At 43.8% G+C, this 57671-nt stretch carries 47 protein-coding genes, 2 tRNA genes, 1 pseudogene and 1 riboswitch (2 of these 51 only partly in view); of the genes and pseudogenes, 33 read left to right on the top strand and 17 right to left on the bottom strand.

What is annotated here, in order from left to right; genetic code table 11:
* Both KG118_RS06490 and KG118_RS06485 read left to right on the top strand, forming a co-directional pair.
* Positions 1-559 carry the 3' portion of a helix-turn-helix transcriptional regulator gene (locus KG118_RS06490; protein WP_233514880.1) on the top strand. It extends 251 nt beyond the left edge of the window, so only the last 559 of its 810 coding nucleotides appear in the window; its start codon lies off the left edge, out of view; its stop codon occupies positions 557-559.
* A 5-nt stretch (positions 560-564) separates the two neighbouring features.
* On the top strand, positions 565-1260 hold the full coding sequence (locus KG118_RS06485) for a metallophosphoesterase (RefSeq protein ID WP_021936438.1): 696 nt from the start codon (positions 565-567) through the stop codon (positions 1258-1260).
* A gap of 140 nt (positions 1261-1400) precedes the next feature.
* Here KG118_RS06485 and KG118_RS06480 read toward each other — a convergent pair whose 3' ends face one another.
* On the bottom strand, positions 1401-1634 hold the full coding sequence (locus tag KG118_RS06480) for a helix-turn-helix domain-containing protein (RefSeq protein ID WP_016267069.1): 234 nt from the start codon (positions 1632-1634) through the stop codon (positions 1401-1403).
* Between the two features lie 85 nt (positions 1635-1719).
* Between KG118_RS06480 and KG118_RS06475 the strand changes: the two genes are divergently transcribed.
* From KG118_RS06475 to KG118_RS06455, 5 genes and pseudogenes are all read left to right on the top strand, one after another.
* A complete protein-coding gene (locus KG118_RS06475) occupies positions 1720-2361 on the top strand; it encodes a DUF1643 domain-containing protein (RefSeq protein ID WP_117711443.1) in 642 nt (213 codons plus the stop codon).
* Between the two features lie 4 nt (positions 2362-2365).
* Positions 2366-3640 carry a hypothetical protein gene (locus tag KG118_RS06470; protein ID WP_021936439.1) on the top strand — a complete coding sequence of 425 codons (1275 nt, stop codon included), beginning with the start codon at positions 2366-2368 and terminating at the stop codon, positions 3638-3640.
* Positions 3641-3680: 40 nt separating this feature from the next.
* Complete coding sequence (locus tag KG118_RS06465) at positions 3681-5189, top strand: toxin-antitoxin system YwqK family antitoxin (RefSeq protein WP_117711442.1); 1509 nt, start codon at positions 3681-3683, stop codon at positions 5187-5189.
* Between the two features lie 210 nt (positions 5190-5399).
* Positions 5400-6212, top strand: a pseudogene (locus KG118_RS06460) (DnaB-like helicase C-terminal domain-containing protein); the annotation flags it as partial.
* 19 nt (positions 6213-6231) lie between these two features.
* Positions 6232-6549, top strand: a complete 318-nt coding sequence (locus tag KG118_RS06455; protein WP_117711441.1) for a hypothetical protein — start codon at positions 6232-6234, stop codon at positions 6547-6549.
* Positions 6550-6847: 298 nt separating this feature from the next.
* Here the strand turns inward: KG118_RS06455 and KG118_RS06450 are convergent.
* The 3 genes from KG118_RS06450 to feoB all read right to left on the bottom strand — a co-directional run bounded on the left by KG118_RS06450 (position 6848) and on the right by feoB (position 9654).
* Positions 6848-6919: transfer RNA gene (locus tag KG118_RS06450), tRNA-Cys, on the bottom strand.
* Between the two features lie 51 nt (positions 6920-6970).
* Complete coding sequence (locus tag KG118_RS17455) at positions 6971-7186, bottom strand: hypothetical protein (protein WP_117711440.1); 216 nt, start codon at positions 7184-7186, stop codon at positions 6971-6973.
* Positions 7183-9654, bottom strand: a complete 2472-nt coding sequence (gene feoB / locus KG118_RS06445) for a ferrous iron transport protein B (protein WP_117711439.1) — start codon at positions 9652-9654, stop codon at positions 7183-7185. Before feoB ends, KG118_RS17455 begins: the two co-directional genes overlap by 4 nt.
* A 164-nt stretch (positions 9655-9818) precedes the next feature.
* Between feoB and tilS the strand changes: the two genes are divergently transcribed.
* Complete coding sequence (gene tilS, locus KG118_RS06440) at positions 9819-11099, top strand: tRNA lysidine(34) synthetase TilS (protein WP_117711438.1); 1281 nt, start codon at positions 9819-9821, stop codon at positions 11097-11099.
* Here the strand turns inward: tilS and KG118_RS06435 are convergent.
* Complete coding sequence (locus KG118_RS06435) at positions 11094-11927, bottom strand: 4Fe-4S binding protein (RefSeq protein WP_117711437.1); 834 nt, start codon at positions 11925-11927, stop codon at positions 11094-11096. The two genes, tilS and KG118_RS06435, sit on opposite strands and share 6 nt — an antisense overlap.
* Positions 11928-12163: 236 nt before the next feature.
* Between KG118_RS06435 and rho the strand changes: the two genes are divergently transcribed.
* From rho to KG118_RS06395, 8 genes are all read left to right on the top strand, one after another.
* Positions 12164-14161 carry a transcription termination factor Rho gene (gene rho / locus KG118_RS06430; protein ID WP_117711436.1) on the top strand — a complete coding sequence of 666 codons (1998 nt, stop codon included), beginning with the start codon at positions 12164-12166 and terminating at the stop codon, positions 14159-14161.
* Positions 14162-14405: 244 nt separating this feature from the next.
* Positions 14406-16145: a tetratricopeptide repeat-containing sensor histidine kinase gene (locus KG118_RS06425; RefSeq protein WP_118323457.1), complete on the top strand. Its 1740-nt coding sequence runs from the start codon at positions 14406-14408 to the stop codon at positions 16143-16145.
* Positions 16142-18100: an ATP-binding protein gene (locus KG118_RS06420; protein ID WP_117711434.1), complete on the top strand. Its 1959-nt coding sequence runs from the start codon at positions 16142-16144 to the stop codon at positions 18098-18100. The genes KG118_RS06425 and KG118_RS06420 overlap by 4 nt, the downstream gene beginning before the upstream one ends.
* A gap of 95 nt (positions 18101-18195) precedes the next feature.
* A complete protein-coding gene (gene ffh, locus KG118_RS06415; protein WP_117711433.1) occupies positions 18196-19518 on the top strand; it encodes a signal recognition particle protein in 1323 nt (440 codons plus the stop codon).
* Positions 19519-19655: 137 nt separating this feature from the next.
* The gene (folD, locus tag KG118_RS06410) at positions 19656-20537 is read left to right on the top strand and encodes a bifunctional methylenetetrahydrofolate dehydrogenase/methenyltetrahydrofolate cyclohydrolase FolD (RefSeq protein ID WP_117711481.1); all 882 of its coding nucleotides are present in this window, start codon (positions 19656-19658) and stop codon (positions 20535-20537) included.
* 8 nt (positions 20538-20545) lie between these two features.
* Positions 20546-21688 (top strand): CapA family protein, encoded by a 1143-nt coding sequence (locus KG118_RS06405; protein WP_199598765.1) that lies wholly within the window; start codon positions 20546-20548, stop codon positions 21686-21688.
* 90 nt (positions 21689-21778) lie between these two features.
* A tRNA-His gene (locus KG118_RS06400) sits at positions 21779-21855 on the top strand.
* A 499-nt stretch (positions 21856-22354) separates the two neighbouring features.
* Positions 22355-22987, top strand: coding sequence for an HU family DNA-binding protein (locus KG118_RS06395; protein ID WP_117711431.1), 633 nt, complete (start codon positions 22355-22357; stop codon positions 22985-22987).
* Position 22988: 1 nt separating this feature from the next.
* On the opposite strand, the gene mfd is transcribed toward KG118_RS06395, so the two are convergent.
* The gene (gene mfd, locus KG118_RS06390) at positions 22989-26375 is read right to left on the bottom strand and encodes a transcription-repair coupling factor (RefSeq protein WP_117711430.1); all 3387 of its coding nucleotides are present in this window, start codon (positions 26373-26375) and stop codon (positions 22989-22991) included.
* A gap of 109 nt (positions 26376-26484) precedes the next feature.
* Between mfd and KG118_RS06385 the strand changes: the two genes are divergently transcribed.
* From KG118_RS06385 to KG118_RS06355, 7 genes are all read left to right on the top strand, one after another.
* Positions 26485-27237: a polyprenol monophosphomannose synthase gene (locus tag KG118_RS06385; protein WP_117711429.1), complete on the top strand. Its 753-nt coding sequence runs from the start codon at positions 26485-26487 to the stop codon at positions 27235-27237.
* Between the two features lie 4 nt (positions 27238-27241).
* On the top strand, positions 27242-28603 hold the full coding sequence (locus tag KG118_RS06380) for a dihydroorotase (RefSeq protein ID WP_117711428.1): 1362 nt from the start codon (positions 27242-27244) through the stop codon (positions 28601-28603).
* 1 nt (position 28604) lies between these two features.
* The gene (locus KG118_RS06375; RefSeq protein WP_117711427.1) at positions 28605-29540 is read left to right on the top strand and encodes a vitamin B12 dependent-methionine synthase activation domain-containing protein; all 936 of its coding nucleotides are present in this window, start codon (positions 28605-28607) and stop codon (positions 29538-29540) included.
* Between the two features lie 69 nt (positions 29541-29609).
* Complete coding sequence (locus KG118_RS06370) at positions 29610-30095, top strand: RNA polymerase sigma factor (protein ID WP_117711426.1); 486 nt, start codon at positions 29610-29612, stop codon at positions 30093-30095.
* 3 nt (positions 30096-30098) lie between these two features.
* Positions 30099-30725, top strand: a complete 627-nt coding sequence (locus KG118_RS06365; RefSeq protein ID WP_117711425.1) for a hypothetical protein — start codon at positions 30099-30101, stop codon at positions 30723-30725.
* Positions 30713-31942 carry a metallophosphoesterase gene (locus KG118_RS06360; protein WP_117711424.1) on the top strand — a complete coding sequence of 410 codons (1230 nt, stop codon included), beginning with the start codon at positions 30713-30715 and terminating at the stop codon, positions 31940-31942. The genes KG118_RS06365 and KG118_RS06360 overlap by 13 nt, the downstream gene beginning before the upstream one ends.
* A 47-nt stretch (positions 31943-31989) precedes the next feature.
* Complete coding sequence (locus tag KG118_RS06355) at positions 31990-32748, top strand: lysophospholipid acyltransferase family protein (RefSeq protein WP_117711423.1); 759 nt, start codon at positions 31990-31992, stop codon at positions 32746-32748.
* A 28-nt stretch (positions 32749-32776) separates the two neighbouring features.
* On the opposite strand, the gene KG118_RS06350 is transcribed toward KG118_RS06355, so the two are convergent.
* Positions 32777-33529: a DUF4369 domain-containing protein gene (locus KG118_RS06350; protein ID WP_117711422.1), complete on the bottom strand. Its 753-nt coding sequence runs from the start codon at positions 33527-33529 to the stop codon at positions 32777-32779.
* 133 nt (positions 33530-33662) lie between these two features.
* Here KG118_RS06350 and KG118_RS06345 point away from each other — a divergent pair, with 133 nt between their 5' ends.
* The 5 genes from KG118_RS06345 (at position 33663) to KG118_RS06325 (ending at position 40110) form a co-directional block, all read left to right on the top strand.
* The gene (locus KG118_RS06345) at positions 33663-34895 is read left to right on the top strand and encodes an anaerobic sulfatase-maturation protein (protein WP_117711421.1); all 1233 of its coding nucleotides are present in this window, start codon (positions 33663-33665) and stop codon (positions 34893-34895) included.
* Between the two features lie 34 nt (positions 34896-34929).
* Entirely contained in the window at positions 34930-37089 is a 2160-nt protein-coding gene (locus KG118_RS06340) for a S46 family peptidase (RefSeq protein WP_117711420.1), read from the top strand.
* Positions 37090-37106: 17 nt separating this feature from the next.
* Positions 37107-39269, top strand: coding sequence for a S46 family peptidase (locus KG118_RS06335; RefSeq protein WP_117711419.1), 2163 nt, complete (start codon positions 37107-37109; stop codon positions 39267-39269).
* A gap of 64 nt (positions 39270-39333) precedes the next feature.
* Positions 39334-39630 carry a thioredoxin gene (trxA, locus tag KG118_RS06330; protein ID WP_117711418.1) on the top strand — a complete coding sequence of 99 codons (297 nt, stop codon included), beginning with the start codon at positions 39334-39336 and terminating at the stop codon, positions 39628-39630.
* Between the two features lie 9 nt (positions 39631-39639).
* Positions 39640-40110: a thioredoxin family protein gene (locus KG118_RS06325; RefSeq protein ID WP_117711417.1), complete on the top strand. Its 471-nt coding sequence runs from the start codon at positions 39640-39642 to the stop codon at positions 40108-40110.
* Between the two features lie 37 nt (positions 40111-40147).
* On the opposite strand, the gene KG118_RS06320 is transcribed toward KG118_RS06325, so the two are convergent.
* The 4 genes from KG118_RS06320 to KG118_RS06305 form a co-directional block, all read right to left on the bottom strand.
* The gene (locus KG118_RS06320; protein WP_117711416.1) at positions 40148-40999 is read right to left on the bottom strand and encodes a histidinol-phosphatase; all 852 of its coding nucleotides are present in this window, start codon (positions 40997-40999) and stop codon (positions 40148-40150) included.
* A 36-nt stretch (positions 41000-41035) separates the two neighbouring features.
* Positions 41036-42925, bottom strand: a complete 1890-nt coding sequence (locus KG118_RS06315; RefSeq protein ID WP_117711415.1) for an ABC-F family ATP-binding cassette domain-containing protein — start codon at positions 42923-42925, stop codon at positions 41036-41038.
* Positions 42926-42988: 63 nt separating this feature from the next.
* Positions 42989-43798, bottom strand: a complete 810-nt coding sequence (locus KG118_RS06310) for a DUF3805 domain-containing protein (RefSeq protein WP_117711414.1) — start codon at positions 43796-43798, stop codon at positions 42989-42991.
* 278 nt (positions 43799-44076) lie between these two features.
* Positions 44077-45279 (bottom strand): hypothetical protein, encoded by a 1203-nt coding sequence (locus tag KG118_RS06305; protein WP_117711413.1) that lies wholly within the window; start codon positions 45277-45279, stop codon positions 44077-44079.
* Positions 45280-45796: 517 nt separating this feature from the next.
* On the opposite strand from KG118_RS06305, the gene KG118_RS06300 reads away from it, so the two are divergent.
* The 3 genes from KG118_RS06300 to KG118_RS06290 all read left to right on the top strand — a co-directional run bounded on the left by KG118_RS06300 (position 45797) and on the right by KG118_RS06290 (position 50147).
* Positions 45797-46486, top strand: a complete 690-nt coding sequence (locus KG118_RS06300; RefSeq protein WP_117711412.1) for a response regulator transcription factor — start codon at positions 45797-45799, stop codon at positions 46484-46486.
* Positions 46461-48257 carry a sensor histidine kinase gene (locus tag KG118_RS06295; RefSeq protein WP_117711411.1) on the top strand — a complete coding sequence of 599 codons (1797 nt, stop codon included), beginning with the start codon at positions 46461-46463 and terminating at the stop codon, positions 48255-48257. Before KG118_RS06300 ends, KG118_RS06295 begins: the two co-directional genes overlap by 26 nt.
* Before the next feature lie 34 nt (positions 48258-48291).
* Positions 48292-48500: riboswitch (cobalamin riboswitch) on the top strand.
* Positions 48501-48773: 273 nt separating this feature from the next.
* On the top strand, positions 48774-50147 hold the full coding sequence (locus tag KG118_RS06290; protein WP_117711410.1) for a tryptophanase: 1374 nt from the start codon (positions 48774-48776) through the stop codon (positions 50145-50147).
* 3 nt (positions 50148-50150) lie between these two features.
* Here the strand turns inward: KG118_RS06290 and KG118_RS06285 are convergent, their stop codons facing one another.
* The 4 genes from KG118_RS06285 to mutY form a co-directional block, all read right to left on the bottom strand.
* Entirely contained in the window at positions 50151-50780 is a 630-nt protein-coding gene (locus KG118_RS06285; RefSeq protein ID WP_117711480.1) for a 4'-phosphopantetheinyl transferase family protein, read from the bottom strand.
* A gap of 1 nt (position 50781) precedes the next feature.
* Positions 50782-52134: a gliding motility-associated protein GldE gene (gene gldE / locus KG118_RS06280; protein ID WP_117711409.1), complete on the bottom strand. Its 1353-nt coding sequence runs from the start codon at positions 52132-52134 to the stop codon at positions 50782-50784.
* 23 nt (positions 52135-52157) lie between these two features.
* Positions 52158-52613, bottom strand: coding sequence for a single-stranded DNA-binding protein (locus KG118_RS06275; protein ID WP_117711408.1), 456 nt, complete (start codon positions 52611-52613; stop codon positions 52158-52160).
* A 71-nt stretch (positions 52614-52684) separates the two neighbouring features.
* The gene (gene mutY / locus KG118_RS06270) at positions 52685-53725 is read right to left on the bottom strand and encodes an A/G-specific adenine glycosylase (RefSeq protein WP_117711479.1); all 1041 of its coding nucleotides are present in this window, start codon (positions 53723-53725) and stop codon (positions 52685-52687) included.
* Between the two features lie 196 nt (positions 53726-53921).
* Here mutY and KG118_RS06265 point away from each other — a divergent pair, with 196 nt between their 5' ends.
* Positions 53922-54197 (top strand): HU family DNA-binding protein, encoded by a 276-nt coding sequence (locus KG118_RS06265; RefSeq protein WP_004290360.1) that lies wholly within the window; start codon positions 53922-53924, stop codon positions 54195-54197.
* A 307-nt stretch (positions 54198-54504) separates the two neighbouring features.
* Positions 54505-56079 (top strand): Rne/Rng family ribonuclease, encoded by a 1575-nt coding sequence (locus tag KG118_RS06260; protein ID WP_117711407.1) that lies wholly within the window; start codon positions 54505-54507, stop codon positions 56077-56079.
* A gap of 48 nt (positions 56080-56127) precedes the next feature.
* On the opposite strand, the gene KG118_RS06255 is transcribed toward KG118_RS06260, so the two are convergent.
* A complete protein-coding gene (locus KG118_RS06255) occupies positions 56128-57300 on the bottom strand; it encodes an iron-containing alcohol dehydrogenase (protein ID WP_117711406.1) in 1173 nt (390 codons plus the stop codon).
* Between the two features lie 47 nt (positions 57301-57347).
* Positions 57348-57671, bottom strand: partial view of a PI-PLC domain-containing protein gene (locus KG118_RS06250; protein ID WP_233514879.1) — the final stretch only. Its footprint extends 1017 nt past the window's final position; the window shows 324 of its 1341 coding nt (coding positions 1018-1341); its start codon lies beyond the right edge, outside the window — the gene reads right to left on this strand; the stop codon is at positions 57348-57350.

The raw sequence follows: 57671 nt of genomic DNA, 5'->3' as shown, positions 1-57671 counted from the left end.
CGCAAAAGGAGTTGAGAATATCGGTCGTTTACTGCAAGCAATCCAGAGCCAAATGAGCATCCACTTTGAACATCGAAACTATCAAACAGGCAGATTAAAAGAATATACAGTCTTTCCCTATCTATTGAAAGAGTTTGAAGGAATGTGGTATCTGTTTGCATACATTAGTGAACTAAAAGCATTTCGCACTTTTGGGCTTGACAGGATTAGTGACCTTATTATTACCGATAACCATTTCCAACGAGAGAAAGTACTGGAGCTGACTGCGGATAAATTCAATCAAATATATGGGTTAATCTATGAACCGGATAACAATCCAAATGCCCCAATAGAAAAAGTGGAACTAAGATTTTCCGATACTATGTTGCATTATCTGAAAGCTCTACCACTACACCAGTCTCAAACTATAAATGAAAATATTATCACTTTGCATCTAATTATCAATCCGGAATTAGAAAATAAGATAATCAGTTACGGAGAACAAGTAGAAGTCTTATACCCATTATCGCTTAGAAAAAGAATCATACAACGCTTGCAGAAAGCGATATCCCAATACTAACGTTTATGAAAATATGTGTAATTAGTGACATTCATGGACTGACAGAATGGAAGAATATTATCAATAAGGAAAGAGGGAATGTGGACAGATTTATCTTTCTTGGGGATTATGTAGATGACAAACATAGTCTTATTTCTCCAGAAGAACAGTTAGAAAATCTGCACTCTATACTTGACTTTAAAGAAGAATATACTAACGTTGATTTGCTAATAGGCAACCATGACTTACAGTATATCGGAGGTGTGAGAAGCAACCGCTTCACTCAACGGTTATCCGATCTTATACAAGATGAACTTATAGTCCTGATTCGGGAAAAGACAATTCAAGCGTGTGTTTGCTATGACAATTATCTGTTTTCCCATGCAGGTGTAAGCCGTATATGGATGAGAGAAAAAGGAATGCAACAATATACAGATATAAACAATCTGTTTCAAACATATCCATTAGTATTAGATTTCGTCAATAAAATAAACAGCGATGCTGCCGGAAATAATGTCTATCAAAGTCCATTATGGATTAGACCAGACTCTTTAAGTAAATCCGCACTCCCTAACTACCATCATGTAGTCGGACATACCAGAATAAAGGAGATTAGCATTATAACACAGGAAGAAAGTAAGTTGATATTTACAGACACTCAACTACAACAGTATCTAATTATCGACACTGATAACGAAATTGAAGAGATAAAGCAGAATTGAGAAATTAAAAAAATAATATCATAACCGTTACAGCAATGTAGCGGTTATTCTTTTCCAGATAAATGTAATATGAAAAAAATCATCCGAGCACCGACTGAAATTGTCGTACCCATAGTCTTAGCTTTGCAAGCAAAACTGGATTAAAAATCAGAATCAAGAGAAGGGAAAAAGTCTGCTGGAGAACAATCAAAATCCTTTGCAATAAGATAGAGTTGATGTACACTATACTTGGTATCAGAGTTTTCACTCTCTACTTGTCCGATAAAACCAGCAGAACAGCCAAGTATCTCTGCCATACCACGCTGAGACACTTTCAATTCCTTCCGCTTTTCTCTAATTCTATTAATGACAAATAGATCAATATCTGATTTCATAAAACCATGTTTTTGAATTTGTAAAGTTGAAAAAAAGATTTATCTTTGTGCTTAGAAATACTAAGCAGCAAGGCTTTTAGAGATTATGAGTAAGAAAATAGTAAAAAATGGTTGGGTGTATAACTATGATGTATCGGACGAATACCGTAGAAAATACGACTGCGAACTCACAGATGTTCGTTATGTGTTAGGGGAGCAATTCGATACGGATAAACAGAATGTATTGATTTGCATCGGTATTAATCCCAGCATGGCAATGCCAAATTTCCTTGACCCAACTCTTAGGAGAGTGCAGGACTACGCAAAAAGAAGCGGTGAATATGGAGCATGGTATATGCTGAATGTCTATCCCCAAAGAGCGACCAATCCGAACAACATGGATACGGACCATACTTACAACATAGAGATTCATTTGCGCAATCTTGCAGCCATAGAAGAATTGTTGTCTACCATTGAACAGGCAGATGTGTGGTGCGCTTGGGGTGCGGTTATTGACGATACAAAACGGACATATTTGTCTGATCTGTTATTCGGAAACGAAGATAAGAACATACAAGGTATAATCAGCCTGTTCAGTGGAAGCTATCATTTCAAAGCCTACGGAGTTACCACGAAAGGCTATCCTAAACACCCTCTTCTGATAGGGAAAGAAGCAAAGTTGAAAAACTTAAATGAAGTAGGATTGAAAGGATTATCAGATAGAATTACTAATAAAATAAAAAAATAGTATTATGAAATTGAAGTATTTATTGGCTGCTTGTACAGCCTTTTTTCTTGTATCTTGCAGTAATGATGATGAACTGTCCCAACCGCCACAGCACGGTGATATTGTGGGATTGAATATCAAAGATGCAAAGTATATCTATACAAGTGGAACTAATACCCGTTCTTCTTCTGCCCAATATCGACAGATTAAGAAAGACGGTAGAGACATGGAATTATCGTGGATTGACAATAAGGGTGATACGATTAGAATAAGCGGTTCATTTTCAATATGGGATATTAATAAAAAGTATCTGATGTTTACAGGTGGGGACATCAATTACAGACCAACGTATGACGAAGATGGCTTCTTGCTACCGAACGAAGAGAGAATAGGCGGATATTCCTATCTTGTCGATAAATCCACAGAAGCGATATATGATTTAGGTGCAGGACTAAATGGAGAGAATGCCGTAACAGACAATAAGGGAAATATCTATGTCATGGCTAACATGGAAAACAATATGGGTGGAGGAAGACTTTATAAAATTCATACACAGGATATTTCTAACTTAAAGTTAGAATTGTATGCAGATAATTCCCTTTCTTTTGTTGTCAACAATAAGGGAACTTGTTTCTATGGTTACAGATATATCCGTCCGTCGTATGGTACGCAGCAGTTTATCATTTCTAATTTTATCCCCCACACAGAATATGGAAATGCTTTTGTATCTCACGACAACGAAGATTTATATCTCACTGCTGTTAGTGGAGAACATGAATCTTACAAACTTGTAGTTAGCAAGCTAAATGAGAATAAAGAACTCCAAAGTCAAATTATGGCAGAGACGGAATCTCTTGATTATTGGGGAAGACCACAACCCAATGATATACAAGTGAAATGGAATGAACGCAGGGCTACAATGCTGATAAATTATTATGGTCGCACTTATGAATATCAGTTTGCTACAAAGGCATTGACAGAAGTTTCAGCTAATTTGAATGGATTTTTTGCCACCGATCGTTCCACTTATGTCACAACAAATGCTTTATATGCACGAAAATCTGTGGATAAATTGGATATTATAGCATTGGAGGACTACAGTATCAAGGAATTGGACTTGTCAAGCAAAGGCATTGATTTTCGTTCCATTTATACAATGGAGGGTTCGGATTTGCTATATTTTGCAGGTTTTCAATATAGTACAAGCCAATCTGTTATCGGAACGATTGATATAGACGGTAATGTGGAAATTACGGAATCAACGCCTAATCCTATTACCAACATCGTACAGATAAATTAAGATCGCATACAACAAAAAAGAAATTAATATCAAGGAAAATATGAAATTTAGAATTCTATTTTTTATTTGCATTATAATATCATCAGTTGATATAGCTAGTGCGCAGAATCTTGTGACTAAAAAAACTTATTGGGATTGGGGGAATTCCCGTTTACATGAGTCTTTTACTGTAATTGCGGGTACTGGAACAAGACATGGTTCCTATAAGGAATACGACAGGAATGGAATGTTACTAATCTCCGCAAACTACAATCATGGAGCTTTACATGGATTATGTATCGAATATTTCGGAACATCCGAAAAATATATTTCTAAATCCACAAACTATCTAAATGGGAAAAAGAGCGGAGTGGAAAAGAATTATAATTTGGGAAGTAGTGGGCACTATCTCTTGGAAGAATGTATATATAAGGAAGATGAAATGATAGAGAAAACATCCTACTACACGGATGCCAAAAATAGAGGGCAAAAGAAAAGCCATGCAAAATTAGTAGATGACAAACAATATAACACAAACTGGTTTCAAAACGGACAAATAGAATACAAAGGAATACTTCAAGTGACACCGGGAAACTATGGAAATATAACAACTCCAATTCAGTATACCAGATATAGCGAAACGGGCATATTAATTGAGAAACTAGATGATAATATCATTTCGTTTTATGCGGAAGATGGCAAAACTATCACACAAAAAGAGAACCTAAGCACAGATGTGATAGAATGTTATGATAATGGTGCTTTAACCAAATCTATAAAAGTTCTGAGAGAAGCAGGAAATGAATATTATGAGGTATCTTTATATAAAGATAACGAAGTATATTCTAAGAAGATAGTAGATCAAAATGGAAATGATGTGGAGCAATTAAGAAAAGAAAAGCTATTAGAACTTCAGTATGATTCCTTATATAACAAGCTGCAAGAAATTCTCCCTACAAAAGTTTCCATGAATATAAAAGAAATGGAGTTTGTTCGTCCTGACGTAGTATATTGTAGAAAAGGATTATATGAGAGTAGTGGAAAATCCTCGGCTTTAGAGACTGCGGTTAAAATGCATAAAAAAGAATTAGATGATGTTATTCGTCTACGCAATGAATATACGGAAAGAGGGATTAAAGAAAACGATGGAAAATATTATAAATCGATAAAATTAATAAGTGAATACATTGATAAAATCAATCGAGATTTCATGCAGAAGTATGACACTTTATCTATGATGAAAAAAATGGTAGAACAGATTTCTGACGACTTACAATGCGTGGAATGTTCTTACACTTATTATAGAGGTCAACAAGGGTATAAAGATAATGTGCCCAAAATACACAAGAATGCTTACAATGCATATCTTGCAACAACTGAATACCTTACTTTAAGCTTGGAGGGTAAAAACTTGAGCGAGACGTTGGCTATACTCCAAAAGTATGCAACTGTTAGTTCCAAAATGAGGAAATGGTATAGCAAGAAAATTACTCCTATTGAGAAATTATTTAAAAAAGCAGAGACTTCCGAAGCTAAATTGGATATTTTCTTGAATAATGATGTGGAATAAAAAACATTTGTTCTCATGTAATGAAATATAAATCAAAGTATTACATACTAACTACGAACAAGAACCGCTATAATGTCAAGTTGTAGCGGTTTCTTTTTTTCGAGAGTTACGTCGTAAAATGACGTATATGTCTTAGTTACTTTGCTCACACTAAGACTAAATAAGAAAAAGAATATGAAAAAATTGGGTATATTCAAATATGAGTATGTAGGTGAGAGAGCCATACAATCCGGTTTCACTGAATTGGATAAAATTACATTCGGATGGAAAAAAGGAGAATTAATTGTGATTGGTGGACGCCCAGCAATGGGAAAAACAGCATTAGCAATATCCTTGGTGAGAAATATCGCCATCCTTAATAGAACCCCTATTGCTTACTTTAGCCTCGAAATGTCCACTGTTCAATTCATGAATCGTTTTTTATCAAATGTAAGCAACGTGGAAATAAATCATGCAGAATTGTATAGTGAGAAAGAACAAGCCTTATTGGATGATGCAGAAAAAATTATAGAAGATGCACCTATCTTTCTGGATGATACACCAGCGTTATCTATACAAGAACTTCGCACTAAGGCATCTCGCCTTGTACGAGAACATCAAGTTAAGCTAATTATCATTGACTATCTCCAACTGATGAATACAAGTGGCATGAGTTATAGCAATCGTGAAGAAGAGGTTAGCGTAATTACTCGTTCGCTCAAAGCATTGGCTATGGAATTGAATATTCCTATTATAGCTTTCTCACAGTTAAATCGTGGTAAAGAATCACGTGAAGGCATTGAGGGAAAACGTCCTCAATTAAGTGATCTACGAGAATCCAGAACTATTGAGCAAGATGCAGATATGATTTGCTTTATCCATCGTCCCGAATATTACAAAATATACCAAGATGAAAAAGAAAATGATTTGCACGGTATGGCTGAAATCATAGTTGCTAAAAATCGTAATGGAAAGACGGGAAATACTTTATTAAAATTTTCCAGTCAATTTGCACGTTTTGATAACATAGCTGATAACATAATCCATTAGAAAGAAAGCTACAATGAGAGTAAAGTCTTTTAAGTTTAAGGTTATTAGAGATAGTGAAAGTATAATCTTGTCACTAAACTTCTCTGATTTGTCTATTGAGGTTATTCGCCAATTAATTAGTAACTCTATCAAATTGGAAGCAAACAAAGAGTGTAAATTACTATTTATTGGGAATATAGACTGCAAATTAGAATTAGAGGATATATATAACCTTGCTAGCTTTATACAATCAATTGTAGGTAAAGCATTAGTTTGGGATATTATAAATGAAGCACCCAAGAATGATGAACCGGAAGATTTGGCAGGCTACTTAATTATAGCACCCAATTAAACCACATTAGTTATGGTCTCTTAGCTGGTCTTCCATAGAAGAGGGGGTACACAATCCCCTCAATCTATATTTCTTCATATAAATCACATATAATAGAAAGAACACTTAAGGACTACGAGATTCTTGAATGGCAAATCACTTTAAATCATTTGTGCTTCTGCTGTAAACTGAATCCTAAAAATAATCAAAAGATATATTGGAAAATATTCTCGAATTTTCAAGTGGTCCCCGAAACGGTCTCCGTAAAAAATAAGCCCTCGAAAGTGCTTGACTTTCAAGGGCTTTAAAGTGATAGTTGAGGTTCCTGGCGGATTCGAACCGCCGTACACGGTTTTGCAGACCGCTGACTAAGCCACTCATCCAAGGAACCAATCTTTCTCGTTTGCGGATGCAAAGGTAGTACATTTTTTGGAACTACCAACTATCCGCAACATTTTTTCTTTATTTCTTTTCTCTCAACGCTGCACTCAGAACGCTTCTTTTCGTACAATTGCTTTAATTCACAACCAGTTGCACAGTTCTCACAAGGATTACGCTTCTCCTTCACTTTACGAAAAAAAACATAAATACTCTGCCCTATACGGACAATGCACAGCAATAAAATGAGAGCTACCGCCCAATTCTGCCAATTATTCATTCAAACAGTCCTCCAATCTGATAAATAGCAAAGGACACTACCCAAGCAAGTGCAGTAGTGTACACTGCCGTAAACAAAGCCCACTTCCAACTACCCGACTCCCCCCTAATGGCTGCCAGCGTAGCAATACATGGAAAATATATCAGTACAAACACCATATAGCCAAAAGCTACCAAGGGCGTAATTGGAATACGTTCACCCAAACTCACAGCATCGGCTTCGGCATCATCAGCATATAGTACTCCAAGCGTACTTACCACCAATTCTTTAGCGCCTACTCCGGAGAGAATGCCGATACCCAACTTCCAGTCAAAGCCCAACGGTTCTATCACAGGCTCTACAGCCTTACCTATCCTACCAATATAAGAATTTTCCTGTTGTTCCGCCACATCTTGATACATGTCATGGTTAGGATAATACCCCAATGCCCATATTACAACGGAAGCTATCATAATGATACCACCCATTTTACGCAAATACTGCGCGCCTTTTTCCCATGTATGACGGAAAATGGATTTAGATGTCGGTATACGGTAAGGGGGAAGTTCCATTACAAACGGCGTATCGTCTCCTTTCACCAGAAAACGACAAAAAAGACGTGCCATAACTACTGCCAACAAGATTCCGATAACATAGATTGCTAACAATACCAAACTGGCATTGTTCGGAAAAAACGCCCCCACCAACAACAAATAGATAGGCAAACGCGCACTACATGACATCAACGGATTGATAAGCATGGTTACCAACCGGCTTTTACGATTTTCAATAGTACGTGAAGCCATAATAGCCGGCACATTACAACCGAATCCCATAATCAGAGGAATAAAGGATTTACCATGCAACCCCATTTTATGCATTATCTTATCCATAATGAAAGCTGCACGTGCCATATATCCGGAATCCTCCATTAACGATATGAAAAAATATAAAATCAATATATTAGGCAGAAAAACAATCACCCCGCCTACACCACCGATAATGCCATCGACCAGCAAATCTTTCAACGGACCTTCGGACATATTATTACGTACCAAATCGCCCAATACTCCTACCAACCATTCAATACCTTGCATCGGATAGTCTCCCAGTATGAATGTTCCTTCAAACATCAGATACAAGAACAGAAAAAAGATAGGATATCCCCATACACGATGTGTCACAATAGAGTCTATCACGCGTGTCGTACGTGCCGTATCTTCATGGTTGTCCACATAAGTTTCGCGAAGCGCACCCGAAATAAAACCATATTTGGCATCCGTAATAGCTTGTTCACTATCCTCGTTTATTACATTGCGCAAGCGTTGCTCCTCACGGTTGCGAACTTCAATAACATCCTTTCCATTAGGAAATTCCTGTACTGTATTCTCCAAATCATCATCATTTTCCAGCAGCTTGATGGCCAAAAAACGGGTAGAGTATTTATACCGTATATTCTCGTTGACACTGATAATGCGCTTCACTTCTTCAATACTCCGCTCCAGTTCCGGTCCATGATTGATGTGAATATGGCGATAAAAGCCCACAGGATGCTCTTTTTCCTCTTTATGAGTGCCAAAGTCATGGTCGGGCACATATTCCTTATGCCAGTTGCGTAAATCATTCAAGATTTCAGTACGTACCTTACCTTTTTTATCCAAAAAGTCACCGCCTTCATAAATATCAATAATAACATGGAAAAGCTGTTCAATTCCTTTTCCGGTACGGCTGATAGTAGGCAGCATCGGCACACCGAATAACTGGCCAAGTTTTACATAATCCAACGTATTTCCGCTCGCTTCCAGTTCATCATACATATTAAGCGCAATAACCATACGCACATTCATGTCAATCAGCTGGGTGGTGAGATACAGATTACGTTCCAGATTAGAAGAGTCCACTACATTGATAATGATGTCCGGAGTTTCGTTGATGATGTGGTGACGGACATAAATTTCTTCAGGAGAATAAGCAGAAAGCGAATAAGTACCCGGCAAGTCCACGATGCGAAAATGATAGCCCTGAAAATCGAAATAGCCTTCTTTGGCATCTACAGTTACACCACTGTAATTTCCCACATGCTCATGTGAGCCCGAAGCAATATTGAAAAGAGATGTTTTACCGCAATTAGGATTTCCTACCAAGGCAACATTAATGGTACGACGTTTCCCCAAAGCAATGCGTTTCAGTTCTTCTTCACCCAAACACATATCTTCACTTAATCCTTTATGATAATCGAGCTGCACAGACTCCCGGTGCATTTCCTTTTCACCGACAATTTCAATCATATCAGCTTCTTGACGCCGCAAAGAGATCTCATACCCCATTACCTTATATTTAATAGGATCTTTCAGAGGAGCATTTAACAGTACCTCTACGGTCTTCCCCTTGATAAAGCCCATTTCTACAATTCGCTTACGGAAACCGCCGTGCCCCAGTACCTTAACGATTACACCTTTTTCACCGGTTTTCAATTCGGACAAACGCATAGTCTTCTGCCTTTCATTATTTTTGTCGCAAAGATAAAAGATAAGTTCATATCGCACAAATAATTTAGAATGTTTTTAAATAAGAGGGGTTAAGGAAACAAACGTCGGGCAACGTTTTCACGCAGAAATGACAGAAATCAAGAAGAAATATGTATATTTGCCCTATGGAAAAAGAAAAAGTAGCACAATATATTAACCAAAAGCAACTCTTTGTGCCAACAGACAAAGTACTCGTTGCCTTGAGTGGCGGTGCAGACTCCGTTGCTCTATTGTGCTTACTGAAAGATTTAGGCTATGATTGCGAAGCAGCGCACTGTAATTTCCACCTTCGCGGTGAAGAATCTGACAGGGATGAAGCATTTGTCCGCCAACTATGCGCAAAGCAGCAAATACGACTACACACCATCCATTTCGATACTATACGTACAGCCGAAGAACGGCACATCTCCATTGAAATGGCAGCTCGGGAATTGCGTTATGAATGGTTTGAAAAAATACGACAGGAAAGCAATGCCGACATCATTGCCGTAGCCCATCATCAGGACGATAGCGTAGAAACCCTTCTATTAAATTTAATCCGCGGTACAGGAATCAACGGATTACGGGGAATACGCCCCAAGAATGGGTACATCGTACGCCCTCTGCTCTGTTTGGACCGTAAAGAAATCACTAACTACCTGAACCGCATAGGACAAGATTACGTGATAGACAGCACCAATCTGCAAGACGAATATACCCGTAACAAAATACGCCTGAACTTACTTCCTATGATGCAGGATATCAACCCTTCCGTCAAAGAAAGTATTCTCAATACCGCTGAACATCTGAACGAAGCATCTGTCATATACCAACGGGGCATAGATGAAGGAATAAAACGGGTGCAAACCCCCAAAGGCATACTTATTGATGCCCTGATGCAAGAACCTGCTCCTGAAACATTATTGTTTGAAATTTTACACCCGCTTGGTTTCAATGCAGCCCAAGTCAAAGACATATACCGAACCTTAAACGGACAGTCGGGAAAAGCCTTTTCATCAAAACATTGGCGTGTTGTAAAAGACCGTAAATATTTGCTGATTGAAGCATATCAACAAGTAGCAGAACCCGTACTGACAATGAAAGAATATGCCTTTACCCCCGATTTTATTATCCCTCGTGATAAGGGAACCGCCTGCTTCGATGCAGACAAGCTTCTACATCCTCTATCTCTGCGACTCTGGCAACAAGGAGATTCTTTTATCCCATTCGGCATGAAAGGCAGAAAGAAAGTAAGCGATTACATGACCGACCGAAAATTTTCCCTTTTACGCAAAGAGCAACAATGGGTATTGTGTTGTGGCAAAGAAATCATTTGGCTGGTAGGCGAAAGAACAGACAACCGTTTCCGCATCGACTCCTCCACACGCCGCATACTCACAATCCATCTTCTCTCCCCCCTGTCATAAAATGACCCTGTTTTCCTTCTGTCTTTTAAAGCAATCGGCAAGTAAAACAGCAAATGGCGTATCAAAGGTACGGGCTTTCTGCGGACACCCCTTTACACAAGCACAACAACGGATGCACTTTTCTATATCAGTACTGCACTCATCACCTTTCCCAATAGCTCCTGCGGGACAATGTGTCGCACAATATCCACAGTGATTGCAAAGTTCCACATCAACTGCCGGAATACGAGGCATGGGCACACCACTTTTACGTAGCTTCACCACTTTTCGCAAAAAGCGGAATAACGGGAAAAATGCCTGATGAGGACGTTGAATACGATTAACATCAACAGTATACAACCTATCCATACCAGCGGCAGTTTCAATCTTAGTACGTATTTTTGCACCAAAATTTTCTGCAAACCGCAAATCATCTGCATCCGGCCGACCTACAGCTATAGGATTCTTATCTGTACTATATGAATGTTCTCCTACAAATGTAGCCCCTGCAATCACTTTAAAACCTCTTTCCGATATAAAAGCGTCCAGTTCTGCCAATGCTTTTTCATAAGCACGGTTTCCATAAACCACAGCCAGCACCACCGGAGCACCGGAAGTATGGATACACTTCATCCGCTCCAATGCCAGAGGTGCGACTTTTCCTCCATACACAGGAACTGTAACCACCACTAATGTAGTTTCGGGAATTTCCAACTTTTCAGCCGGATGCAAAGTCAAATCCGTTTTTGTGATTTCCGAAAGACCTGTACCGCGAACAATTGCCTCACCCACTTGTTTAGAAGTGTGGGTAGGTGAAAAAGTAATCAAATGAACTGCATATATATTCATAAATCTATTTCTTGATGATAATGAAGCAAAGATAAACTTTTAAAATTAAAAAAAAGACGATTTATTTATGAAACCAAAAATAATTATTACCTTTGCACCGTTGAAACATTCTGTCACTCTTTACTGAGGTAAGGTTTGTTAGTCAGATTTCCGGTTCAATAATAAATATCCCTATTAAATCATAATTTACAAGGTAGACTTACCAAATAAGTAAAAACCATTCACACATATACTGTATGTATAATATTATTCAATTAAACGACAAGAATTTGTCGGAATTGCAAGCTATTGCCCAAGAGTTGGGTATCAAAAAAACTGATTCTCTCAAAAAAGAAGAGCTCGTTTATAAAATACTTGACGAGCAAGCTATTGCAGGAGCAACCAAGAAAGTAGCAGCCGACAAATTAAAAGAAGAACGTAAGGGAGACAAACAAAAACGTTCTCGCGTAACGGTCAAGAAAGAAGGAGCCGACAAGGTGTTCACAACCAACAAAAATGGAGACCTTACAAAAGGAAAAAACGAAGAAACGCCGGTCTCACAAGCTGCTGTACAAGCTGCAGAAGCCGCAAAAGAACCGGTTGCTGCTGCTCCTGTAGCAGAAGCTGAAACTCCCAAACGTAAACCGGGACGTCCTCGTAAAATAAAACAAGAAGCAGTTCCAGCTACCGAAGCGTCCAAGACACCTAAAACCGTTCAGACAGAAGCTAAAGCAGAAATCACAGAGCCCCAAAAGGCAGAACTCAAAAAAGTTGCTGCAATCCCCCAACCCCAACCCACACCGGATGAAAGTCCTATCTTATCGGAAGTAGAAGACGATTTTATCCCTATAGAGGACCTGCCTACGGAAAAAATAGAATTACCATCAGAACTCATCGGAAAATTTGAAGCTACTAAAGCAGAAACTCCCGTTCCTGCTGCAGAACAACCGCAACAACAGCGTCCCCGTCTCCGTCCCCGCGAAAGCAATACTCCATATAACAATAATCGTAACAACAATAACAGTCAACGTCCTGCACAGCAGCAACAGCGTCCCACCCAGCAACAAAACAATAATGAAAACAATGTTGCTCCCGAACGCAAACCTACAATAGAACGTGAAAAGGCATACGAATTCGACGATATACTTACCGGAACCGGTGTATTGGAAATCATGCAAGACGGCTATGGTTTTCTGCGTTCATCCGATTACAATTACCTTTCTTCTCCCGACGATATCTACGTTTCACAATCACAAATCAAGTTATTCGGCTTAAAGACCGGTGATGTTGTGGAAGGCGTTATCCGTCCCCCCAAGGAAGGTGAGAAATACTTCCCGCTGGTAAAGGTATCCAAAATTAACGGGCGTGATCCGGCTTTTGTACGCGATCGTGTACCATTTGAACATCTTACCCCACTTTTTCCTGATGAGAAATTCAAACTTTGCAAAGGAGGATATTCTGATTCCATGTCTGCTCGCGTAGTAGATCTTTTCGCTCCCATCGGCAAAGGACAACGTGCATTAATTGTAGCACAGCCCAAAACAGGTAAGACTATCTTAATGAAAGACATTGCCAATGCCATTGCAGCCAATCACCCGGAAGTTTACATGATTATGCTGTTGATTGACGAACGTCCGGAAGAAGTAACCGATATGGCACGTACTGTAAACGCAGAGGTCATCGCCTCCACTTTCGACGAACCGGCAGAACGTCACGTAAAAATCGCAGGCATTGTTTTGGAGAAAGCCAAGAGAATGGTAGAATGCGGACACGACGTTGTCATTTTCCTTGACTCAATAACCCGTTTAGCACGTGCTTATAATACCGTTTCCCCAGCCTCAGGCAAAGTACTGTCCGGTGGTGTGGATGCCAATGCACTGCACAAACCCAAACGTTTCTTCGGTGCTGCCCGCAATATTGAGGGAGGCGGTTCGTTAACTATCCTTGCAACGGCACTTATCGATACCGGTTCTAAGATGGATGAAGTAATCTTTGAAGAATTCAAGGGTACAGGTAATATGGAGTTACAGCTCGACCGTAACCTGTCCAACAAACGTATCTTCCCGGCTGTCAACATCGTTGCTTCCAGTACTCGTCGTGACGACTTGCTACAAGATAAGCAAACATTGGATCGTATGTGGATTCTCCGCAAATACCTTGCCGACATGAATCCGATAGAAGCAATGGATTTCGTAAAAGACCGTTTGGAAAAAACCAAAGACAATGATGAATTCTTAATGAGCATGAACAGCTAAGTTCTTATTAGAAACAAGAAATAGCAACAAGAAATAAAAAGAGCGGGATAATTGTATTATTCCGCTCTTTTTTAATTATTTTTGCCACACGTTATTATTTCTTTCGTGTAATGAAAAGAACAAGAAGGTGAAAACATATAGAACAAACATAATCTTAATCTTTTTATTGCTTGGGATATACCCCTGGGCTTTTTCTGTTTCAAAAGCTACGAACAACCAGCATCTTCATCTTATCAAGGAGTTGATGGACAACAATCTGGCCTATTCCAAAGATGCAACACCAGCTGACATCATTCAATGGGAAGATGAAATCGTGGACATCTTCCGCCAAAAGAAAGATTACAAACATATGTTTCTCATGAAACAGATGGCTGTGTATGCTTATTCCTTTCGGGCTCAAATATCCGAAGCCTTGAAAAAAGCCAATGCCATGATGACCGAAGCTCGATTAATGGAATGCAACATAGGTATTTCCCTGTCTTATTTTGCGTTTGGAGACATCTACCTCAATGCCGGCATGAGATCTGAAGCCAAAGAGGAGTATGAAAAAGCAATCAAGATTTTGAAGAAAATACCCGATACGGAGAAAGTACAGGAGAAAATATTCATACAATTAATCCCTACTCTCATCAAACTCAAGCGTATGGACGAAGCCAAAGCCTATTTAGAGCGCATGAGTGAAATTTACAAGAACAGGCATCTGAATCCTTTTCTTCTTTATGCCTATCAGGCCTACTATTACCTGCGTAACAATGACTTGGATAAAGCCCGGCAATACATCAGTGAAGCTGAAAATACTAACAACCGGATGCCTTCTTCTTTCCATACCAGCATCTTGAGATATATGCAGGCTGAATATGCGCGAGAAACCGGAGATTATACAAAAGCAGCTAAAATATTTATAGAACTTGCCAGCAAATCCAACAATGTAGATGTATATAATAATTATCTAAAAATTCGAAAGAAGATAGCTTACATACATAAAGAATTAGGACAGTACAAAGAGGCTTGCGAAGCATATCATACTATTAGGGCCACACGTGACTCTATCGATGCTCATAGTTACACTTCTCAAATAAACTTACTACATATTGTATATCAAGTAGACCGTCTTGAATTGGACAATCAAGCACAGAGAAACCGAATATTATTTTATCTGATCATAGGCAGTATCATCATCCTGAGTATATTTGCGATCTTTGCTTTCCGCATAAAAAAGGGAAACAAACACTTGGCGGTATCCAGACAAAAGCTGGACAAAGCACAAAAAAATGCAGAGAATTCTATTCGCACCAAAAGCCTGTTCCTGTCGAATATGAGTCACGAAATACGTACTCCCTTAAACGCACTTTCCGGTTTTTCTTCCATACTGACCGATAGTAATATAGATACAGAGATACGCAAACAATGCAATGACATTATTCAGCAAAATTCAGATTTATTATTAAAGTTAATAGACGATGTAGTAGACCTATCCAGTCTGGAGAGAGGAAAAATGCAATTTCATTTCGGAATTCATGACGCCATTTTCCTTTGTCAAAACGTTATTGACACCGTAGACAAAATAAAGCAAACAGCCGCTACTGTTACGTTTCAAACTTCTTTAAAGAAGCTTGAACTATACACTGATGAAGCTCGCTTGCAACAATTGCTTATAAACTTACTCATCAATGCGACCAAGTTCACAACAGAAGGCAGCATAACTCTTACATTGGATATGCAGGACAATATGGCATTATTCTCAGTAACCGATACCGGATGCGGGATTGCTCCTGAAAAACAAGACAAAATATTTAACCGTTTTGAGAAGCTGGACGAGAATGCGCAAGGAAGTGGGTTAGGGCTGTCTATCTGCCAGCTGATTGTTGAGCACTTTGGCGGCAAAATTTGGATTGACACTGATTACAAGGATGGTTCACGGTTTGTATTTACGCACCCTATCCAACCTACCACCATCAATAATAAAGAGAAGGAAGCACAATGAGAAGATTACTATTCATACTGTTCTTTACCCTGCAAATATTTTCCGGTTGGAGCAAAGATTATACGTCATCAATTACTGACAGCTTACTGACAGTACTACCCACATTACCTCACGACATCACTCGCTTAAAAGTACTTCAACAAATAATATTATCTTCTCAAGGCACTTCTCACGCACTCAAATACGCTCAAGAGCTATACAAAGAAGCACAATTACAAAACAATAAACTGCATATGTGCGATGGTGCATATTTCCAGATTCTCTATTATTATAACAATGACGGCGAACAAGACAGCATAAGTAAATGGGTTGACTTGATAAAACCCATAGCCCAAAGTATTCAATACTGGAAAGTCTACTTCGATTCACAAAAGTTACTTATCAATACCTATATATACAATTACCAATACGAATATGCTTTTAACGAAGCATCCAAAATGTTGGAAAAAGCTCAAAGCATAAAGAGTGTGACCGGAGAAGTTTCCGCCTACCAATGCTTGGCCAACATCTACCACGAAACTAACCGCTGGAAAGATGAAGACAAAGTGCTCAAAAGGCTCTACGAGTTATTACCACAAGTTACTCATCCCGGTACACAAATTAATATTTTGAGTCAGCTTATCGCTTTCAGCAAACAAGTAAAAAACTATACCGACCTCAAAACATATTTAGACAAGACCCGAAAAGTACTGGACGATATAATACACAACAATCCGGCAGTATTAAACAGCATGTCCAGTCAATATCTGTACGTAGAAATGTATTACACTTATCTATATATAGAGACCGGCAATAAAAAACTGGCAGAAAAGCATTATGAAAAATGCTCTTCATACATTACTCCTAACACTTTCCTACCCTACTTGGTTATTTATCAGAATATGGCAATCGCATATCATCTCTCCCTCAAAGAATATGACACAGCTCTTGCCATTGCCGATAGCGCAATCCGTTTTGTACAAAAAAACAATTTCGACATATCTGATTATGCTGAAGAAACAGGCTATAAAGCCGACATCCTGAAAGCAATGGGACGGTATGCCGAAGCATTACCACTCTATGAAAAGGCTACTCAAATAGAGGACTCTTTAAGTGTCGCTGTATCCAGCCAACAATTGGAAGAAATAAAAGAATCTTATCACTTCAACCAACTAATATTGGAGCAAGGACGGTTAAAAGGATATATACAAATTATTATTTTAGCGGTAGTAGCTATCATATTAATATTATGTATCACTTACACAATACGCATTAGCCGAATACGACGAGAGCTTAAACTTTCCGAAAAAGAGACACAAGAAGCTACCCGGAAAACAGAAGAAGCCAATGAACAGAAAAGCCGCTTCCTATCCAACATGAGCCACGCTATTCGCGTACCACTTAACAGCGTAGTTGGCTTTTCACAACTCATAGCCACTGATACAGACATCAATGAGAAAAGCCGTAAGGAATATTCTGATATCATACAACAAAACACAGAAAAACTGATGTTATTGGTAAACAATGTTTTGGATTTATCAAGGCTGGAAGCCGACATGATGAAATATCAGTTGACCAACTATGACGTAGTCCAACTTTGTAATGATGCCGTATGCTCCGCACAAATGCAAAATAGCAATCTGCACATTCGCTTCCAAAGTTCGGTACAAGAGTATATTATACACACTGACTGCAACCGGATAATGCAAATGATAATCAGTACACTAACGGGCCCTTTAACAGTCCAAGAGCACAATGAAGTCCATTTCAGTTTAGATAAAAGTGAAGATATTTTATACTTCAAAGTAATCAACTCACCTTTAGCTGACAGAAAACATAATGGTCAGGAAAGTTCTATACGGCATGAAATCAACCGTTTGTTGCTAAAGCATTTTGGTGGTACTTATCAAGTTCTCGCTGATGCACCGGAAGGTCCGACCATTCTTTTCACCTATCCTGCTGCAAGGTTGCAATAATATTCTGCCTTTAAAAGAAGGCAGTTACAGGTATTTTTTGTACTTTTGCGCCTCAATAAGAGTAAATTGTAATTTAGTAATTGTAATAAGATAATATGTTCGATAATTTAAGCGAGAGACTTGAGAGGTCGTTTAAAATTTTGAAAGGTGAAGGTAAAATCACCGAGATTAATGTAGCGGAAACACTGAAAGACGTGCGTAAAGCACTTCTAGATGCCGACGTAAACTATAAAGTTGCCAAGAACTTCACCGATACCGTTAAGGAAAAGGCTTTGGGACAAAACGTACTGACAGCCGTAAAACCCAGCCAATTAATGGTAAAAATCGTACACGATGAGTTAACGCAACTCATGGGTGGTGAAACAGCGGAAATCAATATAGACTCCAAACCGGCTGTTATTTTGATGTCCGGTCTGCAGGGTTCCGGTAAGACAACTTTCTCCGGAAAGTTGGCACGCATGTTGAAAACTAAAAAGAACAGGAAGCCTTTATTGGTAGCCTGCGACGTATACCGTCCCGCTGCCATCGAACAGTTACGCGTACTGGCAGAGCAGATTGAAGTACCCATGTACTCCGAACCGGACAGCAAAGACCCGATAGCCATAGCCCAAAACGCCATACAGGAAGCTAAAGAAAAAGGATATGATCTCGTAATCGTCGACACAGCCGGTCGTTTGGCGGTAGACGAAGAGATGATGAACGAAATTGCTGCAATCAAGGCTGCCATTAACCCAAACGAAATCTTGTTTGTGGTAGACTCCATGACCGGTCAGGATGCCGTAAACACCGCCAAAGAATTCAATGAGCGTTTAGACTTCAATGGTGTGGTATTGACCAAGTTGGATGGTGATACCCGCGGTGGTGCCGCTCTTTCTATCCGGTCCGTAGTAAACAAGCCTATCAAGTTTGTCGGAACCGGCGAAAAGTTGGATGCTATCGATCAGTTCCACCCTGCCCGTATGGCCGACCGCATTCTCGGTATGGGTGACATCGTATCATTGGTGGAGCGCGCACAAGAGCAATATGATGAAGAAGAAGCCAAACGTCTGCAAAAGAAGATTGCGAAGAATCAGTTCGACTTCAACGACTTCCTGAGTCAGATTGCGCAAATCAAGAAAATGGGTAATCTGAAAGAACTTGCTTCCATGATACCGGGAGTTGGCAAAGCCATCAAGGATATTGATATTGATGACAACGCTTTCAAGAGCATCGAAGCAATCATCTACTCCATGACCCCGGAAGAACGCAGCAACCCGGCAATTCTGAACGGATCACGTCGTCAACGTATCGCTAAAGGTAGCGGCACAAATATTCAAGAAGTAAACCGCTTACTGAAACAGTTTGACCAGACCCGTAAAATGATGAAAATGGTGACCGGCAGCAAAATGGGCAAGATGATGCCGAAACTGAAAAGATAAGAAAAAAGTCTCTGCACATACATCCCGCCGATTTCATATATTAAATGAAATCGGCGGGATTTTTGCTTTATTCGGTTATTTAGTCTACTTTTGCGAATAATGCTATGCAAATAATAACTAATACAACAATATTGAATATGACACTAATTGACGGAAAAGCAATTTCCGAACAAGTAAAACAGGAAATTGCAGCAGAAGTAGCTGATATAGTGGCACGCGGCGGAAAACGTCCTCACTTGGCAGCTATCCTTATAGGACACGACGGTGGCAGCGAAACCTATGTAGCCGCCAAAGTAAAAGCTTGTGAAGTATGCGGATTCAAATCCTCGCTAATTCGTTATGAGGCAGATGTAACGGAAGAAGAGTTACTGGCGAAAGTGCGCGAGCTGAATGAGGATGCAGATGTAGACGGTTTTATCGTCCAACTACCCTTACCCAAACATATCTCGGAACAGAAAGTGATCGAAACCATCGACTATCGCAAAGACGTGGACGGCTTCCATCCTATCAATGTAGGACGTATGTCCATAGGGCTGCCTTGCTACGTTTCCGCAACCCCCAACGGTATTCTCGAGCTACTGAAAAGATACAAAATAGAAACTTCCGGAAAGAAATGTGTTGTACTGGGACGCAGCAACATCGTAGGTAAACCTATGGCTGCCCTCATGATGCAAAAAGCTTACCCGGGTGACGCCACGGTAACCGTTTGTCACAGCCGCAGCAAGGATTTGGTAAAAGAGTGCCAAGAAGCCGATATTATTATCGCAGCATTGGGGCAACCCAACTTCGTAAAAGCGGAAATGGTGAAGGAAGGTGCAGTTGTTATTGACGTAGGTACTACTCGTGTACCGGACACAACCAAAAAATCCGGCTTCAAACTGACCGGTGACGTCAAGTTCGATGAGGTTGCTCCAAAATGTTCATTCATCACTCCTGTGCCCGGTGGTGTAGGTCCGATGACCATTGTCTCCTTAATGAAAAACACACTTCTGGCAGGCAAGAAAGCTATTTACCAATAACAAGGATGATGAAAGCCCTCATCACCCTTATCTCTCTACTATATAGTGTAACCCTTTCCTCGCAGGAAAGGATTACACTATTATTTGTAGGAGACTTGATGCAACATCAAGCACAAATAGATGCTGCCCGTACTTCCGGCGGGAAATATGATTACTCCTCTTATTTCTCCCTCGTAAAGAAAGAAATCTCCCGTGCCGATATTGCAATAGGCAACCTTGAAGTAACTCTCGGTGGAAAACCCTACCGAGGTTATCCCACTTTCAGTGCACCCGACGAATATCTGCAAGCTATCAAAGATGCAGGATTCGATGTTCTTCTTACCGCAAACAACCATTGTCTGGATCGTGGCAAGAAAGGACTGGAACGTACTATCGCGCAAATGGATTCTCTCTCCATACCCCATGCAGGCACTTACCGTAACAGCATGGAACGCAGGCAACACTATCCTCTTTTCATCCGGAAAAAAGGTTTTTGCATAGCTATACTCAACTACACTTACGGTACTAATGGAATCAAAGCATCTGCGCCCAACATTGTCAATTATATCAACAAAGAAACAATTCTAAAGGATATACATAGTGCTCAAGCCGTACGTCCGGACGCCATTATAGCCTGTATGCATTGGGGAGAAGAATATCAATCACTCCCTAATCACGCGCAACGCGAACTTGCTGACTGGCTGCTGGAACAAGGAGTAACCCATATTATTGGTTCACACCCACACGTAATCCAGCCTATGGAATTACGCAAGGATGGCAATCAACAACATGCTGTTGTCTATTCTTTAGGAAACTTCATCTCCAACATGAGTACCGCAAATACGGACGGTGGCCTTATCTTTACGCTAGAACTTGAAAAATATCCTCTTCCCAATCCTATTCATCCATTGCAAAACAATTTGAGTTATTCACCGTCACTCAAGCCTTTTGTCTCTTCTTTTCCATTCTCCCGTGTCATCCGGTGTGGATATACCTTGGTGTGGACCGCTCGTCCCACTCTCACTGGAGAAAAAAATTACATTTTATATCCTTCCTACTCATCGGCTGACAACTTACCGGAATCGGCTCGTAATCGCCTGAATATCTTTATAAAAAACTCACGAAATCTCCTATTACAGCACAACACAGGAATTTATGAGAATAACAAATAGCTATTTTTAATTGAAAATATTCATCGAAATATTTGTAATATCAAAGATTATCCCTATCTTTGCACCGCATTTAAGAAATGCAACAACATGGTGACTGTAGTTCAGTTGGTTAGAGCGTCAGATTGTGGTTCTGAATGTCGAGGGTTCGAGTCCCTTCAGTCACCCCAAAAGATAAGAGGAAATTCAGAGATGATTTTCCTCTTTTTTATTGTAAATAAGGCTTTTACGGGTAGATTGACTCCACTAAAATATAATCTGAATGACACTATAATAAATTCTAAAATATTCGCATACAAAAACACGGGTATCAGGAGCTGATGCCGCCCCTATACATATAAGGATAAGAAGATACTAACCGTCAGCTATCCATAAAGAAACATACACACTCCTGTTTTCAAACACCCACTTCTTAGGAGAAAAGCTTGCTCATATAGGAAATAAGCCGTATCTTTACGCTCAAGATGAACATCTTTAGGTTAAAGACCGCCATCTCCAGCCTAAAGATACATATCTTTAAACTGAAGATACAGTTTAAAGCATAGGTTAAGCCTCCTCGGTAAGCAAGTCTGCCTACTTCTGTCCCTATCCCATGCCACTTCTTCCTTAGCCCTATGCAGGACGGACATCAATCACCGAATTATCAACCCGTAAACAACAAGAAATATCATGGCAGAATATCAAATGCAGACCTCTAATCTTCCCAACGAAGACGGCGAAAAAATACTCTTCCCCCGCATCAAGATTTGGGGACAAGTAGACTTGGATTACCTTGCACAACACATCAACTACGCCAGCACTTTCACTCCCGGCGACATCGTCGGACTGGTAAAATCACTCACCCAAGCCATAGCCCGTGAAATGGGGCAAGGGCACTCGGTGAAAGTGGACGGACTGGGTGTATTCACTCCCTCATTAGGGCTGCGCGAAGGCTTTGAACGGGAAAGCGCCGAACAAGGCGGACAAAAACGCAACGTAAGAAGTATCTGTGTGGACAACATCAACTTCCGTGCAGACAAGGATTTTATCTACGAGACAGGACGGAGTTGCATACTGGACCGCTCTAAATGGAAGTTCCGGTACTCTTCCTCACGCTACACCGCCGAACAACGGCTGAAACTGGCGCAGGACTATTTAGAGTCACATCCGTTACTGAAAGTAGGTGATTACTGCGAACTGACAGGACTACTGCGCAACGCCGCTGCACAAGAGCTGAAACAGTGGAGCGAAATGCCTGAAAGCGGAATCGGCCATACTGGCAGAGGGTCACACAAGATATATATCAAGCGAACAACAGACTAACCTATTCTTCCACCTGCATCGCCACAATCTCCTGCAACGCCACCACAGCCTCTTCCACGGTAGTGACATCCTTCACCACCATACTCCGCTTGTTATTCTGCTCCCGCAGGTCGCAACGGCGGGTGTATTTCATCATGTAGGCAATGACTTTGCCGAAAGCCCGGCTCTGATAGTAAGGGCTGTCCGGATTGGAGACAAAGAACAGCGTCATACGACCACCTTTGAGGAACACCTTCTCCGTTCCCAGACGTGCCGCAAGACGGCGTAGGGGAACGATACGGAGCAACTCTTCCGTTTCGGGGGGAATAGGTCCGAAACGGTCTTCGAGGCGGGCGCGGAAGGCGTCTACATCCTTGTCCAGCGTCAGACCGTCCAGTTCGCGATAGAGCAACATACGCTCACTGCTACCGGTGACGTAAGTGGCGGGCAGCAACAATTCAAGATCGCTCTCTACCTGGCACTCGTCTACAAATTGCTCGCCGCTGATAGTGCCGTCGCCTTTCAGTTCGTCGGCATAGAGATCGGCAAACTCGTCGGTCTTCAGCTCATGTACGGCTTCGGACAATATCTTCTGATAAGTTTCGTAACCCAAGTCGGCAATGAAGCCGCTTTGCTCTGCGCCAAGCATATTGCCCGCACCGCGAATGTCGAGGTCCTGCATGGCGATGTGGATGCCGCTGCCTAAGTCGGAGAAGTTCTCGATGGCCTGCAAGCGGCGTTTGGCTTCCGGCGTAAGCGAGGACAAGGGAGGAGCCAGCAAGTAGCAGAAGGCCTTTTTATTGCTGCGCCCCACACGACCGCGCATCTGGTGCAGGTCGCTCAAGCCGAAATTCTGCGCCTGATTGATGATGATGGTATTGGCATTCGGTATGTCGATGCCGCTCTCAATAATGGTAGTGGCGAGCAATACGTCATAATCATAATTGACAAAGTCGAAAATAATCTTTTCCAGTTCGGCAGGTTCCATTTGCCCGTGACCGATGCATACACGGCAATCGGGGATGTTGCGCTCTATCATCGCTTTCAGTTCAGAGAGATTGGAAATGCGGTTGTTTACAAAGAACACCTGTCCGTTGCGGCTCATTTCGAAGTTGATGGCATCGGTGATAATCTCATCGCTGAACGTATGCACTTCCGTCTGAATGGGATAACGGTTGGGCGGCGGCGTCTGGATGACGCTCAAATCGCGCGCACCCATCAGGGAGAACTGTAAGGTGCGGGGAATGGGTGTGGCGGTCATGGTCAGGGTATCCACGTTCACTTTCAGTTGGCGGAGCTTCTCCTTGACGGAGACACCGAACTTCTGTTCTTCGTCGATAATCAGCAAGCCGAGGTCTTTGAACTTAACGTCTTTACCCAGAATGCGGTGGGTTCCGATAAGGACATTCACCTCACCGTCCGCAAGACCCTTGATAACGGCTTTGACCTGTGCCGCCGTCCGGGCACGGCTCAGATATTCCACACGGCAAGGCAGGCCTTTCAGACGTTCCTTAAAAGTCTGGAAATGCTGATAGGCAAGAACGGTGGTGGGAACGAGGACGGCAACCTGTTTATTGTCCGCCACCGCCTTGAAAGCGGCACGCACGGCAACCTCGGTCTTGCCGAAGCCTACGTCGCCGCATACCAGCCTATCCATGGGGCGGGCGCTTTCCATATCCGCCTTTACGTCGGCGGTTGCCTTGCTTTGGTCGGGGGTATCCTCGTAAATGAAAGACGCTTCCAGTTCCCGTTGCAGAAAACTGTCGGGGCTGTATCGAAAGCCCTTCTCCTCGCGCCGTTGCGAATAGAGCTTTATCAGGTCGCGGGCTATATCCTTAATCTTGGTTTTGGTGCGGTCTTTCAATTTCTCCCATGCACCGGTACCCAGCTTGTTGAGGCGGGGGGCTTCACCGTCTTTGCCTTTGTACTTGGAAACCTTATGCAAAGAATGGATGGAGACAAAGACCACATCGTCATTCTGATAGACCAGACGCATCACTTCTTGCGTCGTATCTCCGTTAGGAATACGCACCAGTCCCGTGAAACGTCCCACGCCGTGGTCGGTATGCACCACGTAATCTCCGGGAGTAAACTGGTTCAACTCCTTCAGGCTCAAAGCCACCTTGCCGCTACGGGCTTTATCGCTTTTCAGGTTGTATTTGTGAAAACGGTCGAACAGCTGGTGGTCGGTAAAGATGCAGAGACGCAAAGTATCATCGGCAAAACCCTCATGCAAGGTACGCTCAACGGAGGTAAAGGATATATCATCTCCCCGGTCTTCAAAGATAGCACGGATACGGTCGGTTTGTTTCAGGCTGTCACTGCATATATAGAGGGTGTAGTTGCGGGAAAGATAGTCGTGGAAACTTTCCGCCACCAAGTCGAAATTCTTATGGAAGATAGGTTGTGCGGCGGTACTGAATGACACTGTCGCATCCGGTGTTCCTGTAGGCTTCGCGCCGAATTCCATACGGCGGAAATCGAGTGCACGCAAGGTAAATTCTCCCCCGTCAATCAACTTTCCTTCCAGAGAGATTGCACCGTTTTCTTCGGCCTCGCGGGCGGCAATGGCAGCAGCGGTCAGCGATTCATCGTGAACGGTCTGAATGCGCTCACGCAACCAGAGGAAATCACGCATCGCCAGCAAGGTGTCCGGCCGAAGGAAATCCAAGAAAGATACCATTCCGCCATTGCCGCCCTGCTCCAAGCTACGGCTCAAATCGGGGACTATGACAATATCTTCTTTCTTCTCTTTGGAAAGCTGGCTCTCCACCTCAAAAGTACGGATGCTCTCCACTTCATCTCCAAAGAAGTCTATACGGAAAGGAAATTCGGAAGAAAAGGAAAATACATCGATAATGCTGCCGCGCACGGCATATTGCCCCGGCTCGTACACATAATCCACGTACTCGAAACCGTAACTGCGCAGCACCTCCGTAACAAAGTTCATATCCACCTTTTCGCCCGTATGGAGTTTCAAGGTTTTATCTCCCAGTTCCTTACGGGAAACAACCTTTTCTGCCAGCGCATCCGGATAGGTAACTACACAAAGCCCTTCCTCGCCTTTCTGCAGGCGGCTCAGCACTTCCGTACGGAGAATCTCGTTAGCGGCATCTTTCTGCCCGTATTTTATGGCACGGCGGAAGGAGGAGGGGAAGAACAACACCTGTTCGGTTCCCAAAATCTGTGTCAGGTCGTGATAGAAATATCCGGCTTCTTCCAAATCGCCGAGGATAAAAACAAACGGACATTCCGCCCGCTGTACCAGCACGGACGAAAACAGCGAAGCGGCAGAAGCGCACAAGCCGCTACAATAAAGATGACGGACGGAATTGTCCTTTAGCAGCCTGCACACACCCTCTACATTGAGATGGGCGGCATATAATTGTTGCAGTTCGGTAATAATCATTGTTACGGTGAATTTCCGTTGCAAAAATACATAAATAATCCTTAGTTTTGTCTGTAAGTAATAGAAAAGCACTACATTTGTTCCCATTAATAAGCCCCATATATTTTCAATGAATATGCAGACATCAGACAGTATTGTCATCATCCCCACCTACAACGAACGGGAAAACATCGAGAATATCATCCGTGCCGTTTTTGCCTTGGAGCACGGATTCCACATACTTATCATCGAAGACGGCTCACCCGACGGCACAGCCGCTATCGTAAAAGACTTGCAGCAGGAGTTTTCCGACCGCCTGTTTATGGTGGAACGCAAAGGAAAGCTGGGTTTGGGCACGGCCTACATAGCCGGATTCAAATGGGCGTTGCAACGCGACTATGAATATATATTCGAAATGGATGCCGATTTCAGCCACAACCCCAAAGACCTACCCCGCCTCTACCGGGCTTGTGCCGAAGAAGGGGCGGATGTGGCTATCGGCTCACGCTACGTCAGCGGCGTGAATGTGGTGAACTGGCCTATGGGACGTGTACTGATGTCTTATTTCGCCTCCAAATATGTACGTATCATTACGGGGCTGCCCATCCACGATACCACTGCCGGCTTTGTGTGCTACCGCCGCAGGGTATTGCAGACCATCAATCTGGACGGCATCCGCTTTAAAGGCTATGCTTTCCAGATAGAAATGAAGTTCACCGCTTATAAATGCGGGGCGAATGTGAAGGAAGTACCGGTTATCTTCATCAACCGCGAACTGGGAACATCCAAGATGAACAGCAGCATTTTCGGAGAAGCCGTGTTCGGAGTTATCCGGCTGAAGTGGAATAGCTGGTTTCATAAATATCCAAACTTAAAAAACTAAAGATATGAAAAGGACGCTGATACACAACGCTACGATTGTCAACGAAGGACAGTCCATCCAAGGTTCGGTCGTTATAGAAAACGGACGCATCGCCGAAGTTCTCACCAACTGGAAACCTCTCTCCGCTCCTTGTGAAGAAGTGATTGACGCAACAGGCTGCTACCTGTTGCCCGGCATCATTGACGACCACGTGCATTTCCGCGACCCGGGCCTTACCCATAAAGCGGATATCCTGACGGAAAGCCGTGCGGGAGCCGCCGGCGGTGTGACATCCATTATGGATATGCCCAACACCAATCCGCTGACTGTAACACTGGATGCCCTGAATGCCAAGTTCGACTTGCTGAATGAAAAATGTATCGTCAACCACTCCTGCTACTTCGGTGCAACCAACAATAACTATACGGAATTTGACAAGCTGGACAAACATCGTGTTTGCGGCATCAAGCTGTTTATGGGTTCCAGCACCGGCAATATGCTGGTAGACAAGATGAATAGTCTGCTGAAAATATTCAATGGTACGGATATGCTGATTGCCGCCCATTGCGAAGATCAGGAAATAATAAAAGCCAACATCGAGAAATACAAGACAAAATATCAAGGAGCGGACGAGATTCCCGTCAACGCCCACCCCGGCATCCGCTCCGTTCAGGCTTGTTATACGTCTTCCGATTTGGCTATCCGTCTGGCAAGGATTGCAGGAGCACGCCTGCATATTCTGCACGTGTCCACCGCCAAAGAACTGCGACTATTCAGTGATGAGCCTTTGGAAGACAAGAATATCACATCCGAAGCCTGTGTAGCACATTTACTTTTTTCACTATCTCACTACAACAGTCTGGGCGCACGCATCAAGTGTAATCCTGCCGTCAAACGAAAAGCGGACAGGGAAGCTCTGCGGACGGCTGTCAATTCCGGATTGATTGATGTGATAGCTACCGACCATGCCCCTCACCTGCTGAGTGAAAAAGAGGGAGGCGCACTGAAAGCGATGTCCGGTATGCCCATGATACAGTTTTCTCTCGTCAGTATGCTCGGACTGGTGGACGAAGGAGTTTTCTCATTGGAAACGATTGTCCAAAAAATGTGTCATGCTCCTGCCCGAATATACGGCATCTGTCAACGTGGATATATCCGCGAAGGCTATCAGGCAGACTTAGTGCTGGTACGTCCCAACTCTCCTTGGGAAGTTACTACGGACAAGATTTTGAGTAAATGCGGTTGGAGTCCTTTAGAAGGACATACGTTCAACTGGAAAGTGGAAAAGACATTTGCCAACGGACATCTTGTCTACAATGGCGATACGGTGGATGATTCTTATCGCGGTGAAGAACTGAGATTCGATTACCCGTCAGCCGGAGCGTAATATGTTAACCGATTCAGAGAATAACCTATATATACATCATCAATTGCCAACTATCAATTATAAAGTCCACGAGGTAAGTCCCTACATCAACTGGATTTATTTTTTCCATGCTTGGGGCTTCCAACCCAAGTTTGCGGCAATCGCCAACATTCACGGCTGTGATTCCTGCCGCGCCATGTGGCTTGCGGCTTTTCCACAAGAAGAACGTGCCAAAGCTGCCGAAGCCATGCAACTGTTTAAGGAAGCCAACAGGATACTCAACCGGCTGGATGAATCCCTTACGGTTCAGTGCATCTACAGGCTGTGCCGTGCTAATGCAGAAGGAGACAACCTCATTATTGAAGATACGGTGTTCCCCCTGCTCCGCCAACAGACTCCTCGTCCGGATGGAGGCCCGTTTCTCTGCCTGAGCGACTTCATACGCCCCCTTTCATCCGGAATAGCCGATACGATAGGCCTTTTTGCCTCTTCCATCAGCGCGGAGAGCGAAGGTTACTACCAAGACGACCCTTACAAACATCTCCTTGTACAAACTTTGACAGACCGGCTCGCCGAAGCTGCAACAGAGAAAATGCACGAATATGTACGTAAAGCGGCATGGGGATATGCTCCCGACGAGTCACTCTCCATCCCGGACTTACTGGCTGAGAAATTTCAGGGTATTCGTCCGGCAGTGGGTTATCCTTCCCTGCCCGACCAGTCCGTAAACTTCATACTGGACGAACTCCTGAATATGAAACAAATAGGCATCACGCTAACCGAAAACGGAGCCATGTATCCGCATTCCTCTGTCTGCGGACTTATGTTTTCACATCCCCGGTCACACTATTTTGCCGTAGGCAAGATTGGCGAAGACCAATTGGAAGATTATGCCCGCCGACGCGGTAAGCCGATTGATGAAATGCGAAAGTTTCTTGCAGAAAATCTGAAGAGTTGAATGCTAAAAGTGTGATTTTCCGGTTTCTGTTACGACAAACAAAATAAAAGCGATTCGAGAAACAATACAATGGAAAATATAGAACAAGAGTTTATGTCCGTCATACGGGAATATGAACGCGTTATCTATAAGGTGTGTTACTTATACACCACTCCGAACGCGACTCTTAGCGACCTATATCAGGAAGTAGTGCTCAACATCTGGAAAGCGTTTCCCAAATTCAGAAGGGAATGTAAAATCTCGACATGGATTTACCGTATCGCCTTGAATACCTGTATCAGCTTCATCCGGAAAGAAAAGAACATTCCGGAGATTGTAACCCTCACACAAGAAGCCGACCGCAGCGAAGAGGATGACGAAACGCAAGCCATGTTACGGCAACTCTACCGGATGATAAACCGATTGGGACAACTGGAGAAGTCCATCATCCTGCTTTATCTGGAAGAGAAAAGCTATGAAGAGATTGCCGAAATCACCGGACTGACTGTAACCAATGTGGCCACTAAACTCAGCCGTATTAAAGACAAACTGAAAAAGATGAACAAGGAGGAATAATATATGGAACTGGACGAACTGAAAAAATCATGGAATGCATTGGATGCACAGTTGCAAAAGGAACCTATCGCCGATGAAAAACAAATTAAGGAACTGATTGCAAGCTATAAAACGAATACCCGCCGTAGCCTGGGACGACTCGTAATCCTGCAACGCTTCTCACTCGGAGTGGGTGCGGTCGGTCTGGCTATTATCTTGTTGATATGGCTCCTGCTCCCCACCTTCGGCTTCAACGAACACTTACAAACCAAGACAGCCCTATTCTTGGCCTTCATCACCGCCACTATCCTCGGCGGCATGTGGTGGGACTGGAAAACCTACCTTTGGAACAGGAATACGAGGGTAGACGAAATGTCCGTAGCCGAAGTAAGCCGACGCATGACCACATTCCGCTGCTGGACTCGTTACGAAGTATGGGCAGTGGCTATTTGGGCAGTCATCTTCACCGCACTGTTCTACTGGGTGATGGATTACTATACGATGCCGCTCATAGTACAAGCTATCATGCTGGGATTCTGTATCATATGGGATGTAATCCTCATATATTTCATTTATAAGAAAGTCATCTACAAACACCTCGACAGCATTAAAAAGAATATAGAAGAACTGGAAGATATATGCACCGAATAACCCTTATACTTATCTTATTCCTGCTTTTACCGGATATGTACATCTATTTGGTGTACATTGTTAAGAAAACGCGTAATATCATCTGGCGCAGCGCCTATTGGCTTCCTACCGCCATACTGGTAGCTATATACATCTACTACATCTATCTGACAGGAGATAATGCCCTGTCACATCATCCTCAAAGCATCGGCAGACTGGCGGTGGCGGTAATGTTGTTTGCCGTTCCCAAAACGGTATTTATGCTCTGTTCACTGCTGGGCATATTGATGCGGGGAATCAGCCGGTTGCTGTCATTCATCATTTTCCATACGCCATTCAGGAACCCCCGCTATCCTTTCGTTGCCCACCGGCTTCCTTATACGCTTCTCGGCATAATATTAGGTGCAATCACTTTTACCAATATCCTTTATGGAGCAATGGCGGGTATTACACGTTTTGAAGTAAAGGAGGTGGAATACAGGTCGGCCAATATTCCCAAAGAATTTAACGGTTACCGCATCCTGCAACTGTCAGACATACATATAGGCAGTTGGCAGGGAAAAGAGGAAGCCGTTCAGCATTTGGTAAAGCTGGTGAACGAGCAACAAGCAGATATCATTGTCTTTACCGGTGATTTGGTTAATCAGCAAAGTCACGAACTGGATAATTTCAAAGAAATACTTTCGCAGCTTCATGCACCCGACGGAGTATATTCCGTTCTCGGCAATCATGATTACGGCACATATTACCGTTGGCGCAACAGGAAAGAGGAAGTTGCCAACTTGGAATATTTAATAAGTCAGCAAAAAGAGATGGGTTGGAAAATGCTGAATAACGAGTATGCCATCCTGCGTCACAAAGGTGACAGCATCGCGCTGGTAGGTGTCGAGAATGATGGTGAACCACCTTTCTCACAGTTTGCCGACCTGCCCAAAGCCCTACGGGGAACAGAAGGGATGTTTCGTATTCTGCTCAGCCATAACCCCACCCACTGGCGACGTGAAGTCTTGCCGGACTCTGACATAGAGCTTACCCTTTCCGGGCATACCCATGCCATGCAAATGGAAATGTTAGGGCACTCGTTAGCCTCTCTCATTTATCCGGAATGGTCCGGTATGTACTACGAAGGCAAACGTGCATTATATGTCAATGTCGGCACAGGCTACGTAGGACTGCCTTTCCGCTTTGGCGCATGGCCCGAAATCACCGTTATAAAATTAGTTAGCGAGAAAGAGTAGCAAAATACAAAAAAGGTCTATCTTTGTGGCAATAAAACCCAAAAACCATGAAGATACTCTATAATATTTATCAAGTTTGCTTTGCACTGCCTATATTATTGGTGTTGACTATCCTCACCGCATTAGTCACAATTATCGGTTCACTGCTGGGCGGCGCCCATATTTGGGGGTATTATCCCGGTAAAATATGGTCACAACTGATTTGTTATCTTCTGCTTATTCCGGTAAAAATAAACGGACGGGAGAAACTCCATAAGCGTACTTCCTACGTGTTTGTCCCCAATCATCAGGGTTCTTTCGATATTTTCCTGATTTACGGTTTTCTGGGAAGAAACTTCAAGTGGATGATGAAGAAAAGCCTTCGTAAGATTCCATTTGTCGGCAAGGCTTGCGAAAGCGCCGGACATATCTTTGTAGACCGTTCCAGCCCTCGAAAAGTATTGGCAACTATGAAGCAAGCAGAATCATCGCTTAAAAATGGAGTATCATTAGTGGTATTCCCCGAAGGGGCGCGCACATTCACCGGGCATATGGGATATTTCAAGAGAGGAGCTTTCCAATTGGCGGACGAACTTCAATTGGCGGTAGTTCCCGTTACCATTGACGGTTCGTTCGAGATACTTCCACGTACCGGCAAGTGGATACGCCGCCACCGCATGATACTGACCATCCATGAACCGATTGCCCCCAAAGGGCAAGGCGCGGAAAATATCAAAGCAGCTATGGCTGAAGCATACGCAGCCGTAGAAAGCAGTCTTCCGGAGAAATTTAAAGGAATGATTAAAAACGAAGACCAAGACCGTTAAGGTTCCCAGTCCACACACAGGTTACAGTTTACTGACGGGGAGTGTCAGCCGAAGCGTTTTGCTTGACACGCTGATGTTCCTCAATCAACTGCATATTTTCTTTTGCTTTTGAAAGGAAATCCTTTACCAACTTATTCTGCTTGAACGTTAACGGAGCGGTTCGCATAACATCCTCTATCTGCGGGGTCATGATAGGATACGGCAATGTACTGCACATCATCATAAATACACTCGGACCCAAGACATTTTCATAATTGTCAATGATGAACTGCTTTACATAACTGTTCATTTCCTTCACAAGATTCTCCCCCTCCTGCTCCAACTCCCTATGGACATCTTCCAGATTGGCTCCGTCCAGCACCATACGCGCCTCCTTACGGTCAAGTTCCTCTATCTGCAATTCCAGTGCGTTCCGTTTTTCTATAAACTCATACAACTGGTTGTTGAGAAATGTGCCTTTAGCCGTCAGTTGCGTATTTGAGATGGAAACTTCTATCCTACCGTCTTCCAGCACAAGCGGCATAATCCCCTCATTGTCCATATAAAGAGTAACCATCATCACAGAGTCAACCCTGCCTTTCATGGAGAAAAGCCCGTGAATAACCTCTGCAGAATCAATAGTTACCCATTGACCGTCCCGAAGAGTTTTAAGAAATAACATTTTCCCGTCGAGGCTTGTGACCGAGGAGCTACCCTCCACCTTATACTTCCGGGTACAAGAAGTGAAAAACACGAGTAAAAGCAAAAGAGGCAAAATACGGTTTACACTCATTCTAATCATGCAGGAAACGATTTATGAATTACACGCAGCAAAGGTATTAATATTCCTTATAAACCGGATAGAAAGAAAGGAATTTTCATTTGGTTTACGTATTTTTGCACAATTATAAATAATAAAAAAACGGAAAAAAGACATGTCAACCTATGCTCCTTTTGCCAAACCTCTTTATGTAATGCTCAAACCCGTAGGGGCCGTATGCAACCTTGCATGTGATTATTGTTACTATCTGGAGAAGTCCAAACTGTACGTGAACAATCCCAAACACGTGATGAGTGATGAGTTGCTGGAAAAGTTCATTGAAGAATATATCAATTCGCAAACAATGCCACAGGTGTTGTTCACTTGGCATGGCGGAGAAACCCTGATGCGTCCGTTGGCTTTCTATAAAAAAGCCATGGAACTGCAGAAGAAATATGCCAACGGCCGGACAATAGACAACTGCATACAGACCAACGGGACAATGCTCACCGACGAATGGTGCGAGTTCTTCAAAGAGAACAACTGGTTGGTGGGTGTTTCCATCGACGGCCCGCAGGAGTTCCACGATGAGTACCGCAAGAACAAGCTCGGAAAACCGTCTTTTGTCAAAGTAATGCAAGGCATCAACCTACTGAAGAAACATGGAGTGGAATGGAATGCAATGGCGGTAGTGAATGACTTTAATGCCGACTATCCTCTCGAATTCTATAACTTCTTCAAAGAGATTGGTTCCCGCTATATCCAGTTCGCTCCTATTGTAGAGCGAATTACGCCTCATCAGGACGGACGTCATTTGGCATCATTGGCAGACAAAGAAAAAGCAACGGAACTGGCTGATTTCTCCGTCACCCCGGAACAATGGGGAAACTTCCTCTGCACCCTGTTTGACGAATGGGTGAAGCAAGATGTGGGCACTTACTACATCCAACTGTTCGACTCCACCCTTGCCAACTGGGTAGGCGAGCAACCGGGAGTATGCTCCATGGCAAAAACCTGCGGACATGCCGGCGTAATGGAATTTAACGGTGACGTATATGCTTGCGACCACTTTGTGTTTCCGGAATACAAATTGGGAAATATCTACCAGAAAACATTGGTAGAGATGATGTACAGCGAACAGCAGCAAGCCTTCGGACTGATGAAACAAAAATCACTCCCTACCCAATGCCGGGAATGCGAATGGTTGTTTGCCTGCAATGGCGAATGCCCCAAAAACCGCTTTGCACATACTGCAAGCGGCGAGCCCGGCTTGAACTACCTATGTGCCGGCTACCGGAAATTCTTCAAGCATGCAGCCCCTTACATGGACTTTATGAAACAGGAATTACTGAATCAGTGTCCGCCTGCCAATATCATGGAAGCTATTCGGGAAGGAAAATTCAAATGAAACAATATAGTACATTAACAATAAACTAAGAAGGATGAAATTAACGAAGTATTTGATTGCGGCTATTGCCGTGCTGACAGTCTGCTCCGTACGCGCAGACGAAGGAATGTGGTTACTGCAACTCATGAAAGAGCAGAATTCCACCGACATGATGAAGAAACAAGGATTGAAGCTCGAAGCAGATGACTTATATAACCCGAACGGTGTATCGTTGAAAGATGCCGTAGGCATATTCGGCGGCGGTTGTACCGGCGAAATCATTTCGCCGGAAGGATTAATCCTTACCAATCACCACTGCGGTTACGGCGCTATCCAGCAGCATAGCTCCGTAGAACACGATTACCTGACAGACGGTTTCTGGGCAAAGAGCCGCAACGAAGAATTGCCTACTCCGGGATTGAAGTTCCGTTTTGTGCACCGCATTGTGGACATCACCGACCTCGTAAACGAAAAAATTAAATCCGGAGAAGTAACGGAAGTCAACGCACTGACCGCACCGTTCCTCAGCAAACTTGCCAAAGAAGAACTGGAAAAAAGCGATCTGAAAGGCAAGCCGGGCATTGAAGTAAAAGCCCTGCCTTTCTATGCAGGAAATAAATTCTATCTGTTCTATTATAAGGTATATAGCGATGTGCGCATGGTAGCCGCTCCCCCCTCCTCGGTAGGAAAGTTCGGCGGTGAAACCGACAACTGGATGTGGCCGCGCCATACGGGCGATTTCTCCATGTTCCGTATCTATGCCGACAAGAATGGAGAGCCTGCCGAATACTCCAAAGACAACGTGCCTTTGCAAACTCCTAAATTCCTGCCGATTTCCATCAAAGGACTGCAAGAGAATGACTACGCCATGATTATGGGCTTCCCCGGCAGAACCAGCCGTTACCTTACCCAGTCGGAAGTAAAAGAACGCATGGAAGCCGACAACCAAGCAATGATTGATATGCGTGGCGTTCGTCTTGACGTATTGCGCAAATACATGAATGCCAGTGACAAAACCCGCATCCAATATGCCAGCAAATTTGCCGGAAGCAGTAACTACTGGAAGAACTCTATCGGCATGAACAAGGCAATCGTAGACAATGATGTGCTGGGCGCCAAAGCGGAACAGGAAAAGAAATTCGCCGAATTTGCCAAAGGCAAGCCTGAATATGAAGGCGTAGTAGACAAAATAGACGGTGTTATCGCCAAAAGAATGCCTGTTACCCGTCAGCTCAACTACTTGTACGAAGCATTGAGCGGCGCCATTGAATTTGGCAGCCCGTACATGATTATGGACAATATTAAAACAGCATTGGAGGAGAAAAACGATTCATTGCTCACTGCCGGCAAAGCACAACTGGAAAAAGTGTTCAATGATATACACAACAAAGACTATGACCACGAAGTAGACCGTGCCGTAGCCAAAGCTATTTTACCCGCCCTTGCCCAAAAGCTGAGACCGGAAGAGCTGCCCGGCTTCTACCTGACTATCCGCGACAAGTACAAAGGCGACTATAACGCTTATATAGATGATATATATGACAACTCTATTCTCTCCAACCGTACAAACTTCGACAAGTTCATGAAGAAGCCTACGGTAAAGGTCATTGAGAAAGACCCCGCTACCGCCTACTCACGCTCGAAAGTAGAGAAAATAAGAGCCGTTGCCTTGGAGAACAACGCCCTGAGCGACGGACTTGACCTGCTGCACAAAGCATATATCCGCGGTTTAGGAGAAATGAAACTCCCCGTACCGTCTTATCCGGACGCTAACTTCACGCTTCGCCTGACTTATGGTAATGTGAAGTCATACAGCCCGCGCGACGCAGTGCATTACAACTACTACACAACCACAGACGGTATTCTCGAAAAGGAGAACCCCGAAGACCGTGAGTTCGTAGTACCGGCCAAACTGAAAGAACTTATTCTCAACAAAGACTTCGGCCGCTATGCCATGGCAGACGGCATAATGCCCGTATGCTTCCTGACCACCAACGACATCACCGGCGGTAATTCCGGCAGCCCTGTCATCAACGGCGAAGGCCAGCTCATCGGTTGCGCATTCGACGGTAACTGGGAATCCCTGAGCGGTGACATCAACTTCGATAACAACCTGCAACGTTGCATCGCGCTGGACATCCGCTACGTACTCTTCATTCTGGAAAAACTGGGAGACTGCGGACATCTGATAAAAGAAATGAATATTGTTGAGTGATTCTAACGCATATTGATATGAAACGAATTATATTTGCAATATTCCTTGCATCCGGTATCCTCTCGGCATATGCCGACGAGGGTATGTGGATGCTGACCGACCTCAAACAACAGAACGAGGTCGCCATGACGGAACTCGGTCTGCTGATTCCCGCCGAAGAAATATACAATCCCGGCGGCATAGCCTTGAAAGATGCGGTAGTACACTTCGGAGGCGGTTGCACAGGCGAAGTTATTTCTGCAGAAGGGCTGGTACTGACCAATCACCACTGCGGTTACGGAGCCATCCAACAGCACAGTAGCGTGGAGCATGACTATCTGACGGACGGTTTCTGGGCGATGTCACGTAGCGAGGAGTTACCTTGTAAAGGCCTCACTGTTACTTACATCGACGAAATAATGGACGTAACGGACTACGTCAACGAACAGTTGCAGATAGATTCCGACCCGAACGGAACGAATTATCTGTCTCCCAAATACCTTACCATGGTAGCCGACCGTTTCCTTTCCGAGCAAGGCATCACGCTGACGCCCGGCCGCAAAGCGGAACTGAAAGCATTCTATGGCGGAAACAAATACTACTTGTTTCTCAAGACCACTTACAGCGATATTCGCATGGTAGGCGCGCCCCCCTCTTCTATCGGAAAGTTCGGAGCCGATACGGACAACTGGATGTGGCCGCGCCACACAGGAGACTTCTCCCTATTCCGCATCTATGCCGACAAGAACGGACAGCCTGCAACTTACAGTCAGGACAATATACCTTTGCAAGTAAAGAAGCACCTCACTATCAGCCTTGCCGGTTACCGCGAAGGTGACTTTACATTTGTCATGGGATTTCCCGGACGCAACTGGCGCTATATGATTTCCGACGAAGTGGAAGAACGTATGCAAACCACTAACTTTATGCGCCACCACGTGCGCGATGTCCGCCAGAAAGCCCTTATGGAACAAATGCTGAAAGATGATGCCGTACGCATTCATTATGCAAGTAAATACGCCTCGTCCGCCAATTACTGGAAAAACGCCATCGGCATGAACGAAGGACTTGTCCGCTTGAAAGTACTGGACACCAAACGCACCCAACAGGAACAACTCCTTGCACGCGGTCGTGCCTTGAACGACAGTTCTTACCAAAAAGCCTTCGAACAAATACGCAGCATCGTAAAACACCGCCGCAATGCTCTTTATCATCAGCAAGCCATTCAGGAAGCCCTGATTACAGGTCTTGACTTTATGAAAATTCCGAGTACTACGGCTCTGGTCACTGCATTGCAGAGTAAGGACAAAGCCAAAATAAAAGCTGCAGCAGACAGCCTGCAAATTGCCGCCGACAAGTATTTCGCCTCTGTCCCTTTCCCCGAAGTGGAACGTATTGTGGGCAAGAGAATGCTGCAAACCTACATGAAATATATCCCTGACGAACAACGTATCGGTATTTTCAAAGTTATCGACAAGCGTTTCAAGGGAGACAGTGATGCTTTCATCGACGCTTGCTTCAAGTATTCCATCTTCGGCAGTAAGGAAAACTTTGCCAAATTCATCCGCAAACCCAGCCTGTACAAGGTTGGCAATGACTGGATGACGCTGTTCAAATACTCTATCACCGATGGTCTGCTGCAAACCACCATTGCCATGATGGATGCCAACCGTAACTACAATGCCGCCCATAAGGTATGGGTAAAAGGCATGATGGACATGAAACAAGAAGCCGGTACGCCTATCTATCCCGATGCCAACTCTACCCTGCGCCTGACCTACGGACGCGTATTGCCGTATAAGCCTGTCGACGGTGTGGAGTATGGATATTACACCACACTGAAAGGAGCGATGGAGAAGGAAGATCCCGACAATTGGGAATTCGTAGTTCCCGACAAATTAAAGCAATTGTACCGGACTAAGGACTTCGGACGATATGCCATGCCCAATGGAGAAATGCCCGTCTGCTTCATCGTAAACACAGACAATACAGGTGGCAATTCCGGCAGCCCGGTATTCAATGCCAAAGGCGAACTGATAGGTACAGGATTCGACCGCAACTACGAGGGCCTGACCGGTGATATCGCTTTCCGCCCCTCGTCACAACGTGCAGCTTGTGTGGACATCCGTTACACCTTGTTCATCATAGACAAATATGCCGGCGCTTCGCACATCATCAAAGAACTGACGATTAGCGAATAATGCTTAGTGAACAATTCTTCCATTTATCTGTTATATACTCATAAACTATTATAAAACAAAGATTATGGAAAAGTTTGAAGAATTAATACAATCAGAAAAACCTGTTTTAGTGGACTTCTTTGCTACATGGTGCGGTCCTTGTAAAGCAATGCATCCGGTATTGGAAGCGTTGAAAAGTGAAATCGGCGAAAGGGCACGTATCGCAAAAATAGATGTAGACCAGCATGAAGAACTGGCTGCAAGCTATCGCATACAAATGGTTCCTACTTTCATCTTGTTCAGAAAAGGTGAAGCTGTATGGCGTCATTCCGGTGTAATCAGCGGTAAAGAGCTTAAAGCCATTATCGAACAAAACTCATAATTAGAACAAATGAAGAAAATTATAACTATGGCGGCTCTCATCTTCTCAAGCATACTTACTTATGCCTGTACCGATGGAGCCAAGCAAAAACCGGCGGAAACGCAAGAGACCACCCAAGAGGGTAGCGTAATCGTAATGAATAAAGATATGTTTATCAAGGACATATTCGACTACGAGAAGACCAAAGAGTGGAAATACAAAGGTGACAAACCCGCCATCATCGACTTATATGCCGACTGGTGCGGACCCTGCCGAATGACTGCTCCTATCATGAAAGAGCTGGCGAAAGAATATGCCGGGAAAATTGTGATATACAAAGTCAACGTGGATAAGGAAAAAGAACTGGCTGCCTTGTTCAATGCCACCAGTATTCCTTTATTCGTCTTTATCCCGATGCAAGGCGAACCCCAGTTGTTCCGCGGAGCTGCCGACAAGGCAACTTACAAGAAAGCAATTGATGAGTTCTTGTTGAAAAAATAAAACAAAGTGTGTCAAAGCAGGAAATGGCGATTTATGCTTATAAGACTATCGGCATTTCCTGCCATACACCGTCATATATTTCCATTACGTTTTTATAGCCGGCTTTCTTCAATGCCCGTAATGCTTCCGGGCGGCCGCTATTTATCCGTTCCGGATAATGAGAATCACTATTGACCTGAACACGAATACCTAAGTTACGCAATAACGGGAAATAGCGTTCATTGGGATAGAAAGTTCCCAAATCATGGTAAGACTTGGTATTGATTTCCACCTGATAGCCATGTGCGGCAATATCCTCAAAGTATTCTTTTACGAGTGTATCATACCAGTGTTCATCGAGCAGACCGGGACGGTAACAGGCAGCGTTATAGTGCATCTTGTCCGCGTGTCCCACTATATCAAAACCGCCTAACTCCAACATACGTCTCAACCGCCCGTAATACAGATGAACAACCTGCTCCAAGTCACCGCAGAAATGTTCATCCACTATATGCCTGAAGGTATCAGCCGGAACATCTACATCAACGACCTCTGATTTATCATTATACAACATATGTACGGACCCGATGCGGTAGTCCAACGGCAGTTCCCGAAAACAGGTAACGGAGGGGTTGCTCTCCTCATTCAGATAATCTATTTCCAAGCCGAGGTAAAGTTCTATCTTACCGGCATATTTCTCTTTCATCCGATGAAATTCCGCCAAATAGTCGTCCATACTATCCCACTCCATCGTCCATGCCGTAGAAAAAGGCAAAGGGGCATGGGATGAAAAGCCATACGAAGTAAATCCCTCGCTCAAAGCAAACCGTACGAAGTCTTCCATGCCTGCACGTCCGTCACAATACAGACTGTGACTATGATAATTCGTCAGATTTTCACTCCTGCTCATCCTCTTATTCTTTCATTAAATTATTATTCCCGAACTTCAGTTCGACTCTATTTCGCTTAATTCCAACCAGCGCATTGTCTTCTCATCAATTAAGTCCGCCAATTCCGGCAGGCGTTTCGACTTCTCCGTCAATTCATCTACGGACAGCGTACCACTGCACAAGGCATCTTCAATGGACTGCTTTTCGGCTTCCAATGCTGCAATATCCTGTTCGAGTTGCTCAAATTCGCGTTTTTCTTTAAAAGACATACGACGCTTTTCATTCAAACGAACTTTCGCAGTCTTCTCTTCCTGAGCCTTTGCAGCTTCTTTCTCCTTCTCTTTCTCTTGGGTGGCTTTCACGTCTTTCCAGTCGCGATACTGAGTATAGTTGCCGGGGAAATCGCGAATATCTCCCTGACCGTTAAATACCAGCAAGTGGTCTACCACCTTATCCATGAAGTAGCGGTCGTGGCTCACCACAATGACGCAGCCCTTGAAGTTCTGCAAATATTCCTCCAGTACATTCAATGTTACAATGTCAAGGTCATTGGTAGGCTCATCCAGCACCAGGAAGTTCGGATTGCGCATCAATACCGTACACAGATAGAGACGACGACGCTCGCCACCGCTCAGCTTATAGACATAACTATGCTGCGTTTCGGGTGTAAAGAGGAAATGTTGCAGGAACTGCGATGCCGTGAGGCGCTTGCCGTTACCCAGTTCTATCACTTCCGCAATGTCCTGCACCACATCTATGACCTTCATCTGTTCGTCAAACTGCAAGCCGTCCTGCGAATAGTAACCGAAGCGAACGGTTTCGCCTATATCCAGCGTACCGCTGTCCGCTTGTTCATGTCCCATCAGTATCTTGATGAAAGTGGACTTTCCCGTACCGTTATTACCTACAATACCCATCTTCTCATAACGGGCAAAGATGTAAGAGAAATCGTCCAGTATCTTCAAGTCACCGAATGACTTATAAAGATGGTCTGCTTCAAATATCTTGCTACCGATGTAAGACGCCTTTACATCCAGCTTTACATTATCATTGTTGAAACGTTGCTTGGCCACTTTCTCCAACTCATAAAAAGCATCTTCCCGATAGCGCGCCTTATGACCTCTGGCCTGCGGCATACGGCGCATCCATTCGAGCTCCGTACGATACAGGTTGTTGGCGCGTTCTATCTCCACCGTCTTGGCTTCGATACGTTCTTCGCGTTTTTCCAGATAATAGCTATAATTGCCCTTGTACTGGTATATCCGGCGGTTGTCTATTTCAACAATCTCCGAACAAACGCGGTCGAGGAAGTAACGGTCGTGCGTCACCATCAACAGGGTCAGGTTGGTACGGCGCAGATAGTCTTCCAGCCACTCGGTCATGTCGAGGTCCAAGTGGTTGGTAGGTTCATCCAATATCAGGATATCGGGTTCGGTGATAAGTGTATTGGCAAGCGCTACGCGCTTCAGTTGTCCGCCTGAAAGGGACTTCACCTGCTGGTTGAAATCACGGATTTTGAGTTGTGAAAGGATTTGTTTGGCTTTCTGCTCGTACTCCCACGCTTTCTCATGGTCCATACGCACCAGAATCTCGTCCAAACCGGGATGCCCTTCCGTCTCCATGCAACGCTCGTACTCTTTAATCAGTTCCACGGTGCTGTTGCCATGATGGAAACAGGCTTCCAATACGGTCAGTTCTTCCGGATATTGAGGGTCTTGTTCCAGATAACCTACCCTTATATCACGTCTGAAAGAGATTGTACCGCTGTCATAGCCTTCCTTTCCCGAAAGGATATTGAGTAATGTGGACTTTCCGCTGCCATTCTTGGCAATGAGTCCTACACGCTGCCCTTCGGACAGTCCAAAAGATATATTTTCAAATAACACCAAGTCACCGAATGACTTGGTCAGGTTTTCCACTTGGAGGATTGAATTTACTGCTGCCAATGTTTTGATAGTTGAAAGTTAATAGTTGCCATACGGAGAGAAATCTGTCCTGCGGACAGGGACTTATGAAAGTAGATTCTTATAGATTTCCGCAAGGTCGCAGGGTTCTCCGGCTTTCACTTTGCTCCATACTAATTTCATCGGGTCTATCATCATGTCGTTTGCCGTATTCACAAGAACGGGAGCTTCACGGTTGCCGTCGACCAGCGTACGCCACTCCAAACCGTCTATCTCATTAGCCAAAATGACGCAAAGCGTAATGCCCAACGCCAACCATGCCTCTTTTTTCTTGGCACTGATGCTGCCGCTGTCCATCATCTGCTGCATATTGGCTATATCTTCCTCCTGCCCCTGAAAGTCTTTTTTCAATTGTTCTTTCACGGTGGCGCTCACCCACTCGTACGCCTCGTTTATTTGATAAATTTCCGAAAGGCGTACCGGGATTATCTCTGCCGGATATTTCCGGTTGGCTGTGCGGACTTCCAATGAAGCTATGACGCTCTCCGCCTCTGCCACCGGTTCTCCTTTGCGCACCGTAAACGAACATTCAAAAGCGACATCGCCTATTCCTGCTATCCAAAGATGAGAGGTATAGTACGCGCCTTCTTCCTCGAACATTTCTTTGCTGTAAGCACAATCCAAGTGCCCTACCTTTACAGGCGCAGCCGAAGCATTCTCCTTTAGTTCCTGTCTGACGGCTTCCTTGCCGTATGCCGTACTGCCTTTATAGGCCGATATACGGAAATTGCCTGTCCACTCATTAGGATTATAAAACAGGAAAGAGCCTTCCCCGTCTTCAAATTCGTTCCAGTCTGCCGGATAAACCATAGAGAACCATGCTCCCGGAGAAATAAATTTCTTACCTTGTTCCATACTTCATTGACTAAATGACTTCTTTCTTGCAAAAGTAACATTACAACCGTTGATATGCAAACAATGCAACAAAAAAACAACCGATTCTCACGAACCGGCTGTTCCAATCATCATCTATGAATGAAGACTTTGTAGGTCTCCAATATCGTATTATATTTTAACTCTATTTTTTCGAATGCAAAGATAATCAATGAAACAATATGTGCATCAATATTTTAAGATATTTAATTTAACATTCTATAAACTAATGAGTTTCCGACACGGTTAGTTTATCCTGATTATTTACCAATAGGCTGTATCTTTCTTCTTACGTCCTTGGATATTTCCAGAAACATATAATTCAATCTGCCGGAATGAATGCCTTTTTCGTTGTCTCTATATTTCTTGCTTGCATATTCTTTACTTTTCTCAAAAGTGATGCGGGACATCTGGTTCTGCGTCTTTCCCACCATAGTAGAGTCCAGCTGTTCGTCGGGAAAGAAATCATCCAAGTCCACATCGCCAATCATGGTAGTCTCAAGGAACTTCATGTCCTTATGGCTCGCATCGGTGTAATAGCCCACAAACATATGTCCGGGCGTACGCACCAGTATCGGCTCTATATTAATGGCACGAAGCAAAGAAGCAAACAAGACGCTTCCGTCCACACAATTTATTTGTGATGACTCCAAAGCATCGTCGAACGTACGCACCCGCTGGGAAAAGACCACATTGCTGGAGAGGCTCGTATTGGAAACGGAACTATAACGGAATTTACGTTTCTGCAAAACATTCCACAAGGCATACACTTGGTTATCCACAGCTTCGGGGCTGCCCTGATAGCCCAAAAATCGGTTCACTATACGGGTATTCAGGGCTTCACGCAATAATTGGTCTATCATAGGATTTTCCTCATTTACATATGCCGCAAAGAAGATTCCGGTATCATGGAATTTTGTACCTCCCGTGACATACCCCAACAAACACTCGTTGATGCTGCGCACCGAAAACGTACGTACCCGCTGCCCCAGTTCCTTTCCATTCATTTCCACCGTAATGGCAACACTTATCGGCTCCGCCTGATTATTGTTTTTCAACGCTTCATAGTTCCAGATAATATCGGGGTAAATAATATATTCGGTACGCGGCTTCGCCAATACGAACTCCGAAACGGAACGGGAGAAGAAAGGCGTTTCCGCAACCTCCACCCTCACCCTGCTATACGCTTTTGCAGAGCGTACCTTCACTGCGATGCAAGACTTGGGGTTTCCGACAAACATCGAGTCGACCGGAACAATGACCTGAGCATCCGTTGTTGCAACAGACAAAATACTGGAAGGGAATATATTTCCTCCCAATTCATCCGTTATCTCAAAACCGGAGCGAAAAGGAGCAACATTCAACCAAATTGAACCGATAACTACAATCGCCAACACAGCCACCGCTAATGACATACGCCATTTGGATTGCTTCCACCTCATCATGCTCATAAGTTCTTTCATACAGTCATTCCCATTAAAACCACACAAATTTAGCATATAAATCTCTATTTATATGCTAATGGGATAAGAAAACTGTTACTCGTTTGGAATTGTCCACTTTATTTAAGGGTAAGGTTGCTCTGTTTAAAGTGTTTTGAGCGAAGCTAATGACAGGACAGATGATGTATCCTAACGAAACAGATAATGCGTTTTAACAAAACAGATAATGCATTTTGTTATGATAATAATCCCGTTTGATATACTTGAAAAACTTGTTTGATACGCTTGAAAAAGTCATTTGACACGCTTGAAAAAGTCATTTGGTACGGATAAGCCTAAAAGAGAACAGTGAAATCCGCGTCATCCGTGCCTAAAAAAGCACACAACCTATTGCCACCGGAATTTTGTAATCACAATGTAACACTTGTTTCACTCTATCGTAACAAAAATGCCCCAATTTTGTCGAAGAAAAGAAATAAAGTTTAACTTTGTAATAAAGAGGCGTTGCAGTCTCTCATTACATTAATAAAGAAGTACAATGAACGAATACCGGATTTTAGTAGTAGACGACGAAGAAGATTTATGCGAAATCTTAAAGTTCAATCTCGAAAACGAAGGTTACGAGGTAGATACTGCGAATTCTGCCGAAGAAGCCTTGAAAATGGACATCAGTGCTTACAACCTGTTGCTGCTGGATGTGATGATGGGAGAAATCTCCGGATTCAAAATGGCAAGTATGCTGAAGAAGGAGAAAAAAACCGCCCAAGTGCCCATCATCTTCATCACCGCCAAAGACACTGAAAACGATACGGTAACGGGATTCAATCTGGGAGCGGATGATTATATCTCCAAACCGTTTTCCCTGCGCGAAGTAGCCGCACGCGTCAAAGCAGTGCTACGCCGCACCCGGCAAGGAGAAACGGAACACGCACCGGAACAAATCGTCTACAAGTCATTAGTGCTCGACATCATCAAAAAGAAAGTAAGCATAGACGGTGAAGAAGCGCCCCTCACCAAGAAAGAGTTCGAGATATTGCTCCTGTTACTGCAAAACAAAGGACGCGTATTCTCGCGTGAGGACATATTAAGCCGCATCTGGAGCGACGAAGTATATGTACTGGACCGCACCATAGACGTAAACATCACCCGTCTGCGCAAGAAAATAGGAATATATGGCAAATGTATTGTAACTCGTTTAGGATATGGTTATTGCTTTGAAGCCGAATAATGACGGGCATTTCCTGTCGTTCAGCCGGAAGTTGTTTCTTTCGGTGATTTCATTGTTTCTTGTTTTTGCGGGCTGCTTTATTGCTTATCAATACCAACGGGAGAAAGAGTATAAAGTGGAGTTGCTTGACACACAGCTGCAAGACTACAACGAACGCCTGCAACAGGAATTGAGGAGTACTCCCGACAGCCTGTGGAGTGCCGCTTTGGATAAATACATCACCAAAGGCTCGCACAAGAATCTGCGTGTCACCATCATAAATTTGCACGGAGACGTGCTTTATGACAGCTATAATGAAACGTTCCAAGAAGCGTTCAGCAACCACATCAATCGTCAGGAAATTCAAAAGGCGCTAAAAGACGGGAAAGGGTATGATTTAAGACGTACTTCCGAAACAACCGGCATCCCTTATTTCTATTCGGCAACCCTCTACCCAGATTATATAATCCGCTCGGCGCTGCCCTACAACGTAAACCTGATAAACAGTCTTGCCGCCGACCCGCATTACCTTTGGTTTACAGCCATTGTAACCTTATTGCTGATATTCGTCTTCTACAAGTTTACATCCAAACTTGGTACGGCAATCAACCACCTGCGCGAATTTGCCAAGCGCGCCGACAAGAACGAACCTGTGGAAACCGATATACAATCCGCCTTTCCGCACAACGAACTTGGCGAGATTTCCCAGCACATCATACAGATATACAGACGTCTGCGCGAAACAAAAGAAGCGCTGTACATCGAACGTGAAAAGCTCATCACCCACCTGCAAACCTCTCGCGAAGGACTGGGAGTGTTCACCAAAGACAAGAAGGAAATTCTTGTCAACAACCTTTTCACCCAATACGGCAACCTCATTTCCGACTCTAACCTGCAGACCACAGAAGAGATATTCTCCATCTGTGAGTTCCAAAAGATAACCGACTTCATCAGCAAGGCGCAAAAACGGCCCTCGGATAAAGAAGAAAAACGGCTGTCCATCAATATCAATAAGAACGGACGCATATTCATTGTAGAATGCATCATCTTCCAAGACTTGAGTTTTGAAATCTCCATCAATGACATCACGCTGGAAGAAGAACAGATACGCCTGAAACGGCAACTCACGCAGAACATCGCCCACGAACTGAAGACTCCCGTAAGCAGCATTCAGGGGTATCTGGAAACTATCGTCAACAACGAGAATATCTCGCATGAAAAGATGCAGACCTTCCTCGAACGGTGCTATGCCCAAAGCAATCGCCTCAGCCGCCTGCTGCGGGATATTTCCGTACTGACGCGCATGGATGAAGCCGCCAACATGATTGATATGGAAAAGGTGGACATCAGTATGCTCGTCACCAATATAGTCAATGAAGTGTCGCTGGAATTGGAAGAAAAACATATTACCGTCATCAACAGCCTGCAACCCAAGATACAGCTAAAAGGCAACTATTCATTGCTCTACTCCATATTCCGCAATCTCATGGATAACGCCATAGCTTATGCCGGAACGAATATCCACATCAACATCAACTGCTTCCGCGAAGACGAGAATTTCTATTATTTCAGTTTTGCGGATACCGGAGTGGGTGTTTCGCCGGAGCACCTGAACCGCCTGTTCGAACGCTTCTACCGCGTAGACAAAGGACGCTCACGCAAACTGGGCGGCACAGGCTTGGGACTTGCCATCGTGAAAAACGCCGTCATTATCCACGGTGGAACAATCTCCGCCAAGAACAATCAGGGGGGTGGACTGGAATTTGTGTTCACGCTGGCAAAGGAGAAATAATTCTCTCCATTCATTCTTGTATGTCACTTTTTTCATTATCTTTGCGATGCATTGGTTTGCCTCCTTTCTTTCAAAGGAGGCAATTAAAAGGGAATCAGGTGCAAATCCTGGACAGTCCCGCTGCTGTAAGTTTCACATAATGTTGCAGGCTATAAACTCTCTCCATGCCACTGGAAGCATATTCCGGGAAGGCTGTTTGCAACAGAAACAAGTCAGAAGACCTGCCATGCACTGTTTTATCATTGCTTTCGAGGAAAAAGCGTTGAGTCTAATGAACCGGATAATTCATCCAATCATTTCATTCATCAAAACTCTTTCAAAGAAAGTAAAAGAGAATAAACTCTGCCAAGTTTATTTAAATGATGTCCGGCCGAAGTGATTCGTCCGGACATTTGTTTACAAAAAGTCAGAAAAAGATTGCCTATCACCCGCAAAATCATTATATTCGGCACATAAAAACACAACAAACGGATTCTTCCGTTGACCTATTGTCGAACTTATAAAAATTAAGAATCTATGGAATTACCATTTGCTGAATCATGGAAAATTAAAATGGTGGAACCTATCCGCAAAAGTACCCGCCAAGAACGTGAACAGTGGTTGAAAGAGGCTCATTACAACGTTTTTCAGCTGAAATCAGAACAAGTCTATATCGACCTCATCACCGACTCGGGAACAGGAGCCATGAGCGACCGGCAATGGGCAGGCATAATGCTTGGGGACGAAAGTTACGCAGGCGCTTCTTCTTTCTTCAACCTGAAAGAGGTTATCACCCGTCTCACCGGATTTGAATACGTCATCCCTACCCATCAGGGGCGTGCCGCCGAAAATGTATTGTTCTCCTATCTGGTGCATGAGGGGGACATAGTACCGGGAAACTCCCATTTCGACACAACCAAAGGACACATCGAAAGCCGGAAAGCAATAGCGCTGGACTGCACGATAGACGAAGCCAAACAAACACAACTGGAAATCCCCTTCAAAGGGAATGTAGACCCTGCCAAATTGGAAAAAGCATTGCAGGAACATAGTGACCGCATACCGTTCGTCATTGTCACCATCACCAACAACACAGCCGGAGGACAACCCGTTTCCATGCAGAACCTTCGTGAAGTCCGAAGCATTGCCGACAAGTACGACAAGCCTGTCCTTTTTGACTCTGCCCGCTTTGCCGAAAACGCTTATTTCATCAAAACCCGCGAGGAAGGTTACAAGGACAAGAGCATTAAGGAAATCACCAAAGAAATGTTTGCCCTTGCAGACGGCATGACCATGAGCGCCAAGAAAGACGGCATCGTCAATATGGGCGGATTTATCGCAACCCGCCGACAGGACTGGTACGAAGGGGCCAAAGGATTCTGCGTGCAGTTCGAGGGCTACCTTACTTATGGCGGCATGAACGGCCGCGACATGAATGCGCTTGCCATCGGCTTGGATGAAAACACCGAGTTCGACCATCTTGAAACCCGCATCCGCCAAGTAGAATATCTGGCAAAGAAACTGGATGAGTATGAAATACCTTACCAGCGTCCTGCCGGAGGACATGCAATCTTTGTAGACGCCCCCAAAGTACTGACACACGTACCCAAAGAAGAATTCCCGGCACAGACATTGACCGTAGAGCTGTATCTGGAAGCCGGCATACGAGGATGTGAAATAGGTTATTTGCTTGCCGACCGTGACCCCGTTACCCGCGAGAACCGCTTCAACGGACTTGATTTGCTCCGCCTTGCCATTCCACGCCGCGTGTACACCGACAATCATATGAATGTAATAGCCGCCGCACTCAAGAATGTATATGACAAGCGTGAGACTATCACAAGAGGAGTACGCATTGCATGGGAAGCCCCGCTAATGCGCCACTTTACCGTACAACTGGAACGGCTGTAGGAATTACAGGCTCAACGTTAGAACAAAATCCGGAAACAAGCAGTAGTGAATCTGAAAATTCCGTTTCTCCGCCGTACGATATTCCTCGGCGGAGAATACTCCTTGTTCGCTGACTGTAAACGGCAGCACATGCAAATGCTCCCGAAAATCCACATCGGAAGCATTCATACACTTAAACATGGTTTCCTTGGCAGACCAATGGAGCAGCAACGACCATGTTTCCGTATCTCCGAACAAAGAAATCCGTTCATCTTCCCGCATGAATTTATGCGCTACCTTACGTACCCGCTCGCCATAAAATTCGATATCGATACCCACTTCTTTCTCCGGCCTGCCCAACAAAACGGCAACATAGCCCTTGGTATGCGAAATGCTGATAGAGAAAGAGCTGTCCGCCAAATACGGTTTTCCATTGGGATGGTAACCTATCTCTTTCTCTTCACCAAGCATCACATACAGCAATACACGGACGGCCAGCCGCTCCAATTTACGGGACTCAGCCGTAAATACCCGAATATCCGCCTCATATTTTTCTCTATGGGGAAGCAAGGCAAACAGTTCTTCCAACGTCTCATCGGTTTTCCAAATGCCCCACCTGCAAGAGCTGTCGGTATATTGTTTAAAGACAGGCATTTTATTTTTCTGTTTCAGAACTTTCCCGAACAGGTTCATTAACCGTGAATTTCACTTTTAAGATACGGCGGTTGTCCATTTCAAGAACTTCAAATTCATAACAATTGTAAGTCACCTTCTCATGAAGTGCGGGAAACTCCCCTTTCAATTCAAGCAACAGTCCCGCCAAAGTATCGGCATCACCCGCCACCTCGTCAAAGGTCTCCTCATCTATCTTGGTTATCTTGTAGAAATCTGTCAGCTGTGTTTTGGCTTCAAAGACCCATGTGTGGTCATTGAGAACTGCATAGGTACGCTCTTCATCATCATATTCGTCACGTATCTCACCCACAATCTCCTCTATAATGTCTTCCATTGTGACGATGCCCGATGTTCCTCCGAACTCATCCACCACAATAGCGATATGAATCTTGTTCGCTTGAAAATCACGGAGCAAATCATCAATCATCTTGGTTTCCGGAACAAAGTATGCCGGACGAATCAACGACTGCCAACGGAAATTATCTCCCTTGTTCAGATGAGGAAGCAAGTCTTTGATATAAAGCACTCCCTTTATATTGTCACGTGTTTCCGCATAAACGGGGATACGTGAATAAGCATTCTCTACAATACACTTCAACACATCCTTAAAAGGAGTGCGAATCTCCAAATCCACCACATCCAAACGGGATGTCATTACTTCCTTAGCCGTCTCACCGCCAAAACGAATAATACCCTCCAATATATTGTTCTCTTCTGAAAGTTCGGCTTTGTCTGTCAACTCCAACGCATGCGACAGTTCATCCACTGAAATGTTATGGTTCTTCCGTACGAAATGCTTGTTGAGAAACGAAGTGGAACGCACCAATACCGAAGATAACGGATAGAAGATGGAACGACACGCCATAATGCCGGGAGCAGCAAAACGACAAAAAGCCAATGTCTTCTGCGCCGAATAGATTTTTGGCATAATCTCTCCGAAAAGCAACAACAGGAAAGTCAGGACAACCGTCAGAATCACGAACTCCGCAATAACCGAATGGAACAGGAATACATTCATAAAGAAGAAGTTGCAGAGCATAATAATCGTTACGTTCACAAAGTTGTTCGTAATCAATATCGTAGCCAATAATCGCTCCGTATCATCCAACAAATTCCTGATTTTCTCGTCAGAAGGATGTTTCCCCTCTCCAATAGTATTCAAATCGGAAGGAGACAGTGAGAAGAATGCTATTTCGGAAGCCGAAGCAAAACCGGAAGCAAGTAAAAGCACACCTGCCAATACAATGGCTATAATAGCCGAAACAGAAGGAGTTTGTACGGTTATACCGTTAAAAATATCTGCCAACTGGCATAAATAAGCGTCTGGGTCCAAAGATTTTGGTTTTAGTTAAACAATTAGAACGGTAAATCGTCCGTTGGATTATTCTGTGCAGGAGCCGCCTGCGATTGTGCTGACTGTACGGAAGCACCCGCCTGTCCCGGCATACCGGTCTGCGGTGCAGCCCCGGGAGTTGTATTTCTTGCAGAAAGCATTTCCATGCTATCTACAAAAATCTCTGTTACATACCGTTTTGCACCGGTCTGGTCATCATACGAACGAGTCCGTATCTTGCCCTCCACATAAAGTTTGTCTCCTTTATGCACGTATTTCTCAGCCGTTTCTGCCAGTCCGCGCCAAAGGACAAGATTATGCCACTCCGTACGCTCGGGAACCTGCGTTCCGTTTGCCAATGTATAGGCACGGTCTGAAGTAGCCAAAGGGAAAGTAGCGACAGCAACACCTGTGTCAAGGTATCTCACTTCGGGATCTCTGCCTACATTTCCTAACAATATCACTTTATTTACTGACATATACTTTCAATTTTATATTTGTTGCCAAAATTAACGAGAATAACAACATCATGCAAGAATACAGCCAACTTTTATACATATTTCTCCAAGAACGCATGCACCAGACGAGATACCGGATATTGTTCCAAATCTTCCACCCTGATGCACTGATAACCCGAAAACGAACGGGAGTTCTCCGGCAACACAACTTCATAAAAGTTAGTATAAATCACCCTGTGCGACAAAATATGTTTCACATTCCGAAGCACCGAACGCACTTCCGGCGTCTCCCCCTCCGCCAAAAGTGATCGAAAAGAAGCCGATGCAAGGAATTCCTCTTCAGACAAGTCCTTATCCGCTTCAACCAACGGCAACTCAAACAAGTTCTTCCAAACATCGTCGCCCGTCCGCTTATGTATAAAAGTACGCGCGCCCATGCGTACATATATATAATTAAAGTAGCGGTTGGAAGTTTTTGTTTTATGTTGCTTCACGGGAAGTTGCGTCACCAGCCCTTTTGATAAAGCGGTACAACTATCCGCCAAAGGACAAAACATACAGTTGGGAGACTGCGGCGTACACTGAATAGCCCCAAAATCCATTATGGCCTGATTATAGGTCGCCGGCCGGGATTTATCAAGCATCTCATCCGCCAAAGCCGCAAAAAGTTTTTTTCCCTCCGTAGAATCAATCGGAGTATCAATACCCCAATAACGGGAAAGGACGCGATACACATTACCATCCACCACCGCATACGGCATATTATAGGCAATGGAACAAATAGCGGCAGCCGTATAGTCGCCCACCCCTTTCAAAGCGCGCACTTCCCGATAACTTGCCGGAAACTTGCCGTTCATACTCTTGGCGGCGGCATACAGATTACGGGCACGGGAGTAATAGCCCAATCCTTGCCAGTATTTTAAAACTTCCTCCTCCGAAGCCGAAGCCAAAGCCGCCACATCAGGAAAACGACGGATAAAACGAAGGAAATACTCATATCCCTGCACTACCCGCGTCTGCTGCAAGATAATCTCAGAAATCCATATCCGGTAAGGATCGGTTGTTTCTCTCCACGGCAAATCGCGTTTATTATCCGCATACCAATCCAGTAAAGTCTCAGTCAATATATTCATAAATAGTTCCATATCCCCCAAAGGATGCAGTCCTTTTTCGGAAGAACAAAAATACGGATTTTCAGTCTAACAATGCCCAATGCTTAGACTTTTTTCAAAAAATGTCGAGAATATATTTTTTAGAGCCGCCAAAAAGCTATATATTTGCAGTCCAAAAAATTAGAAAACTATAGTAATAATATTTTTTTTAGAAAAAATGACTAAAGCTGATATTGTAAACGAAATTACAAAGAACACCGGAATTGACAAAGTCACAGTACTTACAACCGTTGAAGCGTTCATGGACGCAGTGAAGGCATCTTTATCAAAAGATGAAAATGTTTATCTCCGCGGGTTTGGTAGTTTTGTAGTGAAGAAGAGAGCTCAGAAAACAGCTCGTAACATCTCAAAGAACACTACCATCATCATTCCGGAACACAACATTCCGGCTTTTAAACCTGCCAAGACATTCACCATTGCTGTGAAAAAATAATAAACAATTAGTATTAACCCATAAAATTTTGAAGCTATGCCAAGCGGAAAGAAGAAAAAAAGACATAAAATGTCTACGCACAAGCGTAAAAAAAGACTAAGAAAGAACAGACATAAAAGCAAAAAGTAATTTTTAGTCTGAAAGACAAAATAAAGAACAAACTTGTGAAGCTAATTGTCTCGCGGGTTTGTTCTTTGTTTAAGTATCAAACTGATGAGGTTGTGTCTAAACTTCGTTTTGACACAACTCCCATCGGTAAATCTGAACAGAAAATATCTGTATAATAAAAATGTAAAAGCAAATTATTGTGACAAGCGAACTCGTTGTAGACGTACAGCCCAAAGAGGTTTCCATCGCTTTGCTCGAAGACAAAAGCCTGGTGGAACTCCAAAGCGAAGGAAGAAACATTTCCTTCTCTGTGGGTAATATGTATTTAGGACGCGTCAAGAAATTGATGCCGGGCCTGAATGCCTGCTTCGTGGACGTGGGTTACGAGAAAGACGCTTTTCTTCATTATCTGGACTTAGGTCCTCAATTTAACTCATTAGAGAAATACGTAAAGCAAACTTTAAGCGATAAAAAGAAGCTTAATCCAATTACCAAAGCAGCCATACTTCCCGATCTTGAAAAAGACGGAACAGTATCCAACACACTCAAAGTAGGACAAGAAGTAGTGGTGCAAATCGTAAAGGAACCAATCTCGACCAAAGGGCCGCGCCTAACTTCCGAACTTTCTTTTGCCGGAAGGTATCTCGTGCTAATCCCCTTCAACGATAAGGTTTCCGTATCACAAAAAATTAAATCAAGCGAAGAACGCGCCCGTCTCAAACAACTGCTGATGAGCATCAAACCCAAGAATTTTGGTGTCATCGTCCGTACTGTTGCCGAAGGAAAACGCGTAGCCGAGCTTGACGGAGAGCTTAAAGTATTACTGAAACATTGGGAAGAAGCTATTACCAAAGTACAAAAAGCAACCAAGTTTCCGACACTGATTTACGAAGAAACCAGCCGCGCCGTAGGCTTATTGCGCGACTTGTTCAATCCTTCTTTCGAAAACATCCACGTGAACAACGAAGCTGTATTCAACGAAATCAAGGATTACGTAACACTCATCGCCCCTGAACGGGCAGGAATCGTAAAGCTGTACAAGGGTCAACTTCCCATTTACGACAATTTTGGTATCACCAAACAGATAAAGTCGTCATTTGGCAAAACCGTTTCATACAAAAGCGGGGCTTACCTGATTATTGAGCACACCGAGGCGCTTCACGTAGTAGACGTGAACAGCGGTAACCGCATCAAAAATGCCAACGGGCAAGAAGCCAATGCACTGGAAGTGAATTTGGGAGCCGCCGATGAACTGGCACGCCAATTGCGACTAAGAGATATGGGTGGTATTATCGTAGTGGATTTCATTGACATGAATGAAGCCGAAAACAGACAAAAGCTTTACGAACGTATGTGTGCTAATATGCAGAAAGACAGAGCACGCCACAACATCTTGCCGCTCAGCAAATTCGGATTGATGCAGATAACTCGTCAACGAGTACGTCCGGCAATGGATGTGAATACCACGGAAACCTGTCCAACCTGCTTCGGCAAAGGCACTATTAAATCGTCCATCCTCTTTACGGACACCTTAGAGAGTAAAATTGACTACCTTGTCAACAAATTGAAGATAAAGAGATTCTCGTTACACATCCACCCGTATATCGCTGCCTACATCAATCAGGGAGTCCTCTCGCTGAAACGGAAATGGCAAATGAAATACGGATTCGGAATCAAGATTATTCCAAGCCAGAAATTAGCGTTTCTGGAGTATATCTTCTACGATCCGCAAGGAGAAGAGATTGATATGAAGGAAGAAATCGAAATCAAATAAAGAAAACGGCGAAGTCTGATAAACACTTCGCCGTTTTTTTGTTCGTTATTACAGTGCCAGACGATAGATTTCCTTGCTGTCCTGTTTGGTCAGTTTTACATAATTGCCCACAAACTCTCCCTTATTGCGATGCAAATTATCCGACAAGCGGTCTATATCAGGATTCTCAATGCCCAACTCCCTAAAGTTGACCGGCAGTCCTATAAAGCGGAAAAAGTGTTTTAAACGGGCGATTCCCGCCAAAGCCATTTCTTCCAAATCTTCCGACTCAGGAATTCCAAAAACACGGTTGGCGAATTGGGCTATCTTCTTCGGATTGGGCTCAGCCATAAAAGTCATCCATGCCGGAACTATCACAGACAACCCTGCGCCATGCGTAACGTTGTAAATAGCACTGACCTCATGCTCCAAAAAGTGCGAAGCCCAGTCTTCCTCACAACCTACACCACAAGTTCCGTTATGGGCTATCGTTCCGCACCACATAATATTGGCGCGTGCGTCATAATCTTCCGGATTTTGCTTTACACGATAAGCCTCCTTAATGATAGCCGTCAGCGTACCTTCGCAAAGGCGGTCGCTGATTTCCACCTCCTGCGTATTAGTGAAATAACGCTCCATAATATGCACCATCATATCGGCAATTCCGCAAGAGGTCTGAAAAGGCGGTAATGTATAAGTCAGCTCAGGATTCATTATAGAAAAGACAGGGCGTAATAGCTCCGGCACACGCAGGCTCAATTTCTGAAGGGTATCTACCTTCGTGATAACCGAATTGCCTGACCCTTCACTGCCCGCAGCGGGAATTGTCAGCACAACAGCCACTTTCAATGCCTTCACCACTTTCGCCTTACCGATAAAGAAATCCCAAAAATCACCTTCATAAGGCACACCGGCAGCAATTGCCTTTGCTGTATCAATCACAGAGCCGCCTCCCACGGGAAGCAGTAAATCAGCCTGTTCACGACGGCAAATCTCAATGCCTTCATACACCTTCGTATCAACCGGATTGGGCTGTACGCCTCCCATCTCGCAATACCGAATACCGGCTTCCTGCAAAGATTGCTTCACCCTGTCCAACAGACCGCTCCGCACCACGGAACCGCCACCATATACAATCATTACTTTCTGTGCCCCGTGCTTATGCGCCAAAGCGCCGACTTGCATTTCCGTTGCCCTACCAAAGACAAATTCCGTAGGACTATAAAAGACAAAATTATTCATATACTTCTATACTATATATAAAAACCGACTATCGCAAAAACGCTACATTAATGCCGACGGAAATTGGTAAACAACACACGTGGCGTCACACCTTCGTCAAGCCCCATGAAATCCATAACTATAATGCCCGTTGTATTCCTTATCTCCTCGATAAGAAACTTTTCTACCTGAGGATTATTGCTCATGGCACATACCTGAGGAATAGGAACTGGAATTTTTATGGAGTCTGAAAGTTTTATATTATCCACTCCGCTTAGGAAATTAATGGAATAGACAGAATCTTCACATCGGTCTGCTTTCCGGGCATTTTCTTTAATTGCTTGTATCTTTTGGGGAGTGGAACCAAGTTGATATTCATCCTGCAAATGTTG

It is taken from the genome of Bacteroides propionicigenes, assembly GCF_018390535.1.
Classification (GTDB): domain Bacteria; phylum Bacteroidota; class Bacteroidia; order Bacteroidales; family Bacteroidaceae; genus Bacteroides; species Bacteroides propionicigenes.
Note: the sequence above shows the minus strand (reverse complement) of the source record. Positions and strands in the feature narration are given on the sequence as shown.

Coding starts and splice junctions, on each gene's coding strand:
- KG118_RS06255 (WP_117711406.1), bottom strand. CDS start 57,300: ATGAATAATTTTGTCTTTTATAGTCCTACGGAATTTGTCTTTGGTAGG.
- KG118_RS06310 (WP_117711414.1), bottom strand. CDS start 43,798: ATGGAACAAGGTAAGAAATTTATTTCTCCGGGAGCATGGTTCTCTATG.
- KG118_RS06380 (WP_117711428.1), top strand. CDS start 27,242: ATGAAAAGGACGCTGATACACAACGCTACGATTGTCAACGAAGGACAG.
- KG118_RS06395 (WP_117711431.1), top strand. CDS start 22,355: ATGGCAGAATATCAAATGCAGACCTCTAATCTTCCCAACGAAGACGGC.
- KG118_RS06305 (WP_117711413.1), bottom strand. CDS start 45,279: ATGAAAGAACTTATGAGCATGATGAGGTGGAAGCAATCCAAATGGCGT.
- KG118_RS06340 (WP_117711420.1), top strand. CDS start 34,930: ATGAAATTAACGAAGTATTTGATTGCGGCTATTGCCGTGCTGACAGTC.
- KG118_RS06275 (WP_117711408.1), bottom strand. CDS start 52,613: ATGTCAGTAAATAAAGTGATATTGTTAGGAAATGTAGGCAGAGATCCC.
- KG118_RS06480 (WP_016267069.1), bottom strand. CDS start 1,634: ATGAAATCAGATATTGATCTATTTGTCATTAATAGAATTAGAGAAAAG.
- trxA (WP_117711418.1), top strand. CDS start 39,334: ATGGAAAAGTTTGAAGAATTAATACAATCAGAAAAACCTGTTTTAGTG.
- KG118_RS06420 (WP_117711434.1), top strand. CDS start 16,142: ATGAGAAGATTACTATTCATACTGTTCTTTACCCTGCAAATATTTTCC.
- mutY (WP_117711479.1), bottom strand. CDS start 53,725: ATGAATATATTGACTGAGACTTTACTGGATTGGTATGCGGATAATAAA.
- KG118_RS06345 (WP_117711421.1), top strand. CDS start 33,663: ATGTCAACCTATGCTCCTTTTGCCAAACCTCTTTATGTAATGCTCAAA.
- KG118_RS06360 (WP_117711424.1), top strand. CDS start 30,713: ATGCACCGAATAACCCTTATACTTATCTTATTCCTGCTTTTACCGGAT.
- KG118_RS06365 (WP_117711425.1), top strand. CDS start 30,099: ATGGAACTGGACGAACTGAAAAAATCATGGAATGCATTGGATGCACAG.
- KG118_RS06265 (WP_004290360.1), top strand. CDS start 53,922: ATGACTAAAGCTGATATTGTAAACGAAATTACAAAGAACACCGGAATT.
- KG118_RS06350 (WP_117711422.1), bottom strand. CDS start 33,529: ATGATTAGAATGAGTGTAAACCGTATTTTGCCTCTTTTGCTTTTACTC.
- tilS (WP_117711438.1), top strand. CDS start 9,819: ATGGAAAAAGAAAAAGTAGCACAATATATTAACCAAAAGCAACTCTTT.
- KG118_RS06290 (WP_117711410.1), top strand. CDS start 48,774: ATGGAATTACCATTTGCTGAATCATGGAAAATTAAAATGGTGGAACCT.
- mfd (WP_117711430.1), bottom strand. CDS start 26,375: ATGATTATTACCGAACTGCAACAATTATATGCCGCCCATCTCAATGTA.
- KG118_RS06285 (WP_117711480.1), bottom strand. CDS start 50,780: ATGCCTGTCTTTAAACAATATACCGACAGCTCTTGCAGGTGGGGCATT.
- KG118_RS06435 (WP_117711437.1), bottom strand. CDS start 11,927: ATGAATATATATGCAGTTCATTTGATTACTTTTTCACCTACCCACACT.
- feoB (WP_117711439.1), bottom strand. CDS start 9,654: ATGCGTTTGTCCGAATTGAAAACCGGTGAAAAAGGTGTAATCGTTAAG.
- folD (WP_117711481.1), top strand. CDS start 19,656: ATGACACTAATTGACGGAAAAGCAATTTCCGAACAAGTAAAACAGGAA.
- KG118_RS06375 (WP_117711427.1), top strand. CDS start 28,605: ATGTTAACCGATTCAGAGAATAACCTATATATACATCATCAATTGCCA.
- KG118_RS06320 (WP_117711416.1), bottom strand. CDS start 40,999: ATGAGCAGGAGTGAAAATCTGACGAATTATCATAGTCACAGTCTGTAT.
- KG118_RS06355 (WP_117711423.1), top strand. CDS start 31,990: ATGAAGATACTCTATAATATTTATCAAGTTTGCTTTGCACTGCCTATA.
- ffh (WP_117711433.1), top strand. CDS start 18,196: ATGTTCGATAATTTAAGCGAGAGACTTGAGAGGTCGTTTAAAATTTTG.
- KG118_RS06300 (WP_117711412.1), top strand. CDS start 45,797: ATGAACGAATACCGGATTTTAGTAGTAGACGACGAAGAAGATTTATGC.
- KG118_RS06425 (WP_118323457.1), top strand. CDS start 14,406: ATGGACAACAATCTGGCCTATTCCAAAGATGCAACACCAGCTGACATC.
- KG118_RS06475 (WP_117711443.1), top strand. CDS start 1,720: ATGAGTAAGAAAATAGTAAAAAATGGTTGGGTGTATAACTATGATGTA.
- KG118_RS06325 (WP_117711417.1), top strand. CDS start 39,640: ATGAAGAAAATTATAACTATGGCGGCTCTCATCTTCTCAAGCATACTT.
- KG118_RS06385 (WP_117711429.1), top strand. CDS start 26,485: ATGAATATGCAGACATCAGACAGTATTGTCATCATCCCCACCTACAAC.
- KG118_RS17455 (WP_117711440.1), bottom strand. CDS start 7,186: ATGAATAATTGGCAGAATTGGGCGGTAGCTCTCATTTTATTGCTGTGC.
- KG118_RS06335 (WP_117711419.1), top strand. CDS start 37,107: ATGAAACGAATTATATTTGCAATATTCCTTGCATCCGGTATCCTCTCG.
- KG118_RS06295 (WP_117711411.1), top strand. CDS start 46,461: ATGGTTATTGCTTTGAAGCCGAATAATGACGGGCATTTCCTGTCGTTC.
- KG118_RS06370 (WP_117711426.1), top strand. CDS start 29,610: ATGGAAAATATAGAACAAGAGTTTATGTCCGTCATACGGGAATATGAA.
- KG118_RS06465 (WP_117711442.1), top strand. CDS start 3,681: ATGAAATTTAGAATTCTATTTTTTATTTGCATTATAATATCATCAGTT.
- rho (WP_117711436.1), top strand. CDS start 12,164: ATGTATAATATTATTCAATTAAACGACAAGAATTTGTCGGAATTGCAA.
- KG118_RS06485 (WP_021936438.1), top strand. CDS start 565: ATGAAAATATGTGTAATTAGTGACATTCATGGACTGACAGAATGGAAG.
- KG118_RS06455 (WP_117711441.1), top strand. CDS start 6,232: ATGAGAGTAAAGTCTTTTAAGTTTAAGGTTATTAGAGATAGTGAAAGT.
- KG118_RS06405 (WP_199598765.1), top strand. CDS start 20,546: ATGAAAGCCCTCATCACCCTTATCTCTCTACTATATAGTGTAACCCTT.
- KG118_RS06470 (WP_021936439.1), top strand. CDS start 2,366: ATGAAATTGAAGTATTTATTGGCTGCTTGTACAGCCTTTTTTCTTGTA.